Source organism: Paenibacillus sp. 1-18 (assembly GCF_000520755.1).
Taxonomy (GTDB): domain Bacteria; phylum Bacillota; class Bacilli; order Paenibacillales; family Paenibacillaceae; genus Paenibacillus; species Paenibacillus brasilensis.
Genome location: NZ_ASSB01000376.1, coordinates 1 through 57,671 on the forward strand (window position 1 = coordinate 1; position 57,671 = coordinate 57,671).

The 57,671-nt window shown below is 46.9% G+C and carries 62 protein-coding genes and 1 riboswitch (1 of these 63 running past the window's edge); of the genes, 6 read left to right on the forward strand and 56 right to left on the reverse strand.

Features of this window, described 5'->3' with window-relative positions; all coding sequences use genetic code 11:
* Positions 1–139 precede the first annotated feature (139 nt).
* Positions 140–370 carry a trp RNA-binding attenuation protein MtrB gene (mtrB, locus tag L693_RS0125155; protein ID WP_025682247.1) on the reverse strand — a complete coding sequence of 77 codons (231 nt, stop codon included), beginning with the start codon at positions 368–370 and terminating at the stop codon, positions 140–142.
* Between the two features lie 157 nt (positions 371–527).
* Between mtrB and L693_RS30835 the strand changes: the two genes are divergently transcribed.
* Complete coding sequence (locus L693_RS30835; protein WP_197030061.1) at positions 528–701, forward strand: hypothetical protein; 174 nt, start codon at positions 528–530, stop codon at positions 699–701.
* Positions 702–787: 86 nt separating this feature from the next.
* Here L693_RS30835 and L693_RS0125170 read toward each other — a convergent pair whose 3' ends face one another.
* The 20 genes from L693_RS0125170 to L693_RS0125280 form a co-directional block, all read right to left on the reverse strand.
* The gene (locus L693_RS0125170; protein WP_013310732.1) at positions 788–1,060 is read right to left on the reverse strand and encodes an HU family DNA-binding protein; all 273 of its coding nucleotides are present in this window, start codon (positions 1,058–1,060) and stop codon (positions 788–790) included.
* 248 nt (positions 1,061–1,308) lie between these two features.
* A complete protein-coding gene (locus tag L693_RS0125175) occupies positions 1,309–2,295 on the reverse strand; it encodes an ABC transporter permease (protein ID WP_025720965.1) in 987 nt (328 codons plus the stop codon).
* Positions 2,292–3,809 (reverse strand): sugar ABC transporter ATP-binding protein, encoded by a 1,518-nt coding sequence (locus L693_RS0125180; RefSeq protein ID WP_025720966.1) that lies wholly within the window; start codon positions 3,807–3,809, stop codon positions 2,292–2,294. The genes L693_RS0125175 and L693_RS0125180 overlap by 4 nt, the downstream gene beginning before the upstream one ends.
* A 73-nt stretch (positions 3,810–3,882) precedes the next feature.
* Positions 3,883–4,998: a sugar ABC transporter substrate-binding protein gene (locus L693_RS0125185; RefSeq protein ID WP_025720968.1), complete on the reverse strand. Its 1,116-nt coding sequence runs from the start codon at positions 4,996–4,998 to the stop codon at positions 3,883–3,885.
* A 693-nt stretch (positions 4,999–5,691) separates the two neighbouring features.
* Positions 5,692–7,170, reverse strand: a complete 1,479-nt coding sequence (gene spoIVA, locus L693_RS0125195) for a stage IV sporulation protein A (protein ID WP_025720972.1) — start codon at positions 7,168–7,170, stop codon at positions 5,692–5,694.
* A gap of 492 nt (positions 7,171–7,662) precedes the next feature.
* Positions 7,663–8,238: a histidine phosphatase family protein gene (locus tag L693_RS0125210; protein WP_025720976.1), complete on the reverse strand. Its 576-nt coding sequence runs from the start codon at positions 8,236–8,238 to the stop codon at positions 7,663–7,665.
* A 35-nt stretch (positions 8,239–8,273) separates the two neighbouring features.
* On the reverse strand, positions 8,274–8,624 hold the full coding sequence (locus tag L693_RS0125215; RefSeq protein WP_025720978.1) for a 2Fe-2S iron-sulfur cluster-binding protein: 351 nt from the start codon (positions 8,622–8,624) through the stop codon (positions 8,274–8,276).
* A 43-nt stretch (positions 8,625–8,667) separates the two neighbouring features.
* Positions 8,668–9,318, reverse strand: a complete 651-nt coding sequence (locus L693_RS0125220; RefSeq protein ID WP_025720980.1) for a hypothetical protein — start codon at positions 9,316–9,318, stop codon at positions 8,668–8,670.
* Between the two features lie 177 nt (positions 9,319–9,495).
* Positions 9,496–9,771 carry a stage VI sporulation protein F gene (locus L693_RS0125225; protein ID WP_025720982.1) on the reverse strand — a complete coding sequence of 92 codons (276 nt, stop codon included), beginning with the start codon at positions 9,769–9,771 and terminating at the stop codon, positions 9,496–9,498.
* Between the two features lie 173 nt (positions 9,772–9,944).
* On the reverse strand, positions 9,945–10,985 hold the full coding sequence (locus L693_RS0125230; RefSeq protein ID WP_025720983.1) for an NAD(P)H-dependent glycerol-3-phosphate dehydrogenase: 1,041 nt from the start codon (positions 10,983–10,985) through the stop codon (positions 9,945–9,947).
* Complete coding sequence (gene plsY / locus L693_RS0125235) at positions 10,978–11,586, reverse strand: glycerol-3-phosphate 1-O-acyltransferase PlsY (RefSeq protein ID WP_025720985.1); 609 nt, start codon at positions 11,584–11,586, stop codon at positions 10,978–10,980. Before plsY ends, L693_RS0125230 begins: the two co-directional genes overlap by 8 nt.
* Before the next feature lie 11 nt (positions 11,587–11,597).
* Entirely contained in the window at positions 11,598–12,920 is a 1,323-nt protein-coding gene (der, locus tag L693_RS0125240; protein WP_025720987.1) for a ribosome biogenesis GTPase Der, read from the reverse strand.
* 145 nt (positions 12,921–13,065) lie between these two features.
* Positions 13,066–14,292, reverse strand: coding sequence for a 30S ribosomal protein S1 (gene rpsA / locus L693_RS0125245; protein ID WP_025720989.1), 1,227 nt, complete (start codon positions 14,290–14,292; stop codon positions 13,066–13,068).
* A gap of 120 nt (positions 14,293–14,412) precedes the next feature.
* On the reverse strand, positions 14,413–15,006 hold the full coding sequence (locus tag L693_RS0125250) for a lysophospholipid acyltransferase family protein (RefSeq protein ID WP_025720991.1): 594 nt from the start codon (positions 15,004–15,006) through the stop codon (positions 14,413–14,415).
* Positions 15,003–15,710, reverse strand: coding sequence for a (d)CMP kinase (gene cmk / locus L693_RS0125255; protein ID WP_025720993.1), 708 nt, complete (start codon positions 15,708–15,710; stop codon positions 15,003–15,005). The genes L693_RS0125250 and cmk overlap by 4 nt, the downstream gene beginning before the upstream one ends.
* A gap of 129 nt (positions 15,711–15,839) precedes the next feature.
* Positions 15,840–16,499, reverse strand: coding sequence for a flagellar brake protein (locus L693_RS0125260; protein ID WP_025720995.1), 660 nt, complete (start codon positions 16,497–16,499; stop codon positions 15,840–15,842).
* Between the two features lie 171 nt (positions 16,500–16,670).
* Positions 16,671–18,056 (reverse strand): germination protein YpeB, encoded by a 1,386-nt coding sequence (gene ypeB, locus L693_RS0125265; RefSeq protein WP_025720997.1) that lies wholly within the window; start codon positions 18,054–18,056, stop codon positions 16,671–16,673.
* Between the two features lie 263 nt (positions 18,057–18,319).
* On the reverse strand, positions 18,320–19,015 hold the full coding sequence (prsW, locus tag L693_RS0125270; RefSeq protein ID WP_025720999.1) for a glutamic-type intramembrane protease PrsW: 696 nt from the start codon (positions 19,013–19,015) through the stop codon (positions 18,320–18,322).
* Between the two features lie 85 nt (positions 19,016–19,100).
* Complete coding sequence (locus tag L693_RS0125275) at positions 19,101–19,715, reverse strand: genetic competence negative regulator (protein ID WP_025721001.1); 615 nt, start codon at positions 19,713–19,715, stop codon at positions 19,101–19,103.
* Between the two features lie 198 nt (positions 19,716–19,913).
* Positions 19,914–20,282 (reverse strand): hypothetical protein, encoded by a 369-nt coding sequence (locus L693_RS0125280; RefSeq protein ID WP_025721002.1) that lies wholly within the window; start codon positions 20,280–20,282, stop codon positions 19,914–19,916.
* A gap of 93 nt (positions 20,283–20,375) precedes the next feature.
* Between L693_RS0125280 and L693_RS0125285 the strand changes: the two genes are divergently transcribed.
* A complete protein-coding gene (locus tag L693_RS0125285) occupies positions 20,376–21,275 on the forward strand; it encodes a polysaccharide deacetylase family protein (RefSeq protein WP_025721004.1) in 900 nt (299 codons plus the stop codon).
* A gap of 107 nt (positions 21,276–21,382) precedes the next feature.
* Here L693_RS0125285 and L693_RS0125290 read toward each other — a convergent pair whose 3' ends face one another.
* Together L693_RS0125290 and L693_RS0125295 are read right to left on the reverse strand one after the other, a co-directional pair.
* Positions 21,383–21,724, reverse strand: coding sequence for a hypothetical protein (locus L693_RS0125290; protein WP_025721006.1), 342 nt, complete (start codon positions 21,722–21,724; stop codon positions 21,383–21,385).
* The gene (locus L693_RS0125295) at positions 21,721–22,308 is read right to left on the reverse strand and encodes a type II CAAX endopeptidase family protein (RefSeq protein ID WP_025721008.1); all 588 of its coding nucleotides are present in this window, start codon (positions 22,306–22,308) and stop codon (positions 21,721–21,723) included. The genes L693_RS0125290 and L693_RS0125295 overlap by 4 nt, the downstream gene beginning before the upstream one ends.
* Before the next feature lie 469 nt (positions 22,309–22,777).
* Here L693_RS0125295 and L693_RS0125300 point away from each other — a divergent pair, with 469 nt between their 5' ends.
* Together L693_RS0125300 and serA are read left to right on the forward strand one after the other, a co-directional pair.
* Positions 22,778–23,002 carry a hypothetical protein gene (locus L693_RS0125300; RefSeq protein ID WP_025721010.1) on the forward strand — a complete coding sequence of 75 codons (225 nt, stop codon included), beginning with the start codon at positions 22,778–22,780 and terminating at the stop codon, positions 23,000–23,002.
* Positions 23,003–23,020: 18 nt separating this feature from the next.
* Positions 23,021–24,616, forward strand: a complete 1,596-nt coding sequence (serA, locus tag L693_RS0125305) for a phosphoglycerate dehydrogenase (protein WP_025721012.1) — start codon at positions 23,021–23,023, stop codon at positions 24,614–24,616.
* Positions 24,617–24,805: 189 nt separating this feature from the next.
* Here the strand turns inward: serA and L693_RS0125310 are convergent, their stop codons facing one another.
* The 6 genes from L693_RS0125310 to L693_RS0125335 all read right to left on the reverse strand — a co-directional run bounded on the left by L693_RS0125310 (position 24,806) and on the right by L693_RS0125335 (position 30,534).
* A complete protein-coding gene (locus L693_RS0125310) occupies positions 24,806–26,266 on the reverse strand; it encodes an ATP-binding protein (protein ID WP_025721014.1) in 1,461 nt (486 codons plus the stop codon).
* Between the two features lies 1 nt (position 26,267).
* Positions 26,268–26,984 carry a response regulator transcription factor gene (locus tag L693_RS0125315; protein ID WP_025721015.1) on the reverse strand — a complete coding sequence of 239 codons (717 nt, stop codon included), beginning with the start codon at positions 26,982–26,984 and terminating at the stop codon, positions 26,268–26,270.
* A gap of 109 nt (positions 26,985–27,093) precedes the next feature.
* The gene (locus L693_RS0125320; protein WP_025721016.1) at positions 27,094–27,852 is read right to left on the reverse strand and encodes a pseudouridine synthase; all 759 of its coding nucleotides are present in this window, start codon (positions 27,850–27,852) and stop codon (positions 27,094–27,096) included.
* A gap of 78 nt (positions 27,853–27,930) precedes the next feature.
* Positions 27,931–28,461: a spore maturation protein gene (locus L693_RS0125325; protein WP_025721018.1), complete on the reverse strand. Its 531-nt coding sequence runs from the start codon at positions 28,459–28,461 to the stop codon at positions 27,931–27,933.
* A 7-nt stretch (positions 28,462–28,468) separates the two neighbouring features.
* The gene (locus L693_RS0125330) at positions 28,469–29,203 is read right to left on the reverse strand and encodes a nucleoside recognition domain-containing protein (protein WP_025721020.1); all 735 of its coding nucleotides are present in this window, start codon (positions 29,201–29,203) and stop codon (positions 28,469–28,471) included.
* 68 nt (positions 29,204–29,271) lie between these two features.
* Entirely contained in the window at positions 29,272–30,534 is a 1,263-nt protein-coding gene (locus L693_RS0125335; protein ID WP_025721022.1) for a D-alanyl-D-alanine carboxypeptidase family protein, read from the reverse strand.
* A 196-nt stretch (positions 30,535–30,730) separates the two neighbouring features.
* Between L693_RS0125335 and L693_RS0125340 the strand changes: the two genes are divergently transcribed.
* On the forward strand, positions 30,731–31,453 hold the full coding sequence (locus L693_RS0125340; RefSeq protein WP_025721024.1) for a hypothetical protein: 723 nt from the start codon (positions 30,731–30,733) through the stop codon (positions 31,451–31,453).
* Between the two features lie 88 nt (positions 31,454–31,541).
* On the opposite strand, the gene ytfJ is transcribed toward L693_RS0125340, so the two are convergent.
* The 20 genes from ytfJ to L693_RS0125445 all read right to left on the reverse strand — a co-directional run bounded on the left by ytfJ (position 31,542) and on the right by L693_RS0125445 (position 50,962).
* On the reverse strand, positions 31,542–32,030 hold the full coding sequence (gene ytfJ / locus L693_RS0125345; RefSeq protein WP_025721026.1) for a GerW family sporulation protein: 489 nt from the start codon (positions 32,028–32,030) through the stop codon (positions 31,542–31,544).
* An 84-nt stretch (positions 32,031–32,114) separates the two neighbouring features.
* On the reverse strand, positions 32,115–32,816 hold the full coding sequence (locus tag L693_RS0125350) for a DUF2953 domain-containing protein (protein ID WP_025721028.1): 702 nt from the start codon (positions 32,814–32,816) through the stop codon (positions 32,115–32,117).
* A 133-nt stretch (positions 32,817–32,949) separates the two neighbouring features.
* A complete protein-coding gene (gene scpB, locus L693_RS0125355; protein ID WP_025721030.1) occupies positions 32,950–33,558 on the reverse strand; it encodes an SMC-Scp complex subunit ScpB in 609 nt (202 codons plus the stop codon).
* A complete protein-coding gene (locus L693_RS0125360; protein ID WP_025721032.1) occupies positions 33,527–34,321 on the reverse strand; it encodes a segregation and condensation protein A in 795 nt (264 codons plus the stop codon). Before L693_RS0125360 ends, scpB begins: the two co-directional genes overlap by 32 nt.
* A gap of 172 nt (positions 34,322–34,493) precedes the next feature.
* Positions 34,494–34,958 carry a 6,7-dimethyl-8-ribityllumazine synthase gene (gene ribH, locus L693_RS0125365; RefSeq protein WP_025721033.1) on the reverse strand — a complete coding sequence of 155 codons (465 nt, stop codon included), beginning with the start codon at positions 34,956–34,958 and terminating at the stop codon, positions 34,494–34,496.
* Between the two features lie 29 nt (positions 34,959–34,987).
* The gene (ribB, locus tag L693_RS0125370; protein WP_081752207.1) at positions 34,988–35,671 is read right to left on the reverse strand and encodes a 3,4-dihydroxy-2-butanone-4-phosphate synthase; all 684 of its coding nucleotides are present in this window, start codon (positions 35,669–35,671) and stop codon (positions 34,988–34,990) included.
* A gap of 59 nt (positions 35,672–35,730) precedes the next feature.
* Complete coding sequence (ribE, locus tag L693_RS0125375; RefSeq protein ID WP_025721037.1) at positions 35,731–36,396, reverse strand: riboflavin synthase; 666 nt, start codon at positions 36,394–36,396, stop codon at positions 35,731–35,733.
* 329 nt (positions 36,397–36,725) lie between these two features.
* Positions 36,726–36,898, reverse strand: a riboswitch (FMN riboswitch).
* Between the two features lie 68 nt (positions 36,899–36,966).
* Entirely contained in the window at positions 36,967–37,434 is a 468-nt protein-coding gene (locus L693_RS0125385; RefSeq protein ID WP_025721041.1) for an IDEAL domain-containing protein, read from the reverse strand.
* Between the two features lie 221 nt (positions 37,435–37,655).
* On the reverse strand, positions 37,656–39,944 hold the full coding sequence (locus L693_RS0125390) for a thiamine pyrophosphate-dependent enzyme (protein ID WP_025721042.1): 2,289 nt from the start codon (positions 39,942–39,944) through the stop codon (positions 37,656–37,658).
* Positions 39,944–40,957: a 2-oxoacid:acceptor oxidoreductase family protein gene (locus L693_RS0125395; RefSeq protein ID WP_025721044.1), complete on the reverse strand. Its 1,014-nt coding sequence runs from the start codon at positions 40,955–40,957 to the stop codon at positions 39,944–39,946. The genes L693_RS0125390 and L693_RS0125395 overlap by 1 nt, the downstream gene beginning before the upstream one ends.
* 244 nt (positions 40,958–41,201) lie before the next feature.
* Positions 41,202–41,636: a peptidylprolyl isomerase gene (locus L693_RS0125400; protein ID WP_007430881.1), complete on the reverse strand. Its 435-nt coding sequence runs from the start codon at positions 41,634–41,636 to the stop codon at positions 41,202–41,204.
* A gap of 160 nt (positions 41,637–41,796) precedes the next feature.
* Positions 41,797–43,164 carry a diaminopimelate decarboxylase gene (gene lysA, locus L693_RS0125405; protein ID WP_025721047.1) on the reverse strand — a complete coding sequence of 456 codons (1,368 nt, stop codon included), beginning with the start codon at positions 43,162–43,164 and terminating at the stop codon, positions 41,797–41,799.
* 110 nt (positions 43,165–43,274) lie between these two features.
* On the reverse strand, positions 43,275–44,969 hold the full coding sequence (locus L693_RS0125410; RefSeq protein WP_025721049.1) for a spore germination protein: 1,695 nt from the start codon (positions 44,967–44,969) through the stop codon (positions 43,275–43,277).
* Between the two features lie 26 nt (positions 44,970–44,995).
* On the reverse strand, positions 44,996–45,418 hold the full coding sequence (locus L693_RS0125415; protein ID WP_007430884.1) for a stage V sporulation protein AB: 423 nt from the start codon (positions 45,416–45,418) through the stop codon (positions 44,996–44,998).
* On the reverse strand, positions 45,415–46,068 hold the full coding sequence (locus tag L693_RS0125420; protein WP_025721050.1) for a stage V sporulation protein AA: 654 nt from the start codon (positions 46,066–46,068) through the stop codon (positions 45,415–45,417). The genes L693_RS0125415 and L693_RS0125420 overlap by 4 nt, the downstream gene beginning before the upstream one ends.
* A 173-nt stretch (positions 46,069–46,241) precedes the next feature.
* Entirely contained in the window at positions 46,242–46,997 is a 756-nt protein-coding gene (gene sigF, locus L693_RS0125425) for an RNA polymerase sporulation sigma factor SigF (protein WP_025721051.1), read from the reverse strand.
* Between the two features lie 11 nt (positions 46,998–47,008).
* Positions 47,009–47,464: an anti-sigma F factor gene (spoIIAB, locus tag L693_RS0125430; protein WP_013310781.1), complete on the reverse strand. Its 456-nt coding sequence runs from the start codon at positions 47,462–47,464 to the stop codon at positions 47,009–47,011.
* Positions 47,461–47,814 (reverse strand): anti-sigma F factor antagonist, encoded by a 354-nt coding sequence (gene spoIIAA, locus L693_RS0125435; protein ID WP_049825277.1) that lies wholly within the window; start codon positions 47,812–47,814, stop codon positions 47,461–47,463. Before spoIIAA ends, spoIIAB begins: the two co-directional genes overlap by 4 nt.
* Positions 47,815–47,910: 96 nt before the next feature.
* Positions 47,911–49,104: a D-alanyl-D-alanine carboxypeptidase family protein gene (locus tag L693_RS0125440; RefSeq protein ID WP_025721053.1), complete on the reverse strand. Its 1,194-nt coding sequence runs from the start codon at positions 49,102–49,104 to the stop codon at positions 47,911–47,913.
* Between the two features lie 214 nt (positions 49,105–49,318).
* A complete protein-coding gene (locus L693_RS0125445) occupies positions 49,319–50,962 on the reverse strand; it encodes a glycosyl hydrolase family 28-related protein (RefSeq protein WP_025721055.1) in 1,644 nt (547 codons plus the stop codon).
* Between the two features lie 164 nt (positions 50,963–51,126).
* Between L693_RS0125445 and L693_RS0125450 the strand changes: the two genes are divergently transcribed.
* Complete coding sequence (locus L693_RS0125450) at positions 51,127–52,338, forward strand: O-antigen ligase family protein (RefSeq protein ID WP_025721056.1); 1,212 nt, start codon at positions 51,127–51,129, stop codon at positions 52,336–52,338.
* 127 nt (positions 52,339–52,465) lie between these two features.
* On the opposite strand, the gene L693_RS0125455 is transcribed toward L693_RS0125450, so the two are convergent.
* The 7 genes from L693_RS0125455 to L693_RS0125485 all read right to left on the reverse strand — a co-directional run.
* Positions 52,466–53,290, reverse strand: coding sequence for a purine-nucleoside phosphorylase (locus L693_RS0125455; RefSeq protein ID WP_025721057.1), 825 nt, complete (start codon positions 53,288–53,290; stop codon positions 52,466–52,468).
* Between the two features lie 84 nt (positions 53,291–53,374).
* Complete coding sequence (gene xerD, locus L693_RS0125460) at positions 53,375–54,319, reverse strand: site-specific tyrosine recombinase XerD (RefSeq protein ID WP_025721059.1); 945 nt, start codon at positions 54,317–54,319, stop codon at positions 53,375–53,377.
* A gap of 42 nt (positions 54,320–54,361) precedes the next feature.
* The gene (locus L693_RS0125465) at positions 54,362–54,604 is read right to left on the reverse strand and encodes a DUF4227 family protein (protein ID WP_025721061.1); all 243 of its coding nucleotides are present in this window, start codon (positions 54,602–54,604) and stop codon (positions 54,362–54,364) included.
* A 199-nt stretch (positions 54,605–54,803) separates the two neighbouring features.
* Positions 54,804–55,301, reverse strand: coding sequence for a ferric iron uptake transcriptional regulator (gene fur / locus L693_RS0125470; RefSeq protein WP_025721062.1), 498 nt, complete (start codon positions 55,299–55,301; stop codon positions 54,804–54,806).
* Positions 55,302–55,401: 100 nt separating this feature from the next.
* Entirely contained in the window at positions 55,402–56,055 is a 654-nt protein-coding gene (spoIIM, locus tag L693_RS0125475; protein ID WP_025721064.1) for a stage II sporulation protein M, read from the reverse strand.
* A gap of 191 nt (positions 56,056–56,246) precedes the next feature.
* On the reverse strand, positions 56,247–57,443 hold the full coding sequence (locus tag L693_RS0125480) for an endonuclease Q family protein (RefSeq protein ID WP_025721065.1): 1,197 nt from the start codon (positions 57,441–57,443) through the stop codon (positions 56,247–56,249).
* Between the two features lie 5 nt (positions 57,444–57,448).
* Positions 57,449–57,671, reverse strand: the final stretch of a protein-coding gene (locus L693_RS0125485) for an NUDIX hydrolase (protein ID WP_025721068.1). The gene runs 377 nt beyond the window's last position; 223 of the gene's 600 nt are visible here — the last part of the coding sequence; the start codon falls outside the window, past its right edge; the stop codon is at positions 57,449–57,451.

Genomic DNA, 57,671 nt, shown 5'->3' on the forward strand with positions numbered 1-57,671 from the left:
GTTATGAGAATCGAGCTGGCGAGTACAATCCAAGGTTTCATCCGAGCCTCCCCTGACCCCTACCCCATAATGTGGGCTTGCTATGGTAAAGGTCCTCACTCTCATTGTACAACAAAAAAAAGCAGGCTATGCCTGCATTTTAATCCTCTGTATCCACAACTCCGTGTTTGGTCATAACTACGGCTTTACCGCGAATTTTAATAGCAGAGGTGTGATCCGTAAACTGAACGATTAGCACCTCACCCTTGTCCAGCTTTTCTGAATGATGCAAGCGTGTATCTTGACCTCTAGTTAGACCAAAAACCTGACACCCGTTGCTTTTTGCTTTTATTACGACGTACTCACTGCTACTCGTCACGTTATCTTCCATTTCTTTTCCCCCCTGAGAGCCGAAGCTATACTTTTTATGATGGAGATTTGAGCTTGTTTTGTCAACCACATGCTTCCGGCTTTACCTGCAACAATTAGCGTGTCGCGAGCCATACTATCCGTGCAACCTTATATGTTTACGAAAGGAGCCAAATCAGATGAAAAACTATCGTCCCGCCAAGCTTAATCCTGCCCAAATCGAGCGACTCCAGCAGCTGGAGCATGAATTTGCCGAGCTGACAGGTGAGCCGCTAATCCTGATCGCTTATGCCTCGCGGAACGGTAAAATAGCTTCCTCTTCTTCTGTCCAAAGTACCTCTACCCTAGTGTAATCTATCCCGTAGCAAACAGGACAAAAAGAAAAGGCCGTGAATCAAATTCACGGTCTTTCCAGCGCAATGGGAATATGTAAGAAATCTTATTTGATTCCGTCCTTGAGCGCTTTACCCGGTTTAAATGCCGGAATTTTGCTCGCAGGGATTTCGATTTCTTCTCCTGTTTGCGGGTTACGTCCTTTGCGTGCGGAACGTTCACGAACCTCAAAGTTACCAAAACCTACCAGTTGCACCTTATCTCCGCTTTGCAGCGCTCCGGAGATCGCCTCAAAAACAGCGTCAATGGCTTTGGTTACGTCCTTTTTGGACAACTCAGTGCTTTCAGAAACCTGATTGATCAAATCCGTTTTATTCAAAATATTCACCTCCTAATTTAAGTGTAGTCCAGCATTAAGGTTATCGGTGCTGTAGACCCGATACGAAGTCGCCTGTATAAAATAACCCGGGCGGCATACTGCCTTCCATAATGTTATCATCTGTTTCCGTTTCGTCGTTAAATATACATAGAATATACCTAACCTCCGCAATATAGGCCGAAACTGGCGTTATATGGCACCCTTCTTGCGTGGAACAAAGTTTATAGTAATACAGTCCACAGACAATTTCAAGTACGGCGACGGTTTAACACGTAAAAAGTAACAGCCAGCGCAAGCACCAGCACTACGCCTTTGACGATATCATGAACGAAATATTGCACATTCATCATCGTCAATCCATTAACCAGCACCCCGATCAGTACCGCGCCAATAAAAGTACCGATGACATTGGGTTTACCGGCTCCAAAGACCGAAAAACCAACGAAAACTGCAGCGACGGCTTCCATAAGTAATGGAGAGCCTGCGTCAATTTGACCAGAGCCTACACGGGAAGCATACAATATACCAGCTATCGCCGCAAACACGCCCGAAGCCACGTAAGCAAGTGTGCGGACTTTTTTTACCCGTATGCCAGACAAACGAGCGGCTTCCTCATTGCCTCCAGTAACATACATTTGACGCCCATGCTTTGTGTAAGTCAGGAAAGTATGCACCACCGCTACGGCCAGCAGCAGCAAAATAACTGAAATCGGGATACCCAGCCATTTACCTTGTCCCAACAGAAGAAATGCAGGAGATATCTCTCCTGACGCCTTGCTGCCATCAGGAAACTGCATATGATTGTAAATGGTGTAGCCTTGTGCGTATGTTTTATGAATCCCACTTACAATATACATGATTGCGAGGGTTGCCAGCAAATCAGGAATACGTAGTTTGATGATCAGCAATGAATTTAATAATCCAACCAAAGCTCCGACAGCCAAAGATACGATGATGACCACCGCAACAGGCTGTTCATACCAAACCATCAACGAAGCTGAAACTACTGTCGTCAAAGATACCGTAGCTCCAACCGACAGGTCAAAACCGTCCACGATCAGTGACAACGTCACACCAATTGCGACAAAAGTTACGATAGCAATCGAACCAAGAATGTCCATTAAGTTATCGTACGTCCAGAAATAAGGTAATGTGGCTGAAAAAAAGGCCAGCACACCAATAATTACAACGATAGCCCCGTAACGAAATGAGACGTTTAACCATTTTTCCTTCATGAATGCACCTCTTCACCGCCGCTGGCATATAACAGAAGTTGCTCCTGTTCCACTTCGCCCCGTGCAAATTCCTTAATTATTTTGCCATCATACATCACTGCAATCCGATCCCCAATGCCGATCCCTTCAGCAAATTCACAGGTGAGATAAATGATCGCTTTTCCTTGTGCCGCCAATTCACCAATGATACGGAAAATATCACTTTTTGCCCCGATATCCACACCTTTGGTCGGCTCGTCAAAAACAAACACATCCGCTCCGGAATGCAGCCATTTCCCAATTGCTACCTTTTGCTGATTCCCGCCGCTCAAATATTTAACATTTTGACGCAGAGATGGTGTCTTAATGCCAAGAGATGCGACGACCTTATTACCGTTAGCACGTTCTTTGGGTCGACTGATGAAACCAAGAACACTCAGCTGGCCCAAGAGCGGGAGACTAAGGTTTCGTTCAACGTTCTCCTCTATTAGTACCCCCTGCTTCCGCCGTTCCTCGGGTATAGACACAATCCCTTGCACGACCGCATCCGCAGGCTCTCTCAAACGAATGGAGCGGCCTTTAAAGACCAGTTCACCCTGATCGGGCTTGTCTGCCCCTGTAAGAAGCCGTGACAGTTCCGTCTTGCCTGCACCAACCAATCCCACAATAGACAATATTTCTCCACGTCTGACCTGCAAATCAACGCCGTGAACTCGTAAACCCTTGCGCAGCCCTCTCGCTTCCAAAATCGCTTCCCCAATAGGAACCTCTGCTTTCGGAAACTCCTCTTCAAATGTTTTCCCAAGCATATACGTAACAATGTCGCCTACACTTAAATCAGAGGCAGGACCCGTGAACACACGCTCACCGTCACGCATCACCGTAACACGGTCACTATGCTCGATGACCTCCGGCAGCCGATGTGTGATAAGGATGCATGCAACCCCCTCGTCCTTGAGGGTATGGATCGTACGGAACAAACGCCGCGTTTCTTCCTCGCTGAGCGGCGCTGTAGGCTCATCAAAAATGATCGTCTTCGCTTGCTGTGTCAAAATACGTGCGATAAGTACAAGCTGCTTCTCTGCCAACGTTAATTCAGACACATATTGCCTTACATCAATATCAGCCCCCAGCCGTACCAAGGCCTCACGAGCTCGTCTGCGCATAGAACCCGGCATGGCCCACCATCGTCCTTCAGGTGCTGACAAATCGTCTAAAATAATGTTCTCACCGACGCTTAACTGAGGTACAAGCGCCGAATCGACCTCCTGATATATACAGTGAATTCCGGCTCTTTTGGCCTCCCACGGTGAGCTAATGCTCAGTTCCTCGCCACCGGCTACGATGGCTCCCTGATCCGAACGATATGCGCCGGACAAAATTTTCATCAACGTGCTTTTGCCTGCCCCGTTAGCACCCAACAGCGCATGAATTTCGCCGCCATGTACTGTAAAATCCACGGCTCGCAGGGCGTCCACACCAGCAAACCGCTTGCTGATTTTCCTCATCTCCAGTGTATATGCTTGTGAACTCATTACTCATAGTAACCCCCTCGGCTTGCTTATGATAAAAGCGCGCCGAAGCGCGCCTGTGCATGATGCGTACATTTTATTTGGATGTTTCATATTCCTTCATCCAATCCTTATAGCCTTGCTCGCTTTGGCCCCATCCCTTCACATATTGAGACAGCTCGGATGTGGAAATTTGCTTATCTGGCAGTGCTTCGCGTTGCACATAAACAGCCTTCAATACCACCTTCTCCTCCGGGTTATCCCCATGCAGCTTCTGATATGCATAGCGCACTTGTACGCGCCCGATATCTGTTGGGTCAACGGCCGCCGAAGCCACCCAAGGGTTTTTCGGGTCCTGAATCATTTGCAAGTCCTCGTCGCTCATATCAATACCATAGACTTTAATTTCCGTACGTCCCGCTTGTTGGATAGCACGGGCTGCACCCTTGGCGAATTCATCCCAGGCGGCCCAGACAGCTGTAATTTCGCCCTTAGGATATTGCTTCAACACAGCCTCCATCTTCGCTTGTGTATCCAAAGCAGGATTCTGCGCAGAACCAAAAGTCGCAATTTCTTTTATATCCGGATTAGATTTCAAAAATGCATCGTAAGCAACCTGACGACGTTCCATCGGTGCAAATCCGGCAACCCATACTTTTACGATGTTGCCTTTGCCGCCAATATCCTTTTTCATTTGCTCCAGCGTCAGCTCAGCCATGCTTTGATCATCCTGCGAGAGCACTACCGCGCCCGGAACGTTGACGTCAGCATCGAACACGATAACCGGAATATTGCGGGAAATTGCTTTTTTCAGTCCTGTCTCCAGCAACGCATCACCATGATCGGTTAAAATCACATCAAACTGCTGGTTAATTGCGCTATCAAGCAAGGAGGCCATTTTAGCCTTATCGTTATCTGCTACAAACTTAGTCAGCGTTCCACCAAATTTCTTAACTTCCTCTTCCACACCTTGAACATACTGCTGGGAAAATGTGCCTGTGTTAAACTCCATGATCAGCGCAACACGTTTACCTTTTAGATTTGAACTACCCGTTTTTCCCTCTGCTGTATTCGATCCCGCAGTGCTTGTCCCTTGAGCGCCGCTCTCTGTTTTCGGCCCGCCACATGCAGTGACCAGCAGAACCAGCACCAGCAGCATGATGGCCCCCAGCCCTAGCCTTTTGTTTCTTTGGAGCTCTTTTCGGATATTCATGATTTCATTCCCCCCTCGTTCAATCCACAGAATGATTCAAATTTGATACTTAATATATCGCGTTAAACCAAGTATGTAAATAGGTTTTGTTAATATAAAAATATTTTCCGAGTTTATACGACAAAATACGACAATTTTATAAGAAAAATAACTTAGATTCCGACAAAATAAAGTATTAGCCGGCTTGTTTAGGGCCCTTCTTCCCCCAATTCAAAACAGAAAAAATTAAACAACCGTTTCCTGATTGAATACCAGGGAACGGTTGCTGCTTAAAGGCTATCCCGGAGATACAGATCTCCTTGTCATTTTTAGCTTCGATTTTCCTATTCGCTACAAACAAATTCATCTTTCTGTATGCAAGCGCATATTTCCTAGAGTTGAAGCATTCTTGCCGGTTGACGATTCTGCACACAAAGTATTTGAATACTTGGGGTGGCCTGTCGAGTGTCAGAACTACGCTGTCAATCAATAGTCAGTCAAATCGCTGCATGATCGCTCCAGAAAAAAATCGTTTATTGCAGATTTAATTACAAGTGTATCGTTGCAATAGAAACTACATTCCGTTAACGAGAAATGTACGCTCAATAAAACAGCGGCAGCCTAGGACTTTATTTCTCGTCCGTAGCTGCCGCTGTTTCGTTTTGTGAGTTAGTCTAATACTTTATTTACTTGCACTTTTTCATTGGATTACGCTTAAAGAATAATAGCAATGAGACCACCGGAGCCTTCATTAATGATACGACCCAGCGTTTCCTGCAGCTTGTAGCGTGCATTGTCCGGCATCATGGCAATCTTGCCCTGAATCCCTTCACGAACAATGGAATGCAGCGAACGTCCGAAAATGTCTGACTCCCAAATTTTGATCGGATCATTTTCAAAGTCCTGCATCAGATAGCGCACAAGCTCTTCACTTTGCTTCTCAGTCCCGATAATCGGAGCAAATTCCGATTCTACATCGACACGGATCATGTGGATGGAAGGGGCTGTCGCCTTGAGGCGCACCCCAAACCTCGTACCCTGACGAATCAACTGCGGTTCATCTAGTGCCATCTCGGCCAGCGACGGTGCGGCTATGCCGTATCCCGTTGTCTTGACCATTTCCAGCGCCTCAGCGAAGCGATCATATTCCCGTTTGGCATGGGCAAAATCCTGCATCATTTGCAGCAAATGGTCTTTGCCACGAATCTCCACCCCTACAACCTCAACCAAAATCTGATCGTACAGCTCATCCGGCGCATACAAGTCAATTTCAGCTACACCCTGCCCCATATTCATCCCGCTCAAACCGGCTCTGTCGATGAACTCATATTCCATAAACTGGCCGACCACCCGATCTACATCACGCAGGCGTCGGATATCTTTAACCGTATCGCGGACGGAATTTTCATAATTGCTACGCAGCCAGTGATCTTCGTTCAGTACCATAACCCAGCTCGGCAGATTTACGTTCACCTCATGCACTGGAAATTCATACAATACTTCACGAAGCACGCCTGTAACATCATCTTCCGTCATCGTCGCTGCGCTGAGTGTCATGACCGGAATATCATACTTGGCAGCCAACTCACTGCGAAGCTGGAGTGTTTCATCACTGCGTGGATGCGTGGAGTTAATGACGAGCACGAATGGCTTGCCTACTTCCTTTAACTCCTCAATGACACGTTCCTCTGATTCCACGTAAGAGCTGCGTGGAATTTCAGCAATCGTGCCGTCTGTCGTGACCACAACACCAAGCGTCGAATGCTCCTGAATAACTTTCCGTGTACCAATTTCCGCCGCTTCCTGAAATGGAATCGGCTCTTCGAACCATGGTGTAGAGATCATCCTAGGACCATTTTCATCCTCGTAACCCTTCGCTCCTTCTACTGCGTATCCTACACAGTCGACCAGACGTACATTCACATCCAGTCCTTCCGTTACTTTGATCTGGACGGCATTATTCGGTACGAATTTAGGCTCCGTCGTCATGATCGTCTTGCCTGCTGCACTTTGCGGCAGCTCATCTACGGCGCGGGCACGATCCGCCTCACTTGTAATGTTAGGCAGAACAATCGTCTCCATAAACCGCTTGATAAACGTTGATTTTCCTGTTCGTACAGCCCCAACGACCCCAAGATAAATATCTCCTCCGGTGCGTTCGGCAATGTCTTTAAAAATGTCCACTTTCTCCAATGAAATCCCCTCCTCAAAAGTCTCCGAAGGAAAAATGCTTAAAGAGCATCCGCTTCGTGTTCAACCAACTGCTTGATCCCAGATGCGGCAGAACAGCCTTTAAAATGCCCGGAAGTCGTCCGCCGCCGAGATTCAGGAGACTGATGGAATCGGCGAAACGGCGTAAACTCGTACATGCATTTGGACTGATACCATCATATGTATCCCCTCCGTAAAATATGTTCATTTTTTTGAAAAAATAGAGTAGGTCACAGCCATCACTGCAAAACAATATTTTACGTTTGGGTCCACTCATCTAATATATGCGTAGAGGGGCTCCCCCATGACTTCGGCGCCAGACTTCATATAAAAAAGGACGTTCTCCTGACTGACCGTTTTATAGTCGTCGGATAACATCCCTTGTTGTTTATTTTCCACCAAAGTATAACCCGCCGTAAATTGATGGGCTTATGTTCGGTATTTACTATCGTTTTCGCTAGTTTAAAATTGTTGTTAATTGAAGCTCCATAATCTTTTAACTTCTACTAATTCTTGACCATTAAATTCCATTTTATAGATATCCGGCTTAGATGTATGTAGCAGAAAATTCAAATCGTACTGACTATCGTAATACCCCATCATTAGAGTCATTACGGCTCCATGTGTGCCAATTGCTATTTTCTGTCCTTGATATGTCTTTAATAATTCTTTTAGGATCTTTATGGCTCGATTCTGACAATCCGCATTAGACTCCCCACCCGACAAAGTAAAGTTTGGATCAGAAAATGACCGATTTAGTAAAGGCATTAATTCACTATCAGGCATTCGGATATCATCTGCGGAAAAATTTCTTTCTTTAAGATCTTCATAAATTAAAATTTCTTTTCCTGAACATTGTGCTAACTCCCGAATAGTTAGGATTGCTCGTTGATATGGACTTGATACGAAAATTTCGATCCCCTCAGTTTTCAATAGCTCAGTTATTCGATTCGTATCCACTTTTCCTTTATCTGTAAGCCCTCTTGTTCTTTCATTCCCTTCTGTCTTTGGTGATTCACCATGCCTTACCATGTAAATATAAGTTTTCATCATAGCCCCCAAAGAAAAAAATTTTTTATTTGACATTACCACAGTTCGTCATCCATCGCTTGGCGCTCAAGTTGCCGCCTGACAGCAGCCTTAAGTTTATCCTCCGGTATCGTAACCTCTACATCACCTTGAGCGCGAGCCTGACAGGACAATCGTATGCCTTCTTCCAGTAAAGGTCCCAGCTTACGCTGCTCTGCATCATTGGGACGACCTGCGAATGCAGCCCATTCCGGTGATATATGTACCTTACACATGAGGCAGGCCGCTTTCCCGTCACAGCGAGTGGGAATATGTACACCTGCTTTACGGGCAGCCTGGAGCAACGTTGTACCCTGACCGACCTGTACACGCCTGCCTGACGGCTTGAACGTAATCTGCACATTCATAAAAACGATCCTCCCTTTGTCTTTCCTCTTAACACACACGAAGCTATTTAACATGCCCCATCCGAATGATGGAATGCAACTCCGGCCAAGGCAAAAGCTCCATCAGCCTGTCCAACTGCTCCTCTGCCCAAATGTTACTGATCAGCAGTTGCTTGAGTATCACGAGATGACGCTGTGGATCACGCTTCATGACCTCTGCAATCGCTCTATATCGGTCAGGGCGATTTCGCAACAGATTAAACAGCAACTCGTGACTGAGTGGCATCAGATGTAGTGAAGCACGCCCCAAATTAAGCTGGATTCCCGCCGACCAAAGGAGCCGCTCAACCTCCAAGCGGTATAAGGCTCCGCCACAGAGTACTTCGAATCCCCCCACCAGTTCAACTGGATATCCCTCCAGCTCATAATGGCTTAGCAATGAAACGTACGAGCCGCTGCGGTCAACCTGCTGTCGATCTATATTTACACCCGGGGGGTGAGCATGAAGCTTCTTTGCTGCCTGAATATCCGCATAAATATCAATGTCCCGAGGCAGGCGATCCAGCTCAACTCCCTGCACCAGTAGTGAACAGCTTCCTCCCAGCATCCACGGAACAGACACTGTTGACCAACGATCAGCCAAGTGACTCAGCGCAGCTGTCAAATCGTGAGGCAGCCTGTTTAATAGCGCCGATGATATAGCCTCCTTCAACATTGTTTCCTCCTTACTGTCTTTCAACCCGTTTCCTATTGGGCATCATTATATCATGTTCAGCATGGTAGTTCGATATTTTGTGTAGTGAAAAAGAGGGCAAAAGCTGCTGCATATATAAAAAAAACCGCGAACCTGCCCGATTCACGGTAAAACCTGGCCATTTGCGGCCAATCTTTTTTATTTTTTCATCATCATTTTCATTAACGCTTCCATGTTGGAAGAATTCATTCCGCTCTTTTTGACGGCACTGACAATATCCCTTACTGTATCTTCCGACACCGGAATGTTGGCCATTGCAGATACCTGCCTTATAAGCTGACGCAGCTGTGCTTCATTTTGAAGCGTGTCCGCCTTCACCGTGCCTGCCAGCTTTTTTACTGCATTCTCGGATATGTTTTTGCCGCCTTTTTTGTTAATGGCCTTCAACGCTTCTTTCGGAAAGTTTTTATTCACAATCTCCCCTCCTCCGCCATTGCTCAACTCAGTCTATGAATGGTGGAGATAAAAGGTGATTAAGCTTACAAAAGACATGCCTAATGCCTAACTAAAAAAGGCTATCTCATTCGTAGAAAAATCTACTTACGAGACAGCCTTTACTATACATTACTTTTGGGATCATCCGGTCTTTATGAATGCCATTGCTCCCAAGTTTGCAGCGGCATGACTTCCATCTCGGTTTTAGGGTCACGACCCATCAGGGCCTCGACCGCTTTGCGGACGTCACGTCCTTCGAACAGCACCCCATACAGTACTTCTGTAATAGGCATCTGAACGCCCAGCTTTTGTGAGATAGCGTATGCCGCTTTTGTTGTACGAATGCCCTCTACCACCATGCCCATGGATTCCAGCACAGCCTCAAGCTGTTGACCCTGTCCCAATAACGAACCTGCGCGCCAGTTGCGGCTGTGACGGCTCGTTGCAGTGACAACAAGGTCACCAATGCCAGCCAGGCCAGCAAAGGTCAAAGGATTAGCGCCCATCTCAACCCCGGCACGGGTAATCTCAGCTAACCCACGGGTCAATAATGCCGCTTTGGCATTATCACCGAAGCCAAGTCCGTCTGACATTCCCGCGCCTAGAGCGATTATATTTTTTAACGCCCCGGACAGCTCTACGCCAAGCAAATCACGGTTTGTATATACCCGAAAATAGGAGTTCATGAACAGCTCCTGTGCTGCCTGTGCTGCCTTCTCATTGGAGGAAGCTACAACGACCGTTGTCGGGCATTTTCGCACCACTTCCTCCGCATGACTCGGACCAGACAGCACGGCAATATCACCCTCCGCGATTTCCAGCTCTTCCGAGATCACCGTGGACATACGCTTGAGCGTTTCGGTTTCAAAGCCTTTAATGGCGTGTACCACCAGCATATCCTTGGTAAAGTGGTCCTTTAGACTACGTGTTACCTGGCGAGCTGCAGACGAAGGAGATACGATAATAACAGCTTTTGCACCAGATACGGCAGTCTCCATATCGGTTGTAGCTGTAATTCGATCCGACAAAATGGAGCCGGGCAAATATTGCTCATTCGTATGCTTTTCATTGATTTCAGCTGCTTGCTGCTCATTTCTCGTCCAGACAGAGACATCGTTGTTATTGGCCGCAAGAACGGAAGCCAGGGCTGTTCCCCAGCTACCCGCGACCAGCACAGCTATTTTCTCAGACAAGACGATCTCCTCCTTTGGAGCCAAGCTTATTTTCATTTCCCCGGACCAGCTTGACGATATTGGTACGGTGTCTCCACACAGCAAACAAGCAAATGACTAAAGCTGTCCAAAAGAATGGCCATTCATATCCAAGTACAAGCAAAATCCAGGGGGTCAGAATGACAAAAATCAGTGATCCAAGGGACACATAGCGTGTGATCACAATAGCAAGAATCGCAATGATCCCGGCATATAAAGCGGGAAGCAAGGTCAGCGATGCTAATACACCGATAGCGGTAGCAATACCTTTTCCTCCGCGAAAGTGAAAATATACCGGCCAGTTATGGCCCGCAATCGCTGCGATGCCGCACAAACCCGGTAGCCAGGAAGATTCTCCACCCAGCCAGTGCCCCAACAGCACCGCCATAACCCCTTTAAGTACATCCAGCAGCAGTACCAGAATAGCTGGGCCCTTTCCCAGCACGCGCAGCGTATTCGTCGCACCGGCATTGCCGCTTCCATGCTGGCGAATGTCGATTCCTTTTAATTTTCCATACAGCAAACTAAAGCTGACAGAGCCAAGCAGGTAACTGAGTAGTATAGCAACGATCTGTAAAATCAACCTATTCGCTCCTAACTTTCGTCAGACTTGCGCCGTGTAAAGATACGAATTGGAGTCCCCTCGAAATTGAAGGCGGCGCGAATTTTGTTCTCCAGATAACGCTCGTAAGAGAAGTGCATGATTTCCGGATCATTAACAAATACAACCATTGTAGGCGGCTTGACAGCAACCTGGGTCACATAGTTAATGCGCAGACGGCGTCCTTTATCTGTTGGTGGAGGATTGATCGCCACTGCATCGGAAATGACATCATTCAGCAAATGCGTCTGAATTCGCATGACATGCTGCTGCGCTACATGCTGTACAACAGGAAGCAGCTTTTGCAAGCGCTGTTTCGTTTTGGCAGACAAGAACACAATCGGAGCATACGTCATGAACAGGAAATGATCGCGGATTTTTGTTTCGAACTGATGCATCGTTTTATCGTCTTTATCCACGACATCCCATTTGTTAACAACAAACAGCGATGCTTTACCCGCCTCATAAGCATAGCCGGCAATGTGCTTATCCTGCTCAATAATACCTTCCTCGCCATTAATTACGACCAGCACAACATCTGCACGCTCGATAGCGCGCATGGCACGCATAACACTATATTTTTCTGTCGTTTCATATACTTTTCCGCGTTTGCGCATTCCAGCCGTATCAATCAGTACATATTTCTGGCCGTCTTTTTCAAAAGGCGTATCAATCGCATCACGTGTCGTGCCTGCAATATCACTAACAATAACCCGTTCTTCTCCCAGAATGGCGTTAACGAGTGAAGATTTACCTACGTTCGGGCGACCGATCAAAGCGACACGAATCACGTCCTCATCATAGTGCTCTTCTTCAAGCTCAGGCAAATTGGACGTAATTGCATCTAACAGATCACCTATACCTGTACCGTGGCTACCGGAAACAGGGATAGGATCTCCAAATCCATAAGAGTAAAACTCATAAATCAGATCGGCACGATTGAGGTTGTCCACTTTGTTTACCGCTACAATGATCGGTTTACCCGAACGATACAGCATTTGGGCTACCTCTTCATCCGATTGCGTAATTCCTGCTTTCGCATCGCTCATGAATACGATAACATCTGCTTCTTCTATTGCGAGTTCGGCTTGCATACGGATGGATTTCAAAATGATATCCTCACCATCAATTTCAATCCCGCCGGTATCAATAATACTGAAGGATTTACCATTCCATTCCGATATACCGTATATCCGATCACGGGTGATTCCAGGTTTATCTTCCACGATAGACAAACGATCCCCGATAATCCGATTAAAAATAGTGGACTTTCCCACATTCGGGCGACCAACGATAGCCACAACGGGCCTTGCCATAAATTCACTCCTCCTGTCATTCTCAGCTATCATCATAGCAAAAAACATTCTTATTGGCGATATGGTCACGTAACAACAATCGGCGAACCCTCTGGGTCCGCCGATGGTGTACGTTATGCTTATTATAAAGTGTATTGATTCAAACTCATTTAAATTTGTTCAGCTTATCACCAAAACGTTCGCCAAGCGTAATGCTCAGACCGGAATTGTTGAGCGATACGTTAGGATTGTTCAGTTCCTCACGAGGCGCACGAGCTGCACGTGGTGCTCTTTCTGCTTTTGGAGCCACTTCAGGAGCTTCTTCAGTTTCTTTGATGCTCAGGCTAACACGTTTCTCAGAAGGATTCATTTCAAGAATTTTAACTTTCACTTCTTGTCCTTCTTCCAGAACCTCTTGCGGAGTTCCGATGTGTTTGTGGGAAATTTGGGAAATATGAACCAAACCTTCTACGCCAGGAGCGATTTCAACGAATGCACCGAAGTTAACCAGACGTTTTACAACACCAGTTACGATATCATTGTTGTTAAATTGTCCAGCAGCGGATTCCCAAGGACCAGGCTGTGCAGCTTTCATGCTCAGGCTGATTTTTCCTTTTTCAGGGTCTACCTTCAGCACTTTTACTTTTACTTGATCTCCTTCAGAAACAGCATCAGAAGGCTTATCAACATGAGTCCAAGCGATTTCAGATACGTGAACCAAACCGTCCACGCCACCTACGTCTACAAAAGCACCAAACTGAGTGAGACGTTGAACCGTACCTACGATTTCTTGTCCTTCTTTCAGCTCAGCCATTACTTTTTGCTTGTTGGCTTCAAATTCTGCTTCCAGAACGTCTTTTTGAGAAAGAATCACTTTGTTGTTTTCGCGATCCAGCTCTTTTACAACAACACGCAATGTGCGGCCTTTGTAATCGCTGAAATCTTCAACGAAATGACGTTCTACCATGGATGCAGGAATGAATCCACGAACACCCACGTCTACCACGATGCCGCCTTTAACGACGTCGTTTACTACGACTTCAAACACTTCTTTGCTTTCGAACAACTGCTCCAGCTTTTCCCAAGCATTTTCACTGTCGATTGCACGTTTGGACAGAACAAGCTTTTCTTTGGCATCATCAATGCTAATGATTCTAGCTTCGACTTCTTGGCCTACTTGTACTGCTTCTTCTGCGTTATCCAGACCAGAAGACAACTCGCGAATTGGAATAACTCCATCGTATTTATATCCAATGCTTACTACCGCTTGGTTATCTTCCAATTTCACGATCGTACCCTTAACGGTATCACCTTTTTTCACGGAGACGATTTGATCGAGCTCGTCTTGATTTGCCGCTTCAGCAGCTTCTTGATTTTTAATTTCTTCCGACATGTCAATACCCTCCTCAATTCAAAAAAACCATTTATTTAAACCTGCGCATGGCAGAGTTCAAAACATCAATTAAACTTTTGTCCTAGTTTTCCGAGCTTAGACATAATTCATGCAAGCCTTTCAGTTATTCGTAGGCTTGCCTGTTTCCTTCATCGTACGGATACGTGACATAATTGCTTCTGTCGCCAATTCAAGCGGGTCTCCCTCGATATCGGCACCCTTTTGGTAAGCATCCAAATTGACTGGTTTGCCGTATATCACTTTCGTTTTACGGAAAAGCTTGTAATCACCAACAATGGCGACTGGAACGGCAGCCGCTCCACTGCGCAGCGCAAAGCTGGCAGCACCCTTTTTTCCAATTCCTCCAGCTCCCCTGGAGCCTTCGGGGAAGATCCCCATCACCTTGCCGTCACGCAAAATGTTCAATGCCAGCTTGATGGATTCCTTACTCACACCACCACGTTTGACTGGAAAAGCTCCCAGCTTATCGATCAGTGGACCCAGCACGGGAATATTAAACAGCTCGGCTTTTGCCATAAAGTGAACCTTTCGCTTCAGCAAAATACCAACTGTAGGAGGGTCAAGATTACTAATATGATTAGAGCACAACAATACTCCGCCTTCAGCAGGGACATTATCCCTGCCTACCGCCTCGAGTCTAAACAAAATGCGGTAAATGAGACGCAAAATACTGGCGCATATCGTATATATCATTGGCTGATCTCCCCATCCTTCTTCTCCATGCAATAAGATACGATCGTATCCACGACATCCTGAATGCCCAAATGGGTCGTATCCAGCACGATGGCGTCCTCACTGCAACGAAGTGGGGATACATCCCTTTCCTCGTCAAACTTGTCACGTGCGGCAATGTCACGTTCGAGCTGCTCCAGAGTGATATCATCAGCTCCGTTCAATTCTTTAAAACGCCGAGAAGCACGTTCCTGAACACTTGCGGTCATGAATATCTTAACTTCCGCATCGGGAAGCACAGTTGTTCCAATGTCCCGCCCGTCCATAACGACGCCCTTACGCGCAGCCATTTCACGCTGGTTTTCAGTCAAACGTGTGCGTAAACCCGCAATACTCGAAAACTGTGATACCTTGCTGGTCACTTCCATAGAGCGGATTATTGTGGTTACATCTTCCCCGTTACAATAAACCTTTTGGCCTGCGGGGTCCGGTACTAATTCAATCACCAGCTCAGGTACATGTTGAAGCACTTTTTCTACATTTTCCGCCGGAATTTCCTTGCACATCATGTACCAAGTTGCTGCCCGGTACATGGCTCCGGTGTCCACATATACATAAGAAAGTGCTTTCGCCACCAAGCGGGCCACTGTACTTTTCCCTGCACCAGCAGGTCCATCAATAGCTACATTTATTTTATTGTTTAAAGATACATGCTGCCTTGCCAACGGGGAATTCCTCCTAACCTAACCTCAAGAAAAAAGCAGGCATTGCCTGCGACGTGAAAATTATACCACACATTTATAGACGATGCAAAATGAACGGCAGGTTTACTGAAAAAGAAGACGCTTGGTGGATTACGCTCTTTCCCGAAATTCCAGCTGTTTCTCGAAGCAATATTTAATCAGTTTTTGGCGTTCCTGGTCAGCAATTTTCTCATATTTCAACATGATGAGCCTGCGGCCATTTTCCGTTTCCTGAATGCGTACAACTTCAGACTGGAATGAAACATGCTCCAGCGTGCCGTTTTTATACGGAACCAAAATCCAACAGGACAAGGATTCTCCTTCTTCTAGCTGCTGCGCTTCCTGTGTCTGAAAAGAAACGCCCCCGCCTCCTACATCGTGCGTCTCTGCTACAAACCTTGATTCGTTTACACCGTACTTTACCGCAATTTCCAGGTTGGCCTTAACCCGGAGATAGTTTCGACGCTGAATTTTGCTGATGCTGTCCGGTTCCGGCTTTTGAATGCGAACCATCCGCAGCACATCCTCTTTAAAGCCCGTGACATGCGTGTTAAAATAGTTTTTAATTCCGCCCTCACTCATAAAAAATATGGATAACTCTTCCCCCAAAAACAGCTTTTTCAAGTGCCCACTCGTTTGTGACATGGGGATTTCAATCAGAAAATTCTGTGAGTCCTCTTCCGCAATACGCGATTTGAATTCAAAAAGTTCATCCTTGTGATCGTTACCAGCCACTTGTATGTATAACACATCATTAATTTTAGGAAACAAACCATTCACCGTCCTTGTCCATTAAACGCTCTAATTAAGGTCTATAATACCACGACTTTATTCCTATTTTAAGAATTTTATTTGTTAAAACCATGACTAAAGCGCAAAAAACCTCCTTAATTCAAGGAGGTTTAGAGCGGTTAAGGATTTATATCCTCTGTACCTTCAGCGTTATGCATTTTTTGCTTTGGCTTGAGGCTCATCCGAGTCTTTCACTTGCTCAATCGTTTCTTCCATTCCTGTATCTGCATTAATGTATATCCGATAAACGGAGCCATTGATTTTACCGCCGAATTCATAGCACAGAACTTCTTTCGACAGTTCATTTTTTATCAATGCTTTACGGTGGTAGGTCTCATGAAACTCGGGATTTAACTTCGCTCGTGCAGCCTTCAAATCCAGTTTGGCCTTCGGGATACGTCGGAGAGGATTGTGCTCATGCACATAGTCGCTCGCTTGAAGCCCAGTCACTGTTCCGTTATCCAGGCCCGATCTAACTGTGATTTTTTCCGGATAGATAATCACGTCCCCTTGCACGCTTGCATATGTGATGGCGGCTAAATTTGTTCTTTCATCATAAGCAACCGGCTTCATTCCTTTGTAGCCCTTTTGTGCAAGAAATTCACTTGCATGCCGAATCGCCTCATTGCGGGTGACTTTTTTGGGACCTACTTCTCTCATATCGTGATAGGAAATGAGCTTACCGCCCTTTTTCGTAAAATCCATGGTGGCCACAGCTTTCTGCTTGTTAAGCAGGGTAGCCGTATAAGACGCCCATTCAGTTCCTTTACCGTTTTCTTGTACACGAATCTGGCTTTCCGGTTTGCCTGTAAACTCGGCAGCATTCCGTTTAATTTGCTCGGCACTCACGACCGGGAGATTCAATTTTTTCACAGAACGCTTGGCATAAATGGTGGCCACGGAAGGTCCCCAATCCAGCTCCTTGTAGCCCTCCACCTTTTTGTCCACGGTTTTGAAGCCATCAATAATCGTGTTATCCTTTGGACCGGTTTGTGCGCCTGGGGCTTGCTCTACATCAGTCCATCGCAAGTTTTTACTCAAGGCCTTTGCTCGAACTTCGTGCATGCTTTTCGAAATTTCTCTGGAATTGTTATATAACGTTTTCAGATTGGATAATTCTTTCTTCGTTAAAGGCTCGTGATCCAGGTCACGCACGGCAGTCTGATACGAAAATGTAGATAAATGTGACAGCAAATCCTTGGCATGGTTAAATGGCATTACATTGAGAGGCAGCTGGTTAACCTCACTTTGGGCCTCACTTGTAATCCTCCACACATTCATCAAACATTTGCGATGCATCGCGTGTGAAGTATTATGGACAGCAACTGCGTTACCCAATTGGGAATGCAATTGATCCATATGAAACGACAAATCATGAAACGCACGCTGATATTGATTTTCCGCTTTAATCGACATACTTTTTGCCTGAAGAGATACCTGTTTTCTCATCTGGCTCTCCCGATAACCCCACACAAATGCTCCTATCATGAGCAGGGCAACAATCGGGAACAATACCGAACTAAGTCGCTTATACATATTGGAAGTCTCCTTTCTTCAATTACACTACCGATAGTGTGACAAGAAGAAAGCTCTCTTATGCATGGTTTTCCATGAGTTCAACAATAAACTCGCAATGATCGCATATACAACGCTTAAAGCCGGTCTGAATTTGCCCTTGCTCCATGCGTCCTCTAAGCACAAAGCGTTCCCCGCATCTTTTACAATGAATTCTCACTTTTATACGCAAAAAAGACACCCCTTTCACTAACAGGTTTGTCAGATCAGTGTGTCCCTTTTTGTTACATATTAACCTTTTCTTCCCGCTTCAATAATCTAAAAGGAGAACGGTTGTTAGCTCGAGTGATTTTTGCCATGCCTCCATACCACAAAAATGCCATTAGAGGTATGATAAACCAAACCCAGTCATGTTTGAATTTCGTTAAAATCAGATCATATACTCCGTGCCAAAACCATGGAAGCACCAATGACAGAAGCAGCATGTATTTGCTCCTCCACTCTTCTGAGAACTTGGCTTTGCCCATGTAATAGCCCATCACTACTCCAAACATCGCATGACCGGACACCGGCAGCAGTGATCTCATTAACATCATACTCACAGAAGCGTGCCCCGCCCAGGCATACAATAGATTTTCAACCGTTGCAAATCCGAGCGAGACCGCAGTAGCATACAAAATGCCGTCATAAGGCTCATCGAACTCAGTATGATTATATATAACGTGATACAACAAAAACCATTTAAAAAACTCTTCCACACCGGCCGAAATGCCGAACACCTGGATTAATGTGTTATCACCTAGCCAGAGCAGCAGCCCGCGTTGGAGAATCATGACAGGAAGTACCACCAAAAAGCCGAGTAGAAACACTTTTACAACCATGTGCAATGGCTCCGAATCATATCTGTCCTTCAAGTAAAAATACATCAATAAGGCGAGACCCGGCGCTGTGGCTGCCGCTAAAACCGAAAACAGAAGCACCGATCATCCCTCCATAAAAATGAGTCGGCCCTGCATTCAGCGCAGAGCCGACAAATTTACCTCAATATCACTTTCTATAGCCCCATTAAGAACGGCTGTCAAAATGAGTGCAGATGACTGCAACGGCCTGTTCAGGAATGATTAGCTTGCCGTACTCCTCCAGCATTGCTGGTGTTACCGATGAGCCTTCCCCGAATTCGGCAAGAACCGCGATCAAGGCCGCAAGCTTGGACTCCTCTACCTCTTCCGGCTCCAAATGTAGAATCCATTTTCCTCTATAATGATACAGCTTACCTGCTTCCGTAGTGTTGCTGCGGAGCATGTGAGCCGCTTCTATGAGTACTTCGAAATCACTAAACGCATAAACGATGGAATCACTGTGTTCGAGCGTGACTTCCATTTCGTAGACTTCCTCTGGAAGCTCCTCATCAGGACCAGAACCATACTGTTGATGATCGTATTTACCCCGAGTGACGATAACAACCATTCCCTGAGCAGGAAGCGCAAAGACTTCGACAGCTAACGGTCCCGTGGCATCGAAGCCCAGCTCGCTGTATGCCTGATCCATCATTTCGGTAAACAGCTCATGAACCCTTGGAATTTCTTGCCACATGTCGTCTTTTTGAATACCGCGTTCGCTCAAATCGTCAAAGGTAAGGAAAATCCGTATCTTGTCCTGACTTAATCTTTCTATTTTCATACTGGACCCTCCTCCTGGCAGCCGAGTGTTATTAACAGATTATGATGCAATTATGATGCCTGTGATGAAAATGGTTCTATGTAATCATGTTATCATTTTATAATCGTAAATGCACGAAATAAAAATGAGAAAAAAAAGAATCATTTGAACGGCTTTCACAAAAAAGCCGCAAAATGATTCGAGATAGAGGTTCCGGGGTTATAATCCCGGTACGGCTGTATGAGTTTCCTTGAGTATTTGCTCAACCTCACGTTTAACATCAGGACTGCTGCTAATAAAGTCTTTAATCAACTTCATATTTTCTTCTTTGTTTTGGAGCGTATGAACGTTATTATCTGTTTTGGAACGATGATCATGATCCTTATGGGTGTCTTGTTTATTCAACTTAATATCGCCCATACCAGGAAACGCAGCGTCCATCATTTTGGTGCGGGCTTTCTGCACCAAATTGCCACCTTTTTTCCCATCCATGTCCATGGATAAGCCCAACATGTTGCGGTTACGGGAGATCAGAGTGCTTGCGACAGCGCCCAAAACGATTCCCAGGAAAAATGAAGATGTTTTCACAATTAGAACCTCCCTTTGTGGTAGAATCGAGCTTAGTGTTCGTCAGGAAAGACAAACTCATACGGCATAAATACAGGAAGGTGAGATGAATTAATGGGCACAAAAACAGCAGCCATTTTATTGACTGCATGTCTGCTGCTTAGTGCTTGTACGGCGAACAAGCCAGAATCGGCAGCGTCTGACACAAGTACCAGCACCAAAGAACAGAAAACCGTTTCTTCCGAGACAAGCAATCGTAATCAAACGAACCGTGATGATCATAACTCAGCAGGTAAAGCAACGGCACAACTAAACAAGCCCGTCGTTGACAGCAGCAAAACAGGAGAGTCAGCTACGTTGTCTGCCACCGATAAAACATATCATTTGGACAAGGCATATAATGTGGTTCCCAACCAAAAAGGAGCCGAAAAAAAGGTGATCTTGCTTACCTTTGACGATGGTCCCAAGGAAGCGTCAATGATTAATAAAATCATTGATACACTCGACAAGCACAAGGCCAAGGCTATTTTCTTCGTAAATGGTTACCGTGTGAAGGAACATCCTGAGTTGCTCAAGCTTATCCATGACCGTGGACAGCCCATCGGCAACCATAGCTGGGATCACATCGTGCTAAAGAACAAATCGGAGGCTGAGGTAAAAAAACAGATTGAAACTGTACAAAAAATTGTCAAGGATACAACGGGTCAAGCACCGGTGTTTTTCCGCCCTCCTCATGGTGCAGGCGGGGACGTAGGCCGCAAGGTTGCCAAGGAAAACGGACTTCTGTATATGACCTGGTCCGTTGGTTCACTGGACTGGACTATGAAGAAAAATCAGCCTAATAAAACGGATGCAATTCTCAAAAATGTAACGGAGCAGCTACATCCAGGCAGCAATATTCTGATGCATGAGCTCCCATGGACAGCCGAGGCGCTCGATGACCTTTTGACCCGCCTTGAGCAAAAGGGCTACCAGTTTGTTGATCCACAATACATTGAGCTTCCTGCCAACTAAGAAGCTTGTGTTCATGTTCTATAATCAACGAAAGATGATTGTGAAAAAGGCCTTCATCCCCGCATAACCTTGTGCGGAGGTGAAGACCTTTTTCATACACCCTTTTATCACCAGAGCAATTTACTGATAGGTGGTGCACCCTTGATGCCCCACCATAGTAGTGCTGCTGTAATGAGTACAAAAAGTGTGCTCAAAAAATTCAAAAACCACTTGCTTACCCGGAGACGTCGGGATGGAAACATTTCTGCCCGCGTACGGTAGTCACTAACAGGAGTGTCATCCTCCATCATCACAGCAATTTCTGGTGCAGCGGCAACGTGGCTCAATTCAGGCACGGGCCGTGAGGCACGGGAACGGACTGGTTTTGATCCGGGCCTGTCCTCCTCCTTGCCTTTGCGACCCTTTCGACGACTACCATAGGTCTGCACTCTGCTGAGCTCCTGATTCATTCTTCATACCTCCGAAACCGTAACGCTAAACCAGATATAAGGTCAATCACAAAATGACAAATGATCGGCGCCCACAGGCTGCCAGTCAGTACGTAGATATAGCCCAAACCGTAACTGCTAAGGAACACCCAGCCGGTTGGAATCCAATGCCGCAAATATCGGATATGGATGACCGCAAACAAAATACTTGTCCAATAAGGGCCAAAACTATACTGAATTGCACCTCTGAACAAAAGTTCCTCACAGATCGAAACGACGGCAGCTATACAAATAATATGCCAAATCGGACGATTTTGAAACAGTAATTGGTTAATACCGCCGTCATCCATGGCATCCTCAGGCATAATTCGGGATAACACCAGATCCACTAGAAGCATAGCGGCAGCCAATCCCAGGCCCCACCATAGAACATGTAAGCTGTTTGGCAATGCAAACAAATTCAACACATTTCTTTTCTGAAAAATAATCCAGATTGCACCGACCAGCAGGGTAAGCCCCTGGGTTAGATACAAATTGTAAAGCAGCAAGCGGTCATTCAACTCGTGAATTTGCGCTCTTTTCCATTTCACTTTGAGCTTTTTCATGTTTAGTTAGTCCTCTGCATAGTCTTCTTTAGCATCATAGCCAAAAAGTCGGGCGGATTCAAGAAGACCTAAATCTAATTATTCCGCATGCTATAGCTATTATCTAGTCAGCTATCCGCACATGTCGTATCTCCTATTGACATGGCTGTGTAAGCCGTGATACATTATGAAAAAATTATTAACGACAACAACCATGATGGAGAAAAGATGTTGATTTCGTCCTCAGAGAATCGGTGCTTGGGTGGAAGCCGATGGCGGAGTAATGTTCTTTAGCGCTCCTGAGTTATTGCACCGAGGCTAGGAAATTTATTTCCCGGCATTAGATGCAATCGGCAGAAAACCGTTATCCTTTCGGTCATTTTATGACCGCTGAAGGCAGTCCGTTGCGAAATGGCTGCGAATTAGGGTGGTACCACGATAACTCTCGTCCCTTACTATGGAGATAGTATGTGATTTGGGAGTTTTTTTGATGCCTGAAAACCGCAAAAGCGGCTTTGTTCAAGGCTTCTGTTCATCAGCCCTTGTCCGTCAGCTTGGTACGCAATGCTATTTTATCCCTTTTCTGCGTCAATGCGTTATCACACAAGTGTTTACCGCGACTCTCCTGTACTTTTTAGAAGCATTTCAAGTTTTTTCATGTTCTTTATGGAATGTATTTCAGTTTGAAGTACATCCTGTCCATAAAAGAAGTTAACTTTGAGGAGGAAACCAAATGTTTAAAGTGTTAGTATCCGATCCGATCAGTGACCTAGGCATTCAGCAGCTGATGGATGCAGACGATGTCACGGTGGACAAGAACACAGGTCTCAGCGAGGATGAATTGGTTCAAATTATTGGTGATTATGACGCACTGCTCGTCCGCAGCCAAACCCGGGTAACTGAACGCATCATGGCCGCAGGTAAAAACCTCAAGGTTGTCGGACGCGCTGGTGTCGGTGTGGACAACATCGACCTTGAGGCGGCAACACAACGCGGAATTATCGTTATTAACGCTCCTGACGGCAACACAATTACGACCTGTGAGCATACTTTTGCCATGATGATGGCTCTGGCCCGTCATATTCCACAGGCGTATGCCAAAACTATCGGCGGTACATGGGATCGTAAAACATTTCTCGGTGTCGAGCTGCGCAACAAAACGCTTGGTGTCCTCGGTATGGGACGCATCGGCAGTGAAGTAGCCAAACGCGCCAAAGCATTTGGCATGAACATCCTCGGCTATGATCCGTTTCTGACAGAAGAACGTGCCGAGAAGCTGGGCATTAAGCTCGCCAGTGTGAACGAAATCATTCACAACGCAGATTTCATGACCGTACACACCCCTTTAACACCGGAAACAAAGCATATGATTGCACGCCCGCAGTTTGAAGTGATGAAAAAGGGAATGCGTATCATTAACTGTGCCCGTGGCGGTGTTATTGATGAGATGGCTCTTGTTGAGGCCATTGATGAAGGAATTGTTGCCGGTGCAGCCTTTGACGTATTCGAGTCGGAGCCGCCGGCACAGGACCATCCTTTCCTGAGCCATCCGAAAATTATCGTTACACCGCATCTGGGCGCATCCACAGTCGAAGCTCAAGAGAACGTAGCTATCGACGTATCCGAGCAGGTGCTGCATATCTTGCGTGATGAGCCGTTTAAAAATGCGGTCAATATGCCTCCAGTACCATCCAATGTGATGACGCAATTGCAGCCATATTTCTCACTTGGCGAGAAGCTGGGCAGCTTTGCTGCTCAGGTGACGAATCAGGCTGTAAGTGAAATCCAGGTGGATTACGCTGGCGATTTGTCCACTGTAGATACACAGCCGCTGACTCGTTATATTTTGAAAGGCGTACTTAGTCGTCACCTGGGCAGTGATGTGAACATTGTAAACTCTGTCCATCTTGCCAAAACACGTGACATCCATCTTGTCGTATCCCAGGCTCCGGCCACCAAAGGCTTTACGAACCTGATCACTGTTACGCTTAAAACACAAAGCGGCGAAGAGCAACGCGTAGCTGGTACCCTGCTGGCAGGGTATGGCGAGCGGATTGTCCGGTTGAACCAATTCCCAGTAGATGTGGCACCGGAGGCTCATTTCCTGCTCATTTCCCACAATGATAAACCAGGCATTATCGGCCGTGTCGGCACCCTGCTTGGTGAAAATGGCGTCAATATCGCCTCCATGCAAGTAGGACGTAAAATTGTTGGTGGCGAAGCCATCATGATTCTCACGGTTGACAAAGCTGTGCCAAAAGATGTGCTCGTTCAACTGGTTGGACTGCCGGAGCTGAATACCGCTCAAGAAGTAGTGCTGGGTTATTAATAGAAAATGCTAGAGAAAGTCCATTTTACTTTCTCCTTAAAAGCGAGGCGCCTGGATACTCAGGCGTCTTTTTCCTATACCAGTGTCAACATCTATCTTGATGCTGATGTTCCACGTTGAACAAGATAAATGTTGATTTTTCAACAAAAAGCACCCTCTTCCGAGGATGCTTTCGAACTGGGAATTTAGCTAAATCGACTTAGTCTGTGACAGAGCCTGACTTTGTTTTTTGGAGATTGGCAGCAGAATCGTGAACTCTGTCCCCTTTCCTAAAACGCTGGCAGCAGATACAGAGCCTCCGTGAGCTTCTACAATATTTTTGACAATAGCAAGTCCCAGGCCCGTGCCCTTGTCCTCGCCTCGCACTCTTGCCTTGTCAGCCTTGTAAAAACGGTCAAAAATGTAAGGTAAGTCCTCGCTGGCAATGCCTACCCCTTCATCCTTAATCCGGATGCGCACAAGCTCATGTCGTTCTCCTAAAATTCGATCCGCCCCAATAGTAACCTTTTTCCCTTCGGGTGTATGCCTGAATGCGTTATCCAGTAAATTCGTTAGTACCTGCTCCAGCCGATCCTCATCCACATCAGACAAAAGCAGCTGTTGGCCCTGCTCATGATAATCGAGAGTCAGCCCCTGTTCCTTCGAGCGTACCATAAATTTACGGTGAACACGCTCAATCAGCTCGTTCACATTCACTTCCTGACGATGCATGTCTGTATGACCTGCCTCCATTCGAGCCAGATCAAGCAGATCCTTAACAAGCCTTCCCATGCGCAGTGATTCATCATAAATGACCTGAACCAGTTCCTCGGATTCCTCCGGTGAACCAGCCATACCATCAAGCAACGCTTCACTGTAGCCCTGCATCATAGATAAGGGTGTACGGATTTCATGAGATACATTGGCGACAAAATCGCTTCTCATCTTCTCCAGCTTCACTTCTTCCGTGATATCCCTGAGCACAGCTACCGTGCCGCGAATTACATTATCTGTGTACAGAGGAGCCATCTGTACCGACCAGGAGCCCTTCTTTACATGAATATGGTCTCCCACGTCCTCTCCTTTGTCCATAACCGTGTGAAACAGTGGCAACAACGGGTCTGGTACAGATGCTCCGAACTCCTGCTGATCATGCCCTTGCCATTCCAGCTCTTTCCAGCTATCCAGCAGATTTTGAGCAGGCGGGTTCGTCAAGATAATTTGCCCGCTTCTGTCAAAGGTAATGACAGCGTCAGACATGCTTCGCAGCACACTGGATAGATGGTTTTTCTCCTCATTCAGACTGCGGATCGTCGCTTCCAATTCCGTAGACATGTGATTAAAAGTTTTCGCCAGCTCCCCGATCTCATCACTGGTCACCAGTGAAAGCCGGGTATCATACTTTCCCTCACGAATGGCATTCGCCGCCTGAATCAACAGCTGCATAGGCTGTGTGATTTTAGTAAAAAGAAATAAAGCAAAAAAGGTCGTTAATAAAAATCCGACAATACATGTATAAGTGAACAAATGCTTGATTTCCGTCGATTCGTACGCCGCAAAATTCCTGTTAATATACGGCAACAAAAAAAGTCCCAGAAAAATAAGCACAGAGCCTACAAGGCAAATGATGGTGATCCACAGCTTGCCTACCAGCGATCTCCAAAAGTTCACGTTATTTTGGAACCTCCAGTTTATAGCCCACACCCCAAACCGTTGTAATCATAGCCGCTGCCTCTGGGGATACCTTATTCAGTTTTTCACGAAGCCGCTTCACATGCGTATCGACGGTACGCAGATCACCAAAAAATTCATAATTCCATACATCTTTCAGCAGCTCTTCGCGCGAGAAGACCTTATCCGGCGACACTGCCAAATAGTGCAACAGCTCATATTCTTTAGGTGTGAGACTGATCTCAATTCCGCCTGCACTTACCCGGTGTGCATCATGCTCAATAATAAGATTTGGAAAAACAATGCTATTGCTTGGTACCGCCTCTTTGGTTAAAAAGGCAGTTTCCGAAGAACGGCGCAATATCGCCTTAACCCGATAAATGACTTCTCGTGGACTAAAAGGCTTGACCACATAGTCATCGGCCCCAACTTCAAAGCCCTGTACACGGTTTACCTCTTCTCCTTTGGCGGTCAGCATAATCACAGGCGTTGCTTTGTTCTGACGCAGACGTGTACATACTTCAATCCCATCCATGCCCGGAAGCATCACATCCAGCAAAATAATGCTGTAATCGCTTGCAGTCGCTTTTTGGAGAGCTATCTCTCCGTCCTCGGCTTCATCAATTTCATAACCTTCTTTTTCCAGATACATCCGCAGAAGGCGGCGAATGCGTTCTTCATCATCTACAATTAATATGCGGTTGCTATGTTCTGACATATTCCCAGTCCCTTCGCTAAAAAAAGCATTCTCTCTATTTTACTATTTTCCCGTGCGCGGTCAAACTTTACTCTTGTTCAACAGTCTCTTTACACCAAAAAGGCCGGGGTTATGACCCCCGTCCTGTCCGTTTCTTTTTCGTGTTGTCTGATTTGGCAAGTTGAATGAGACGGTTAATTTCGTCCTTGGTGAGGGGTCTGGTCAGACCACGCTTCAAGTTCTGCAACAAAAGATCCCCGAAGGCAATTCGTTTGAGTCTGATAACCGGGTGTGAAATAGCCTCAAACATCCGTCTTACCTGACGATTTCTGCCTTCATAAATGGTAATTTGGATTACTGACTCCTTACCATCCGGGTCTACATCTTTATATTCTACCTCGGCTGGTGCAGTAATGCCATCTTCCAGCACGATCCCTTTTTTCAGCTTGTCCAGCTCAGTTCCATGCGGAACACCTTTAACAGTCGCTACATATGTCTTGGGCACATGATGCTTGGGATGGGTGAGCAAATTGGCGAACTCGCCGTCATTGGTAAGTAACAGCAGTCCTTCCGTATCGTAATCCAGACGACCTACCGGATATACACGTTCCTTAACACCTTTCAGGTAGTCAGACACGATTTTACGGCCCTCCGGATCGGAGGCACTCGTGATAACCCCTTTAGGTTTATTCATCATCAGATAGATTTTTTTCTCGGTTTTAATCGGTCTACCCTTTACCGTAATTATATCCTGATCAGGGTCCGCCTTCGTTCCCAGCTCTGTTACGATAACCCCGTTCACTTCCACGCTGCCTGCCTGAATAAGCTCCTCACATTTCCGTCTGGATGCTACCCCGGCCTGGGCCAATATTTTCTGCAATCTTTCCATGTTCGCTAATTCACCTCATGCTAATGATACCCATCTACGAACAAAATCACAACCCCCGTTCAAAAAACGATGCAGGAATCAAAATACAAGCAGGCAAATGGAAATGGCTGCCACAAAACCAACCACGTCGGAAAATAGTCCTACCTTCAAAGCATATCGCCCATTTCGGATACCTACCGCACCAAAATATACAGTCAGTACATACAAAGTCGTATCCGTGCTGCCTTGAATTGTAGAAGCGATCCGACCGATCATGGAGTCCGGGCCATAGGTACGAATCAGATCAGTCGTGAACGCAAGCGATCCGGTGCCCGTCAAAGGCCGGAGCAGACCTAAAGGCAGTACCTCACCGGGGACGCCCCAGCCTTTGATCCATGGTGTGACCCAGGATATTAAATAATCCAGAGCCCCGGAAGCTCGAAAGATACTTATCGCTACCATCATGCCTACAAGATGAGGAATGATACTGATTGCGGTGGAGAAGCCGTCTTTGGCTCCATCCACAAAGGAATCGTAGACGGGTACCTTTTTGGCATATGCATATAAAGGAATAAAAGCGAGAATAAACGGAATGGCCCAAGTCGATACGAGGTTAATAAACTGAAGCATGCCTCCCTCATCCTTTCCAAGTGGTATCCCTGCCCTTGGCAACGGTGATTCCCGTCCGTGGAGCTGCAGGTGAAGATACAGGCGGTGCTGTCGAAGCGGACACAGGTGTTTGAGGAGGCTGAGGACTCAATGCTGTCTGAGACGGCGGTTTCGCAGGGGGACGTCGCAGTTCCCGACTACGATACCAACGATCTGCCGCTATCGCAGCAAAGGTCGCTATCGCTGTCGCCACCAGTGTCGTGCCGACGATTTCCGCCGGATGTGCGGAATGATAATTCAGACGAATCGCGATCAATGTCGTGGGAATCAACGTAATACTGGCTGTATTTAACGCCAGTAACGTACACATAGCAGGAGTAGCAGTTTGCTTATCCGGGTTGAGCGTTTGCAGCTCCTGCATTGCCTTGATGCCCATTGGAGTCGCTGCATTTCCCAGGCCCAGCAGATTGGCGCTCATATTGGACAAAATGTAGCCCATAGCCGGATGATTACGCGGAACATCCGGGAACAAAAAGGCAACGAAAGGGGCGAGCAGCCTGGATATTTTCTGCAAGAGCCCTCCGTCTTCGGCCAGCCGCATCATGCCCATCCAGAACACCAGCACGCTGATCAGTCCAAAGCACACTGTAACACCCGTGGCCGCCCCATCAAAAGCAGCCTTGGTCACCACTTCAATATTTCCTTGTGCAGCAGCAAATGCAAATCCGATACAAATCAAAGCCACCCATATGAGATGAATCATGATTGATCCCTCCCTTTCATCAATGATGTGACACATGTCGGTTCATAGCAATTTAAGCCTGCTTGCCCCTAAACTCCAAACAGATTTCTTATAATTACACTCCATCCGCTCGTCCAGCTGCGTTGCTGAGTGCCGCTTAAAGGAGCCTGAGCAGTCGGAACTTCCTGTTGGGGCTGTATCGTACTTGGGTTCGGCAGCTTGCTGCCTTTTTCATATACAGGAACGGAACCGATCAGTTTGCCTTCCAGCAGAAACTCGACACGTCCCCGCAAACCAAAGGATACGTCCCCTCTCCCCGCAGAACGGGACTTTTTGTATAGTACTAATCTTTTATGCAGCCGGGTCTTCTCACCGTCGTGCAGAGGATAAGCAAAGCTAGCACCCGTTAATAGCGGATACCCGTTAATCGGTTGTTGCTTGTCCGTAATCGGAATGAGTGGATAATATCGAAACCCGTAATCAAGCATACGGGCATGGTCATTCCAATCATCCCCGTCATTCAAGGTAACAGCGGCAAGCTGGCGACCATCCCGCGTGGCCGAACTGACGAGACAACGGAAGGCTTTCTTGGTAAAGCCAGTTTTCACACCGTCAGCCCCTTCATAGAGCCGCAGCATTTTGTTTTTGTTATGCCACGAGTAATCCCAGGAATTGTTGGGATTCGGCGCCTTTTTCAGTTCAGTCTTAACGATACGGGCAAAGGTTGGATTATGCAGCGCATAGGCGGTTAGCCGAGCCATATCATTCGCTGAGGAATAATGCCCTTCGACATCCAGTCCATGAGGATTAGCAAAATGCGTATGACTTAGCCCAAGCTGAACCGCCTTATCATTCATCAAATGAACGAATCCCTCTTCTGTCCCACCCACATGCTCGGCAATGGCAGAAGCGGCATCATTACCGGAACGGAGCATCAGACCGTACAACATATTTTCCAGCGTCATTTCTTCCCCCATTCGCAGAAAAAGCGACGAACCTTCTTTGGCGTACGCCGTCGGACTAACCTTTACCCGATCCTGCAAACGCCCATGCTCAATAGCCACGATAGCGGTCATTATTTTGGTCAAACTGGCAATGCGCAGCTCCCGGTCACCCTCGGCAGCATATATGATTCTTCCTGATGTGACATCAATTAAAGAGGAGGCCTGTGCATGGGTCTTTAATGCAGGCGGGGTCATTTCCGTCTTCTTCGCTCCCTGAACGGGCTGTGGATTCAGCAAAACGAGCAGCAATGACACAATAAGCAGCAGTGCCAGCGGCAAAACAAAGGCGCATGCTTTAAACGAAAGCTGGTTTTGGCCCGCGTGGATGTGTTGCTTCTTTTTAAACATTTGGATTCCTCCGGTTTTGAGCAAGTCTTGTACCATTCTATGTCCAAGCTGTTCAAAGTATGTCCACCTTTATAACAGAAAATTCCTCTGCAGGGTTGCTCGATCAGGCAATTTACACTCCTGATCACATATATATAGTTGAGGATTTGCAAAATCTGGAGTAGCTAAATGTTGAATATGGATGGGGGTGTACAGCATGCAGCGCCTACAGTTTGAAGCAATTTTAAGATCACGGATTGTAGAGTCCGCAGAGGGATTAAATCGAAGCGGCGTATCCTTTGCCACTTTTGCGACCGCGCGTCGTAATCCGCAGTTCTGGGATTTGACGGCAAAGGGTGGATTTCAGATCAAAGCAGGTGTCACTCCGGCGCAGGGGATCAGGGATATCTTTACAAATGGTGGTCAATATGCCTTTGAATGTGCAACAGCTATGGTCATTGTACTGTACAAAGCAGTGCTGGATTCCATTCTGGAAAGTGAATTTAATCGGATTTTTGCAGATATGCTGTTGTATGATTGGCACTATGACAGTGACCTCAAGCTCATACAGGTGCAGGGAAGTCACAAATCGTCTCCGGGCGATATCCTATATTTTAATAATCCAGATGTGTCACCTGATACCTTGGAGTGGAAAGGAGAAAATGTTGTTAAGCTGAAGGAAAACCTTTTTTATGGACATGGAATCGGCATCTTGCCAGCAAGAGGTATTATTGATTCACTCAATCAGCATCGTCGGCCAGAGGCCACAATATCTGCTTATATGACGGATGAAGTGATTTATCCGGACTTCATCTATTTATCCCAGTTCGCTCCTGAAGGATACCGAGAGGTTGAACGATCGCTGTCTACTTCTTATCAACAGGAACTTGGTCGACGTGTTCATGCAGTCATTGGTCGAAGGCGGTATATTCGTGGATAGAAGAAATTGCAAACAAAAGGAAGGTATTCCTTAGCCCTTACTCGGCTTCGGGATACCCTCCTGAAGAAACATTTTAGTTCAATAATCTTTACAAGTAAGCGGGACCCGAGTGACTGTGATCTTGATTTGTAGTGACATCTACAGTTACCTTTGGATTTTGCTGAGCGTTGCCCGCAGTTTGGAAGATGGACTGCACCTTATCAATAAGGTAGGGGGTGGAATCGATTATCTTCTCAATCAGATGTGTTTGATTGTCCAAAGGAACGATTTGTGCTCCCTGTTTGCCAACAACCAGAAATGCAATCGGTTGAATAGATACACCGCCACCACTACCGCCACCAAACGGATGTCCTTCCTTCCCGCTATGATTTCCCGCTGCTGAGGAAGTATGGACCTCTTCATCTACATTAAAGTCACTCCCACCGGCTGCGAAGCCAAAACCCACCTTACTGATTGGCAAAATAACGGAACCATCGGGTGTTTCCACTGCTTCTCCGACAATCGTATTCACGTCTACCATGGCTTTGATGTTTTCCATCGCAGTTTGCATAAGCCCCTGAATCGGGTGATCTGACATGATTATTCCTCCTCTGCTTATCTCAAGCGTAGACTGCCTTTTCTTTCGCTATTGTGCGCAGACCACTAAGAAAATATGTATCGCTCATCCCTCATGCTGAATGGGTTTCTTGGAAAAAACCCGTCTCCAGGCCTCCGGTCCACCCGGAACGCGCCATATACGATAAGCTAATGTGAGCATGGAAAAAGATAAATATCCGAGCGATATATTTCCTTCACAGGTCAATGTGGTGGTAAAACGCAGGCGATCCGCCCAATAGGGTACAACAAACAGCTTGGGTGTACAGTTCATGCGTACAAAGCTGGATGCATAACCGATCAGCGTCGTTTTCAAGCCCCATAGAACACCCGTTGAGGTAGCCGTATAGGCAGCGTCAGCAAGACTGATATTGGTGGACCATTCCATTTTGGATATCATCACATGGGCTAACGTATGCCGCAACCATCGGTGCAGAGCTTTCGTTCCTTTGAGTAAAACTCGTACATCGTGTATAAATTGCTTAATTTTATCTGCATTAATATTTCCACTATCCACGGAAGCATCAGTTTTATGTATGTTTTTGTCGCGGTCAAGCCGATAAAGAAGCCCTTTTTGCAAGCTTGCTATCAGAATAGCCGGAATATCATAATTGATTTTGATTAACCCGTACAGAAATCTGATCTCCAGATGCGCCCGATCATCATTGTCATGCTTGGCAATATCCAGCTTCCACCGGATACGAGAGAGCAAAATAGCCAGCACAAGTAATATGATGACGATGACGGCGATACCGATCCATTTCCACACTGGCGAGTCCTCCCTGCCTTTTTCTATGGATATACCATGGTAAAAATAGTATGGCTCTTTCCCGGAAAATCATGCATCCCAAAATGCCAAACAGCCAGTTCCCCTCTGCGAGAACTGGCTGTTTCCTTCTATATCAGGGTTCAAGATCCGAATCGTTTGCAGCAGGCTGACTGCTCTCCAGACGCTCGAACAATAATTGTGTCTCTTCCTCCAAATTGTCCGAATCCTCGAATATCTCTGGTTGGGGTAGATCCGTGAGAGAGCCTAGACCGAAATAATCCAAAAATGATTTCGTCGTTCCATATAATATCGGTCGACCAATGGCTTCGGCCCGACCTTTTTCCTCAATAAGCTCCTTGTTGACCAGTGTATGTATGGCCCGCTCGGATTTGACGCCCCGAATATCTTCGATTTCGACTCTTGTAATGGGCTGGCGATAGGCAACAATGGCCAGTGTTTCCAAAGCGGCTTGAGACAGTGAGGCACGTGCCGGAGAGTAGGCAAGCTTTTCAAAGTAGGGTGCATGCTCAGGTAATGTTGCAAGTTGATAATTCCCGGCGATACGGACAAGTTGCAGACCTCTTCCTCCCTGCTCCATGTCCTGCTTTAAATCCTCCAGACTTTTTTCAACAAGCTCTTGCTGCTGCTCTACAATGTCGGCGATCTGCTTGGCGGACAATCCTTCCTCTCCCGCAAGAAACAACAGCCCCTCAATAATTGATTTCAGCTTCAGATAGTCCATTAACCCGTAAATCCCCTCTCCACTCCATTACAATATCATCGAAAATCTTCTCCTGATAACAGAAAATTTGCTTCATTTTCATCAGCTCGAGAATAGCCAAAAAGGTTACAACCACTTCATGCCGGTACATATCCTCATGCATCAGCTTGGAAAACAGAAAGCGCCCCCCTGTCCCGAGTCCCTCTAACACCCCGACAACCTGGCGGATACGGTCCTTGACTGAAATTTCATCGCGGTGGACACGAGTTACCGTCGTACGTCGTTCTGCTTTACGCAATGCACGCTGAAAGGCCGCGACCAAATCGCTTGTATGCAGCCCGTGCACCGGATTTACGGGTTCGGTGGGCAGGAATGTACTCAGATCTTCCGGCTCTTTACCGTAGATCAGACTCCGTTCCCATTCACGTTCACTCAGATGGCGAGCAATCCCTTTATATTTACGGTACTCCACCAGCTTGCGGACCAGTTCCTCGCGCGGATCATAATCCTCTTCTTCATAAAAGTCCAAATCGTCATATTCCATCACAGGTGGTTTGGGAAGCAGCAATTTACTCTTAATGGATAAGAGTGTCGCCGCCATCACCAGAAACTCGCTCGTAATGTCCAGTTCCAACTCCTGCATACTGTGCAAAAAAGCCATATACTGATCCGTAATATCACTAATCGGAATATCCTGAATGTCGATCTCGGCTTTATCAATCAGATGCAAAAGCAGATCCAGCGGACCTTCGAATGTTTCCAGCTTGTAATTTACGACTGTCAATGTGCTTCCCCCTGCCTTACTCCAATCATCATTCAACAATACCTTTCCCCATAGCACTTATGCTTTACGTTATCAATCCCTCTTTCTGTAGTATATACGTCATCGCCTTGCTTAACAATCCAATCCCTTTTTCGCTTAGCATTATGCCATTCTTATTCAGTTGCTCATATCATTAAAATTGCTTGCCCAAGTTCGCCATTTCAATCGCAGCCAGTGCAGAATCCCAACCCTTATTACCAGCCTTCGTTCCTGCACGCTCAATAGCCTGCTCAATATTTTCTGTAGTCACAACACCGAAAATAACGGGTATGCCCGTTTTCAGATTGATTGCTGCCACTCCTTTGGCCACTTCGTTGCAGACAATATCATAATGTGAAGTAGAACCACGGATCACGGTGCCCAGTGTAATAACAGCATCATATTTGCCGCTTGCAGCCATTTTTTGTGCGATCAATGAAATTTCAAAAGCACCAGGAACCCAGGCCACATCAATCTCATCTTCCCTTGCCCCGTGTCGTTGAAGTGCGTCAATTGCACCGCTTAACAGCTTGCTCGTAATAAATTCATTAAATCTTCCTACCACAATACCATATTTCAAACCATCCGATACAAGATTACCTTCCAGAAAACGTGCCATGCTTATCAACCTCTCTTTTTTAAAATGATTTACAACGATAAACGACGACGGTAGTCAATTAAATCCTGAATACTGATCAGCTTCAGCTCATACTGCTTGGAGATCACCATCAAATCTGGCAGACGGGCCATTGAGCCATCTTCCTTGATAATTTCGCAAATAACTCCGGCGGGCTTGAAGCCGCTAAGTCGGGCCAGATCGACTGCCGCTTCTGTATGACCTGCACGCTGCAAAACACCGCCATCGCGGGCAATCAGCGGGAACATGTGGCCAGGCTTGCGGAAATCGCCTGCTACGACTGTTTCGTCGGCCAAGGCGCGTACGGTTAAGGAACGCTCGGCTGCCGAAATACCAGTCGTTGTCTTTATATGATCAACCGAAACGGTAAAGGCTGTGCCGTGGAAATCTGTATTTTGCTTCACCATTGGGTGCAATTCCAACGCCTCGGCTCTTTGCTGTGTAATCGGCACACAGACCAACCCGCGACCTGCAGTGATCATGAAATTAATGACCTCGGGGGTTGCTTTTTCAGCCAATGCAATAAAATCACCTTCATTTTCGCGCTGTTCATCATCCACTACGATAACTACTTTACCGTTCTTCAAATCCTCCAAAGCTTCTTCGATGGAATCCAAACGAATCTCTTCGTCCAACTCCGCCCCATCGTGTTCCACTACTTCAGTCGTAGAACTTGTTTGACTCCCTCTATCCATAGCACTGTCCTCCTCATTTCTTGTGCTTAAGTGCTCCGTAACAGATGTACCATTCCATATCAGGCAAAGCCGTGCTTCGCCAAGTAGTCCAGACTGATAGGAGCTTTTTCTGCTCCCTCCATCGCCGCTAAGCCTCTGTAATTCAAAAGCTGTTCCACATATTTGCCCAATATGTCACATTCAATATTGACGGTGTCCCCCTCACGTTTGGCTTGTAAGGCTGTCTCGGATAAGGTATGAGGGATAATGGATACGGCAAAGGTATCTCCTGTGCGCTGGGCGACTGTGAGGCTGATGCCATCAATTGTGATCGAACCTTTGAGAAGAATATATTTAAATAATGCTTGATTAGAAGGCGCAACTTCGAACACAACCGCATTCTGGTCTGATGTCACCCGGCGAATCGTACCCGTTCCATCCACATGTCCCTGTACAATATGTCCTCCGAACCTTCCATACGCCGCCATCGCCCGTTCCAGATTAACTCGGCTGCCGGACTTGAGTTCTCTCAGATTGCTGCTGCGAAAGGTTTCCGGCATGACATCAACCTTAAAATCCTTAACCCCGATCTGTATCGCCGTTAGACAAACACCATTCACGGAAACACTGTCTCCTATTTTCAAATCACCCAAGACAACGGAGCCCTCAATACCCAGTACCATCGCTTCTCCGCTTTTTGAAATCGTTTGAATGCGTCCCACTTCCTCGACCAACCCGGTAAACATAGCTTCACTCCTTTCCATCTCGTTTCAGTTTATCCCCAATTCATCAGTCGTAAGCGCAAAAAAACCCCAGCACGGAATCTATCCGTCGTGGGGGTGATGAGAGTCAAATTACAGTCTACAAGAAGCAATCCATATGCATAACTGAAATCTTACGAATAATACGTATGCCAATAAAAAGCATGACTACGATACAAGCCAATGCGTTCAGAACAGCTACGGAAAAGAAAGCTAAAAAAGCCGTCGTCCGATGCTGCATTACAACGAAATAAGCCGTACGTACATTTACGTATGCTAAAAATCGGCACATGTCACGTCATGCACATGCGCTCTGTATCCTTCTCCCATCCAGACTATACTGTCGGTCCCGGAATTGCACCAGGTCCACCTTCTGCTAATCGTTCAGCATCCGGGTCACGGACTAAGTCGTGCTGTTATCGCAAAAGCAATCCACAAGCACGTCATCACCGCCGGTGGGGAATTTCACCCCGCCCCGAAGGATCTTGCTCTTATTCAATTGAATTAACATTAAACTTGTTACGTATTTTAGCACCGACCTCTAAAAAAAGCAAGTTATCGGATAGATGCTCCTGCCTTTGTTTTAACATATTGACTGGAGAGTTCTTCAAACCAGGCTTTATCATTCATATGAAGGGCAAGATCAATCAGGTCAGCCAGTTCTTCCAGGCCGAGCTGCGTAGCATGGTCAAAGGTTATAACCGCTGAAGCCGTAGGTTCGTGGCCGCCTTCAGAGCTTGCATCATAATCTAACCGCACCTCAACATGCCCGTCAATAAACTCACATTTTAGAAAATAAATAATTTCACACATTAATATCGGACGCACCTGCGTCTCCAATACGCAATCCATCACCTTGGCGGAATAATGCTGATTAGTCAATGTAAATTTATGTTCTGTCCCCGCCAGTGATGCCCGTCCAAAGTCATCTGTAAATTTCAGCTCCACGGGCTTAATGTTCATGACCTTGGGGATTTGCTTTTTTATAATTTCGATTATTTCAACTGTATTCAGCTTAATCATACCTGCACCTCATTGCATCTAAAAATTCAGAAGAAGACTCTTATTTATTCATTTTCATATAGGCCTCCACTCCTATATCGGAAATCATTACCTGATTTTTTATGCTTCATCCCATAAACGACAAAAAAGATTCTTCACGCAACAAGCGCAAAGAATCTTTTTGGAATCGGTATCTATACATCTTCTAACAATGTTTAAAATGGATTATGCAATGAAGCGGATTAAAGCTCCGAAATTTCATGTTTCTTTTTCAAAATGGTCCAGCGGCGTTCAATTTCTGCTTCAAAGGCAGCCAACGTAGCTTCCTCTTTAAGTAAATGCTTTGTTTTCCCCATTAATTTCAGCCACTCTGCAGCTGGAATCCGTTTTCCCTTGTCTTCCGGATTGTACGTAATCGTCGTACTGCCCTGCTCAATTTCGTACAATGGGAAGAAGCACGACTCGACAGCGGCCCCCACAATGCTGGTGCCCAGCCGATCTTCCGATTTCCAGTTCAGCGGGCAGGCACACAGGATTTTTCCATAGGCCGTTCCCACATTATTTGCATACCATTGCGCCTTGGCCGCTTTGCGCAGCATATCCTGCGGATGGCTTTCAGCCGCCGTGAAGGCATACGGGATATTGCAGGCGGCCATGATTTGCACAGTGTCCTTGTGATGCCCTTGCTTGCCTTTTTGCATCTTCCCTACACCCGACGTACTGGTCATATGACCGACCGGAGTCGAATACGATTGCTGCGAACCTGTGTTCATGTATCCCTCGTTATCATATTCCAGCATGATCAGCTTATGATTGCGCAGAGCCGCACCAATCGCGGAGCCCATGCCAATATCCATCCCGCCATCGCCACTGATCATAATAAAGGTCGGATCATCGGACATCTCAATCTCATTGCGGCGCTTCATCTCCAAGTAAGCTTCCAGTGCTCCCGAAAGTGTAGCTGCTCCATTTTGAAACAGGTTGTGGATCATCGGTTGCTTGTGTGATGTATAAGGATAACCTGTTGTGACCACATAGACGCAGCCTGTCTGGAACAATACAACAATATCGCCCTCAATCCCTTTGAAAAACAGCTCGAGCGCAGATAATGCTCCGCAGCCCGGACAAGCCCCGTGACCCGGTGTAAGACGACGTGGCTTGGTCGTCAGCGAACGCAGCGGTGGTACCTTGACCTTGAGCTTGCCAGTCGCCTCGTCCGGCGTGACCTGAATCAGTCCCGTGCGGTACGCATCACCCCGTGGCGGCTGCATGACCTGCGGCATCACCTTATCCGGTGAACCCGGATGAATGCCGTAATAATCAAATGGCTTCTCCGCACGACCGGCCTCTGCCGCCTCGATCGCCAGCTGGAAGAACGCCTCTGCGTCTTCCGCATAAAAATCCTTGCCGCCAAGGCCAAAAATGCGGCACAATACAGTCGTCTTGTTCAGCGGGTCCTCCTGCAAAGCCGCCTTGATTTCGTGCGTTAAATTACCGCCATCGGCGCCATACGAATCCGCACGCTCGCCAACCACCAGCGCCTTGACGTGGCGCAGTGCCTCACGCAGCTGCGCGGCCGGGAATGGCCGGATGATATTCGGACGAACGACTCCGGCCTTAATGCCGCGCGCGCGGAGCTGATCCGCCACGTCCTTGGCCGATTCAGCCGCCGAATTCAGCAGGAATACCGCAACCTCGGCATCTTCCATATGATAAAGATCCAAAATCGGATATTCCCGACCGGATAATGAGGCATATTCAGCCGCAACCTGCTCATATACTCCTTCAGACCGTCTTAATGCCTCAGACAGCTGGGCGTGATTGTTCGTCAGATCATCGCCATTCATATGGGCGCCTACCGTGACCGGATGATCAAAATCCAAAATATTCGCATAATTCAGGTTGGGATTCGGCCCCACAAAATCCCGAACCGTCTCCGCGTCGGCAAAATATTGCACTCTGCGCTTCTGATGTGAAGTATAAAAACCGTCATAAGCAACCATCACAGGCAAACGAACATCGCTGTGCTCCGCAATTTTCAAGGCCATGATATTCATATCATATACAGCCTGCGGCGTGCTTGCCGTCAAAATCACCCAGCCCGTATTCAGACCGTAATACAGATCCGAATGATCCCCCCGGATATCCAACGGGCCGCTGACTGCGCGTGTCACCAGATTCATCACCATAGGGAAACGGGTACCGGACTGAACAGGCAGCTGCTCCAGCATGTACAGAAAGCCCTGTGAACTGGTGGCGTTGACCACTCTTGCACCCGCTGCTGCGGCACCATAGCATATCCCTGCCGATCCGTGTTCTCCATCCGCTGCGACCAGCTTGATGTTATGCTGACCTCTCGTTCTCATCTGATCCAGATACTGCGCCACCTCAGTCGACGGAGTGATCGGAAAATATCCCATCATATGATAATTGATTTGCGCAGCCGCTGTAGCTGCCATTTCATTACCGGATTCGAACGTGGTCACTTGTGCGGCGCCTGTTTGTTTAAGCTCCTCCTCCAGTTTCGCCATTACATACGACCTCCTTCATATACCGGAAATTGGTGGGCAACTCGATGCTGTTCCGCCCATCCCCATTGCTCGCGCCGCGAGCTTAACGCTCCCGAAGGGCAAATATCTACGCATTTCAGACAACCTTTACAGTACTGGTAATCAATCCCTTGCAAAAATGGCATCATTCTTCCGCGTTTGTCTGCTTGCTCTTCCCACACAAAACAGTAATCCGGGCAAATCGAATCACATTTGGCACATTGAGTACATTTATCAGCTTCATACTCAGGCACATAACCTTGACGCGAGCCACTAACATCCCTCGTCATACTGTTCCCCTGTGTGGCAATAACGCCCCCCAATGCTTGTGTTTCATAACCCAGCAAAGGCTGTGGTCGTTCAAAAATCCGATCCTGCGCGTCACTGGTAACTGGATATACGTGTAGCTCCATTTCGTCAAAACCACGGTTGAATGTACGCAGATTAGGCTCCACCAGCTGTGGATTTTTCTTTTCAAATGTACTGCGAATAACCGATCTCATCGCTTCCGGGTCTAAAAAATCACATACACGGAACAAGGCGCCGAGCATGGACGTATTCAGTTTGGTTCGCTCCTCCAGTGCGATGCCCATCGCATCCACTACCGCCAGTGTACCGGATACCAGTCCCAAATCTGCCCGTATTTCCTCTGCCGGTCGGGTAGAATTGACTACAACAATCCCATCAGCTGGAAGTCCGCTGATCACTTTTACTGTTTTGTATAACGTTTCATGGAAAATGCCTACCACATGTGGTTGTTCGATCGGACTGTGGTCACGGATGTCAACCTCTGGATCACAGAAGCGGACAAAGCTTTTAACAGGAGTTCCTTTCTTTTCTGAACCGTAGGACGAGAAATTTGAAGCATTTAGCCCCAAACCAAGCACCCCGGTTTCGGCTAGCATTTTGCCAGCCAGATTAGCACCGAGTCCACCAATGGATTCCAGCCGGATTTCAAAAAATCCGAGTCGATTTGTACGCGTTAAAATGGACAATGTGATAAGCCCCCTTCTTTTGCACCTTGACTGAGCTTAAATACTCATAAAAAATTAAAAAAATGCATTCTCATGAGAAGGCTATCATAACGCTTACTTTTCGAATGTGATCTTACTCACTTTAATTACTGCGTTATTGTGAAAAACAGCAAACCGTCAAACAAAAGACAACAAAAAGCCGCCCTGTCGAAAGACAGAACGGCCTAATTGTAGCTATACAAGAAATCAAGTAGTTAACGGCATTTTATGCGTCAAATACTTTAACCTCTTTCATTTTGTCGCCTTGTTTTACAGCATCAATAAATTCCATACCTTTGGTCACTTTGCCAAATACAGTATGTACCCCATCCAAGTGCGGCTGTGGAGCGTAGCAGATGAAGAATTGGCTGCCACCTGTGTTGCGGCCTGCATGAGCCATGGACAAAACGCCTTTGGCATGCTTTGTGGTATTCGTAGCAGTTTCACAGTCAATGGTGTATCCAGGGCCGCCTGTGCCATTGCCGATTGGGCAACCGCCTTGAGCAACAAAGCCCGGAATGACACGGTGGAAGCTCAGACCGTTGTAGAAGCCGCTGTTAGCCAGCTTTTCAAAGTTAGCAACCGTATTAGGAGCTTCTTCCGGGAAAAAATCAATTTCGACGATACCGCCGTTTTCAAGATCTATTCTACCTTTTTTCATTGTTTGTATCTCCTTTTCAACCTGTTTTGAAAGCTAAATAACATCAAGTTCCAGTTTACTATGAATTGCTGCACTTAGCAAAGCCTTGTCCCAAAAAAAGACCACTGTACCGGTATAATATCCCCGGCTCAATGGTCTGCTTACTCACACATATCAAAAATCAGGACGAAACGGTAATTTTGGCGCCCGGATGAACCGCTGAACTGGCTGACTCACGAACCAAGCGCTGCGGTACAACATCGTTGCGTACGATATCTTCGTAGGTTTCCCGACGCACCACCAGTTCGGCTTCGCCATTGTTGACGAATACCACCGCCGGGCGGCGTATCCGGTTATAATTACTTGCCATGGAGTAATTGTAGGCTCCGGTTGAGGCAACAGCGAGCAAATCCCCACTAATCGGGCGAGGCAGCTCCACATCCCAAATCAGCATATCGCCGCTTTCACAGCATTTGCCTGCAATGGACACGGTCTCTTCATTCGCATCCTGTGCCCGATTCGCCAGCATCGCTTCATACTTGGCCTGATATAACGCCGGACGCGGATTATCCGTCATACCGCCGTCTACCGAGACATATTTCCGTACCTGCGGAATATCCTTGATGCTTCCTACCGTGTATAAGGTTGTGCCCGAATCGCCTACAATACTGCGTCCCGGTTCAATCCAAATTTCTGGAAGCTCATCATAAAGCCCGGAAAAATGGGTTTTAACCGCTTCGCCGATAGCCTGTACATAGGTGGAAATTTTTAACGGTGTGTCCTCATCTGTGTAACGAATGCCAAATCCTCCACCCAGATTAATAACCTTGAAAGAAAACTGAAGCTGTTCCTTGATTTCTCTGGAAAAAACGGCAACCCGTTCGGCAGCCATTTGGAAGCCGTTCACTTCAAAAATTTGCGAGCCGATATGGGAATGTATCCCCAACAGGTTCAGATGATTCAACCCGATAGCCTTCTCCACCGCTTGGCGCGCTGTACCGTTCGCAATGTCAAAACCAAATTTTGAGTCCTCCTGGCCTGTGGCCATATATTCATGCGTGTGCGCCTCTACCCCCGGGGTAACCCGCAATAAAATATTGACCTGCTGTTTCCGCTCGGAAGCAAGGGCCTGCAGCAAATGAAGCTCCATCTCGCTGTCGACCACGAAGCAGCCAATTTGCGCATCCAGCGCCATTTCAATTTCTTCCGGTGTTTTGTTGTTGCCGTGAAAATGGATTCGCTCCGCCGGAAATCCTGCTTGAAGCGCAGTGAACAGCTCTCCACTGGAAACAACGTCGAGCGACATCCCTTCTTCTGCTGCCAAAGCGCACATCGCCATGACACAAAATGCTTTGCTTGCATAAGCAACTTGAAACTTCAACCCGGTTTCATGAAAAGCTTCTATAAACTCCCGACAGCGCCGGCGTACTAACTGTTCATCTACAATATATAGTGGTGTTCCAAAACGCTCTTTCAAAAGCGTTGTATCACATCCGCCAATTTCCAAATGTCCATTGCTGTTAATTTTACTGCTTCCATGCAAATACATGTTCTGGCGCCTCTCTTTCTGGAACAAGCTATTCATATTCCATCGAATGTTTACACCAGTATAGCAAAAAAAACATTAAGAACAATGGATTTTTATGCAGATCATTTAGATTAATGCTCCTGTCCATTGCCTGAGTCCGAATCTGTATTGGCATTCGTATGGGGCATACGCGTATTGTCCCTTGTTTTATTAAATGACGGGCGGCTAGGCGCATCTAGTACAGGCACGCGAAACAAAATGGAAGCTAACGCCTTGGCATTAAAAGGGATGAACGGCCACAAGTACGAAGAATTGTATGACCGATGCAGCGTCAGCATCAATATGATCAGCGTCGTGCCTACAACAAAGCCTGGAACATGGAAAATAGCTACAGCGATCAGTAGAAATAGCCGAATCAGTCTATTGGCCAGTCCCAGCTCATAGCTCGGTGTTGCGAACATTCCGATAGCAGCTACAGCCATGTACAGCACAACCTCATTCACAAACAGCCCTGACTTAACCGCAATATCACCGACCAAAACGGCTGCGATCAAGCCCATTGCGGAAGCTAGCGGTGTGGGTGTATGGACAGCAGCCATACGCATAAGATCGACCCCTAGCTCCACGATGATAAACTGGGCGATCAGCGGAAGGTGAGCTTGCTTTTGAGGACCGATAAAATCGAGAAATGTCGGTTTTAGTTCAGGATTGATAACCATAAGCAGCCACATCGGAAGCAAAAACATCGAGGCGAAAATTCCAATAAAGCGTACCCAGCGCAAATAGCTTCCCATAAATGCCGTCTGGCGATTTTCTTCCGCATGCTGACACAAGTCAAAAAAAGTGGTTGGCAAGATCATTACACTGGGTGAGGTATCTACGAAAATAACGAGTCTTCCTTCCATAATATGCGAAGCCACGACATCTGGTCGCTCCGAATATCGTACCAATGGATATGGATTCCAGCCTTTATTGATAATCGTCTCCTCTAATTGCTTGTCCGCCAGCGGAATTCCGTCCAGATTGACGTTTTTAATTTTGTCGCGTACGGTATCCACCATCACCTTATCCACGATGTCATCAATGTAGCCCAGGCATATGTCCGTTCTGGTTCGGCGTCCAACCTGCATAGCCTCAAACTTAAGTCCGGGGTCTCGCAAACGACGGCGTACCAGCCCTACATTCGTAAGCATCGTCTCGGTAAATCCATCCCGGGAGCCGCGCACGACTCGCTCCAACGAAGGCTCCTCCGGACTACGTACGGGGTAATTACGGGTATCCAGAACGACGGAAAAACGCTCGCCTTCCATAAATAAGGCACTATAGCCTGCCAGCACTTTATTGATGACAACCGACATTTTGTCCGTCTTTTCCACTTGAATATGCGGGATATAATATTCAAAGTATGCTTGCAGCCCATCTGAAGTCAGATCATCCGGCGTCAGATAGGTGAGCCGCTTTAGCACCTCAAGCATGATCTGATCCTTGGCAAAGGTATTCAGGAACAGATACCCGATATGGCGGCCACCCGTTGTCATTTCCCTGAATACAACATCAAAAGTCTCTCCCAGACCCAATACCATTTTGAGTGTTTCGCGATTATCCTTCATCTTTGGCGAAATATCATCCTCAATCTGCCAATATCGAATGGATTCCTCTACATTATCAGAACGCTCACTTTCTTTTTTGTGCTTAAGACGGTTCGCTTCCTGCTCTTGCTTTTGCTTCCATAAGCTCAGATTTTCCCCGTCAGTATCATTTTCCCTTCCTATTGCTCCGTCTGCCTGAACATGCTCCTGATGCTCTTGATCTGCCCTGTGATCCATCTCGTTAGTCCCCTCTGCTTTCATTGTTATCGGTTATATATAAACCAGTCGAATAAGGAACCCGTTACCTTTCCAAGTACCATCGCCATCAGCAAGCCAAACATATAGACGGACATATGAAGTCTCTTGGCCAGTATGGGCAGAAGATTTAATACCTCTGTTAAAGCTGCGGCGAGCAAACCAATAAACAATCCACAAAATAACCCGGGTATCCATGTAAAAAATTTTGGTAATGGCAAGCAAATATTCCAAAAATCAGCCACGGTTCCCACCACTGAACCTAAGACCATCGCCTTTTCGTATGCACGTGACTTTTTATATGTGCGGGTGAGCTGGGCCAATCGCGGCATGATATCCAGCACAATAAAAAACGCGATTACGCCGCTCCCCACTGCCAGACCTCCAGCGATGCCCAAAATAATCTGCAGCGCGCCCTGTACAAATGTCATGGCTGCTTATCCTTTGAATGCAGGCGGGCCATTTTTTCATATTCCTCCGCCACAACGTACTGATCCACATTTTCCTGATACAAATACATTTCCACCTCCAGCGGCGTCGGCTCCTCGTTCCACTTTTTTTTGAACAAGTGATTGAAGAATATGATCATGCCAAAGCCGATACCGATCGAGTAGGCAATTTGAAACAGGTACGGATGTTCATCCTTATGTCCCGTAATCATCTCTACAATCCGAACCTGAACCTCCATCATGCTGACGTCAGCATGAAAATTCATAATCGTTAATGCAGAGCCAAAAAACAGAAGCACCCATACCAAAACAAACAGTATTTTGGATGGCTTGCGGGGCTTCTCCACGAGTTCCACGAGCACATGCGGCTTGCCAAGAGATTCAACTACGACGCCCGGAATATGCTCTCTAATTTTGGAAATGATTTGTAGCATGTCTACCAGTATCAAATTGCCGTCCTGCTTCTGCGGCTGCTTGAGAACAAGCTCAAGCAGCTCGGTTTCCCATTCGGGATCGGCCAGCAGGTGGGCTACATCTCCCAAATGCAAGTCCTGTCCTTGTATCATGCGTACACGGCTGCGGAGCCGCAAGTAAACTATAGGAGCCACTGTAGGAGCCGGATTATGAGTCATCCGATCCCCTCCTTATCCTCGTAATTACCGATTATTATGGAACGAAGCAAGGAAACCTATTCTTCGCTCATCCTTTTTCCTACACAAAAAAGAGTATCCTACGCCATTAGAATGGCTTTGGAATACTCTTTAGACTCACGTAAGCAAAAAAATTTACAAAATCCTGACTGCTATTATTGGGCAATCTGATCGCGAATCAGCTGCAAAATCTTTTTTTCCAGCCGAGATACCTGGACCTGGGAAATACCAAGTCGACTTGCAACCTCCGACTGGGTCTGATCGCGGTAATAACGCAGGTAGACAATTAACCGTTCCCGCTCGGAAAGTCCGCCGATGGCCTCGTTTAGTGCCAGCTTGTCGAACCATCGTTCCTGTGATTCGTCAGCAATCTGGTCCATGAGCGTGATAGGGTCACCGTCATTTTCGAACACTGTTTCGTGAATGGAGGTAGGCGGTTTATTCGCCTCCTGCGCAAAAACAACATCCTCTGGCGTAACTCCCAGCTCATCGGCAACTTCCTTGACCGTAGGCAGGCGGTTGAGCCGTTTGGAAAGCTCGTCCTTCATTTTGCGAACCTTATTGGCTGTCTCCTTCAGGGAACGGCTAACCTTGAGTGTCCCATCATCACGAAGAAACCGTTGAATCTCGCCAATAATCATCGGTACCGCATAGGTTGAAAATTTGACTTCATAGCTGAGATCAAATTTATCCACCGATTTCAACAAACCGATGCAACCAATTTGAAAAAGATCGTCAGGTTCATATCCCCGGTTCATAAAGCGCTGCACGACAGACCAAACGAGCCGGATATTACTATTGACCAGCGTCTCACGGGCATCATTGTCACCAGATTGACTTAACGCAATGAGCCGCTTGACTTCCGCATCCTCCAAATAGCTGTGTGAAGTTTTTTTTCCTCCTGCTTCCATAGGATCAACCCCTAATTGTATAAAGCTTTCTTGGATTCAATCCTTTTCTTCATCCGGACCGACGTGCCTCCGCCCGGCTCACTGACTGCCTCAAACTCATCCATGAAGTTTTCCATAATGGTAAATCCCATACCCGAGCGTTCCAGCTCAGGCTTGGATGTATACAAAGGCTGCTTGGCCAGCTCCAGATCCTCGATTCCCCGTCCTGCATCTTCAACGACCAGCGTAATCACGTCCGCTTCAATACCGACTTTAATCGTTACGACACCTGACGGATCACTGTCATACCCGTGAATAATACTGTTTGTCACCGCTTCAGACACCACGGTTTTCAAGTCACTCAACTCATCCATTGTAGGGTCAAGCCTGGAAATAAAAGCTGCAACAGCCACGCGGGCAAAAGCTTCATTCTCGGATTTGGCGGCAAACTGCAAGCTCATGAAATTGTTTCCCGTGCCTTCTCTCATGATACGACCTCCAGTTCCGCGAGCGCATTTCCCTCGTTGTCATAGATAGGCATAATCTTAAACAACCCCGACATCTCCAGCAAACGATATACTGGCGGATTGACATCACAAACTGCCATTTTCCCGCCCTTTTGCTTGATCAGCTTGTACCGCCCCAGAATAACGCCAAGTCCGGAGCTGTCCATAAACTGAAGATTCTTCAGGCTGATTACGATATGCTCGCATTGCCGACGCTGAATCGCCTCATCCATTTGCATGCGGACCATGTCCGACGTATGGTGATCAAGCTCACCGGACAGTCTTACAATAAGTACCCCCCGATGTTGCTCCATTTCAATTTGCAGGTTCATGCTTACTCACTCTCCTCCCCGTCTTGGACAAGGATTTCTACGCAGTCGCAGACGATTCCTGCCCTCCGACAAAACTAGAAGAAAACCCCGTAAAATCTACAAAGAAAATAGGTTCGACATGGTACGCTTTAGCAATTTCCACCATCCGGCCTTCTCGATAGCTACAGGCGAAGTGATGTTGAACTCCTTTAGCCGTTGACCATCCTGATAGACGACCAGCTTGCCGACCGGATCACCTGCACGGACCGGAGCTTTAAGGCTTGGGGCCAGTTGCAGTTCATGACGCAATGTTTGTTGAGTTCCGCCTTTTTTCACCAGCACACTGTAGGAGCGATCTGCCTGAATTTTTAATTCCGGCAATACACCTTTTTCAACTTTTACACTTCCCAGCAGGTCACCCGGCTTGTATATAGATTTCATTGTATATTGAGAAAAGGCGTAGTCGAACATTGATGATACTTCATTGTTGCGTGTCTTGGTATTCGGTTCACCTAGCACAACCGCTACGACGCGCAAGCCATCACGTTTTGCAGTAGCGGAAAGACAAAACTTCGCTTCTGACGTATAGCCTGTTTTCAGCCCATCTGCTCCGGTATAGAAGCGCACAAGCTTATTGGTATTCACCAGCCAAAAGGGCTTGACCGAGGATTTGCGCAAATAGTCCTGATATGCTCCTGTATACTTCGTAATTTGCGGATATTTCAACAGCTCCCGGCTCATAACCGCAATATCATGCGCTGAAGAATAGTGATTTTTCACTGGTAAACCGTTGCAATTGGCAAAATGAGTATCCTTGAGTCCTAGCTGCTGTACCTTGGCATTCATCATCTCGATAAAAGCCTGCTCAGACCCTGCAATTTTCTCAGCCATGGCCACGGAAGCATCGTTCCCGGAGGCCATCGCAATTCCCTTCAACATCTCGTCGACCGTCATTTCTTCTCCCGGCTCCAGAAAAATTTGCGAGCCGCCCATTGAAGATGCATATTCACTGGCCCGCACTTTATCGGTTAGCTTGAGCTTGCCGTTATCAATAGCTTCCATCGTTAGCAACATCGTCATAATTTTGGTGATGCTTGCTGGAGGAAGCTTTTCACGACTGTTTTTTTCATAAATAACTGTGCCGGTATCTGCATCCATCAGGATCGCCGAGTGAGCCTCAGGAGCCAGTTCCGCCGCTGAGCCCTCTTTGGGTTTGCTTTCAGGTTTGCTTTCTTCGGCCCAACCGCCGACGGGGACAGCAGTCCAGGCCACGAGACAAGCCAGAATAAACGCCACCACTTTTTTCTTCACAATCGGTTCCCTCCTCAACATATTGGCGGAAAGCACCGGAGCCCGTATACTTATCCCTCCGGCCTATTCGCGTGCTGCTAACCATTGTCGTCAGAATGGATGAAAAATATTCCATATGGCAAAAAACATCAAATAGCACCAAGCTGAGTCAGCATGGCGCTAAATTTCCTGATTTTACATATACAGAACATCTATGATCTGGTAGAATCTTCGTTTAAATTCGGCTAACGGTGAGATACGTAATCCCTCCCCCTGGCAAAATATCTGTTTTATTCTGACTGAACACCCGTATATCAATAAAAGAATTTGCCTCCAGCTTCATTTCCATAGCCCCGCTCAAAGCGCTATAGTTCATTCCACCCATAATCCTGTCATCAAGATAGGCATAAGCAGAGCCTCCTGTAACCTGTTCATCATTCAAGTGAAGTGCGAGCCGTGTGCGATTTCCATCCACCTGGGGATCGGTCGAAATGTACACTTGTATTCTGTATTTCCCAGCCCGTTTGGCCCGCCAACGACTACTTGCTGCATCGAATTCGGTTAGATCATCATCGTTGATTTGATTGAAGTTTACCTTCTGCCAGCTACCTGCAGGGAGAGATTGCCTTGCTCCCAGATAGGCTTTGACGAAGGTTTCATACAAATGCTCAATTCCATTATCCGAATATTTCTCCACCAGCAGCAAAGCCTGCCCTGTCCCGTTGTTCTCATCATAACGATTATTGCTGTAGCTAAAATCCAAATGCGAACGAAGTGTCACCTGCTGTGTGGATGAGCTGCCGGAAAACGAAATAAGCTGCTTTAGATTACGGGGATAACCACCCACCTCGTCCACCAAAACTTTTTTGCCAATGATCACATCCACAAAATAGTTACACACAGATTGGGTATCATCGTATTTGTCAGCTATCGCCAAAATAGAGTCGCGCAGGGCAACGTTTTTCGTTTCCTTGGTTGCACCAACCTGAATAAAAGAAGGCACGGTCACCTTATGCTCTCTGCTCAATCCCTCAAACCAGCAGCCTATAAATTCAGCATTCATAAAATCATTAATTAGAATAGGGATATCCGTTGAGCTTCCGTCCATGATATGCTGGCTAGCCATAAATCTGGCACCGTTGGAGCTATTAAGATCCAGCGCCGTATCGTTTCCCAATGTAAAAAGCGCAATGCTTGTAAACTGTGAGCTTCTATTCTGCAGGTGAATCCCTGTCTTATTGTAATTAATCTCCGTGCAATTAAATAAATTCACATCGCTTTCATAACCCCAAAAAGCCGTTTCAAAATGCTCAATCAACACGTTATCCAGAATAACTCCGCCGCCCCTCCAATCCTGAATGCCTACAGTACCTTTGCCATAATATCCGCGCTTCACCGACTGTGAAAACGGATTATTTAATGCGCCTCTAGCGGTACCTTCATAGCGGATCGACAGGTCATGAAACTGTACATTTTGAAAACCACTAAATGAAGGCAGACTCTCGTCTCCAATCTGAAAACAAGGGCCCGTACCATAAAATTCAATGGACGTAACTCCCTTGCCTTGTCGGTATCTGCCCTTATGGATGCCAAAAATGCGAACGCCCTGCTTGCGAATGTTAAGAGTTGAGGTTATTTTGTACCGTCCACTGGGAATGTGAAGAATGGAATAATCGGGGATCTTATTAATCAATTCCTGCAAGGCAGCCGTGTCATCCTGAACACCGTCACCAACGGCTCCAAACCAGCTTGCGTTTACACTGCGTTGGAGGAATTCTTTTTCAATGGTTTTAAAATTGTCCTTCAATTGCTGTGGTGTCAACTCTTTGCCTGTACCACTCAAATTCAGCTTCAAACGGTCTGTAAAAAGATCCGTCACCCGAACACCCCCATTTTACAAAAAACATATTATTGGCATGGACTGAGTATATGCACAAGAGAGCTTGCTCTAGGCTTGAAAAAATGAAAACAAATATTTTATTATTGTACAAGACGATACAATTTGTATAATATAGATACATAACGTATCTAGGCGGTGAAAACGTGAAACACATACTCACAGTGGCCGGTTTAATGGCTTTTTCAATTCCTTTCGCCTGTCAGGGCCTATCCCCCAGAGTCATCACGATTTCCCTGCTTATTCTGTTATTCAGCTACATCATGCTGCTGCCTTCGCTTAAAACGGTGATCGTAACTTTAGTCGACAATCCGTTACTGACTTTGCTCATCATGTACATTGCCGCCTCCTGCTTGTGGGCTGAACAGGAGCAGACCTCGTCCATGCTGATGGTGCTTAAGTTCCTTGCCGTCTCTACCTTCGGCCTTTATTTCGTGACTCACTACACAGCACAGGACTGCATTCGCCTACTCGTTGTTACGTTAAGTATTTTGAGTGTACTTAACCTACTGGCTGTTATACTCGTACCCTCCTTTGCCATTCATGGAGGTGTAGAACATACTGGGCTGTGGAAGGGAATCTCCGGTCACAAAAACACTCTCGGGACCCTGTCTCTATTAAGTTTTGTTTCACATGTTATTTACTTCTTCAGAGGAAGACGCAAAGCATTGCATATTGGCTTTATTTTACTCAATACCCTATTGCTCATTAAATGCCAATCTACCACCTCGTTGGTGCTGACATCCTCGCTGTTCGCATTCATTTTGTTTATATTGCTATTTAAAAGAATTCGAAGCGTTTCGTTACGTGGTTTTTTCATCAGCACTTCCTGTCTAATTGTACTGCTGGGCTTGGTAGTCACTTTTACTTATGGAGATGCAATTGCATCGGAGTTCGGCAAAACAACAACCCTGACCGGAAGGACTGAAATCTGGCAGGGGATTGCTGGTGCTATTCAGAGCCATTACTGGTTTGGTCATGGTTACGGCTCCTACTGGGCAGCCCGGCCCAGTATCTATGCGGGTGGAATCCGGTTTGACCTGACAAGCAGCCATAGCGGCTTCCGGGATTTGTGGATCGACGTAGGCCTCACAGGACTCCTCGCCACGATCACACTCGTTATAACCACTTTACTTAAATTCAGAATTGGCAAAGCTGATATGTATACATGGCTGACAGCAGCGGTCTTTTTCCTATTCATCGTATTAAACAATATAACGGACAGTCGTTTTCTGAACTCACTATCCATCTACTGGATCATTTTTATGGTGATTGTCATCAAGGTACAGGAGCGGCATAGACTGGCTGTAGCTGAAAAAACAAATTTGACAGCATTGAGCACATCCCCGCTTCATTAGAAGATATCCCCCGCACTCAGACCATTTGACGCAAAAAAGAACCCCATATCCTAGGCCAACAGCGGGCGCTCGGATATGGGGTTCTTTGCTTACATGCCACCTCTTTAACTCAGCGGCATAACTTTATCTACATTTGTGGAATAATCGCCAGCACAAGCTTCAAAAATTGCTCTCGTACCTTTTCCGCCGTCTCCATCACTTCATCATGGGACAAAGGCTGATCCAGAATGCCTGCGGCCATATTCGTGATACAGGAGAACCCTAGCACCTCAATGCCCGCATGACGAGCTACAATAACCTCAGACACGGTCGACATACCGACCGCGTCTGCGCCCAGTGTACGCAGCATGACGATTTCAGCAGGCGTTTCGTAGTTTGGTCCCAGCAGACCGGCATATACACCTTCCTGCAAGCTAAAGCCCTGCTGGACAGCTGTTTGTCTGGCAATTTCACGCAGACGGCGGCTGTATGCCTCTGACATATCAGAGAAACGAACGCCCAGCCCCGCATCATTCGGTCCAATCAACGGATTCTGTCCTGTCAGATTAAGATGATCCGAAATGACCATCAGATCGCCTGCCTGGTAAGATGTATTTACGCCACCTGCCGCATTCGTCACCAGTAGACTTTGAATACCCAGTTGCTTCATGACCCGAACAGGGAATGCTGTAAGCTGCGGGCCATAGCCCTCGTACATGTGGAAGCGTCCCTTCATCATGACTACAGCGCGACCTTCAATCAAACCTAGCAATAATTCTCCCTCATGTCCTTCTACCGTCGATACGGGAAAATGGGGAATGTCCTGATAGGGAATGCTAATTCCATCCTGAATCAAATCGGCCAGAATCCCGAGTCCCGATCCTAGAATAAGACCAATTTCCGGACGAATTCCGCTCTTGGAATAAATATACTCTGCTGCTTCCTGAATCATAGCTTGGTTGGCTGTTGACATCAATATCTCTCCTGACTTGTACACTCGTTATGTTATAGTGATCGTCACACTTTTCTTATGATAGCAGGGCATCGTACCGATTCTTTACCGATGTTCCTTGCTTTCATGAGAAGTGCGGTTGCTGCCGTGCGGGTGATGCTTTTCATATACTTCCTTCATGCTCCGTCTGGCCGTCTGTGCATATACCTGCGTCGTGGACAGATCGGCATGGCCCAGCATTTCCTGTACAGAGCGCAAATCAGCTCCGCCCTCCAGCATATGTACCGCAAAGGAATGCCGCAGCGCACGCGGCATAATATCCTCGCTTATGCCTGCCTCCTGACCGTACTTCTTAATTATTTTCCAAAAGCCCTGTCTACTGAGACGCTGTCCGGATACATTCAAGAACAAGGCTTCCTGCACCGCCTGGGCTTCTTCGTCCTGCACGGAGCTCAGCAACGATGGACGCTGCTCCTCTATGTAGGCCTGCGCCCAGTGTGCCGCTTCCCGGCTAATCGGCACTACACGCTCCTTGCCTGCCTCGCCGCCACAGTGAACAAAACGCAGATCGGTACGCACATCACGTACGTTCAGAGCAATCAGCTCGGATACGCGAATACCTGTTGCATACAGCAGCTCCAGCATCGCCTTATCCCGTACGCCCTGCGGGGCAGTCAAATTAGGTGCTGACAGCAAACGATCTATCTCAGCCTGCGTAAGCACCGATGGCTTCTTTTTGGCCGCTTTCGGCAACTCTAGCAGAACAGACGGATCGTGGCCTGCTATCCCCTCCCGAATCAGAAAATGAAAAAAGGAGCGAATGGAGGCAACGCTGCGAGAGATCGTCGCCGCTGCTTTCCCCTGTTCCTTCAAATGTCCCATATACAGCACCAGATGTGACCGCTGGACGTTGTCCGGCTGCTCAAGGCCACAGGTTTCTGCAAACTCGGCAAACTGCTGTACGTCCCGATGATACGCTTCCAATGTGCTGTGCGACAAGCCCTTTTCCTCTTCCATATATCGAACGAAAGGTTGAATATATATTTTCATGAGTAGTAAAAGTCTCCTTGTTCTACCTACAGCGATTCATAGCTATTCCCCATACCAGTAAAAGAAACGTAAACGCTCCAACAACACCATTTGATGCTCAGTTCCCTCAGACAATTCCTGTCCGCCAAATACCTTAACTGCATGCCCTTCTGGTATCCAGTAATGATCTACAGGTGATATCCAATCCGTAAACAATCTGAGGCTATAAAAGAGCATACATGCCAAAGCCCCGAACAATATGACCATCCGCAGCCATTTAAGTCCTTTTCGCAAGGATATTACCATGTGGATCAGCCGCCTTTTCCCAGAATATAGAACCTGTTCAGGCTCTATAGGGAAGGATATGACAAGCTATTCCTTTTTATACCGCTTGGTCCTGTATAGCTCATCCCGAAGCAAAAAAAAGTCTTTAACTGAAAAATCCCCAGCCAAAAAAGCTCCCCCGAACACGTCTTCGTCGGTGAGAGCTTGGGTTGTCAGCTTATTAATCCTGAGATTTGTTTTTCTTGTTTTTGCCCAAAGACTTTTGAACGGTCGTATCGTTCTTCGCCTTACAACGATAACAAATACCGTGGAAGTCCAAACGATGATCCACTACGGTAAAATTATATTCCCGTTCCAGACGCTCTTCCAAAGGCCCAAGCCAATCTTCCAGTATTTCATCTACACTGCCGCACTGCACACATATCAAATGGTGGTGATGATGTTTGGTCGTATCGCCACGCAAATCATAACGTGCCACGCCATCACCAAAATTAATTTTCTCCACGACATGCAGTTCACTTAGCAGTTCTAGGGTACGGTATACGGTTGCCAGACCGATTTCGGGAGCTTTCTCTTTGACGAGCATAAATACATCTTCCGCACTCAGATGATCATCTTCGTTCTCAAGTAAAACTCTAACGGTGGCTTCCCGCTGAGGCGTTAGTTTGTAGCCCTGGGATTGCAGCTGCTGCTTAATTTTTTCGATCCGTGCTTCCATGTGTCTCCCTCCCCCTGTAAAGCTACTGCCTACTGCACTTTTTTTCACTCCTATTATTATAGGGGGTGTATACAAATAAAGTCAAACATTTTGAAGCAGGTTAAGACGGTAGGGAAGCCGTCAGCATAGGAGTGACCCATTGCATCATAACCGGGGTGATCCAGGTTTCAAAGGACGCGCTGCCGACGAGAAGCAGCATCATTACAGCCGTCAGTCCTGCGTAAGACAGCAAAGGACGCAGCATCCCGTCAGACGGACGGGTAGCGAGTATTTTAGTTTTGATCATATGAATGGAAAAGGTCATCGCAGCCACACTGCACACAAGCAGCACCGGAATCACGAGCAGGTTATGAGGAGCAACCGAGACGAGAGAAAATAACAGCCCTTTCCACGAATATTGCCCTACCAAATAGCCGACTGAAAATCCGATAAGTACACCCTTGAGAAAGTTCAGCACGAGAATACCGGGAAGACCGATGACTGAAAGGCCGCACACCCAGATTAACCCGACCCATTTCAAATGCAAGGACACGCTATCCCAAAAGGTCGAGACTGCCTGCGGATCAGCAAAGCCCTGCTCATTTTGATTGACCGTCGCAAAAAAGTCCTTCAGGTAGCGCGACAAATCCTGTAGCTGCTCCAGCGAGAGCGCATTTACCATTAGAGCACCAAAGACAACTCCCACCAGAAACAGCACAGCCAAAAAAACATAATACGGCGTCTGATCCTTTAACGTATGACGAAACCATTGCATCGGCGTCTGTGCCCCTTTCATCTGCTTGTTTGTCCAAAAAACAACCGGAAACCGACGGCTGATGGCTATGAATGGTGGCAGTAAAGATTCACAAAAGATGTGCCAAGCCTGCGGCGGCATAAATATATTTGAGGTTATTTTATGGTTATGAACAAGCGGATGCTGATATGACTTTATCAGGGCGTGACTTGCTAGGACTTGGCTATTTTGCCGTATGTTCCGCCTCCGCCGGACACGAGAGAAAGCCGTCCCTCACGAGACAGTATGATTTGCTCTGCCAATACGTCGCCGACAACTGCTGCCAGTTCTCCCTGGCTGACCTTATGCAGGATATTCATTTCCGTTCCAAACGCGGTCAGCAGATGGTTCAGCTTGGCTTTGCCCAGACCAGGGATAAATTCTAGCGGAATCTGGTAAATGTACGGCGGTCGATGTGAGGGAATCACGGGCTGTTCACGGTCGGCAATGCTCCATATTCGATCCAGCACGCCCCGCACCAGCTTGGGATGACCACAGTCTGGACAACGTTCATCCGCCATCTGTTGCTCGTCAATAATCGTACCGCAGCTTTGACAGTAAGAACGGTGGTATTTGCCCAGCTTGGGGTTTAATCCGTAGTTGGCACACACCCGTCGTCCTTCCCGCCGCTCCAAAGCCATTCTGAATTCACCAAAGCATGGCTGCATAAGCGATAATTTGTTGTATTCTCGTCCGATTTTCCCAAGCGAGTGGGCATCGGAATTAGTTAGAAAACTGAAACGATCCAGTTCCGAGATCATTCCGGCCATAGATGAATCTGCGCTGAGTCCCAGCTCCACTCCACTTATGAGCTCCATATCGAGCAGTTCTTCCATGCGGGCCGCAGAGCTGCCGTAGATGCCCTTATGAGGGGTAAACACATGCGCAGGCACGATGATGCCCCCACGCCCGTAAATTTGCTGCTGTAACTCGCGTGGTGGTGCATAGATACGCTGTGAGCTGAGATTGACATTTTTCATATGCCGGGCCATCCATTGCGTAAAATCCTCCATCACCGCCAGATTAGGAAAATAGGCCAGTACGTGCGCTTCAGGACGTCCTTCGGCTCGAAATTCCAGCTCCGTGCCTAGAAGAACCACTGTATCACGGTATGCGATGCCACCGCCGTTGATTTCCGTCATTTCCCCCGTATGCAAATAGGCTCGAATATCTTCCTGTACATTTGGTGCGTGGCAATCAATGATTCCGATCAGTCCGATCCCCTTGCGAGCGGAGGCTTCCTTGGCGATGTTAGCGAAGGTGAGATCGCGGCTGCCACTGATTTTGACCGGATCTCCCTTCTCTGTTCTGCCGATATGAATATGGAGGTCAGCGAAATAATCTGTAAGTTCTACCTTATTTCCGTTCATATTTTTTAAAAGCTCCCTGTGTGTTGTTGGAGCTGCCATGCATAGACAGCCAAAATCGTTTTCGCGTCACTAATCCGTCCTTCACGAATGAACGCCTGTGCTTCTTCCAGCGTCACCTCAAACGGCTCCAGAAATTCATCCTCATCCGGCTCCATTTCCCCTGCCTCCATATCCTCAGCCACATATAGATGAATGATTTCATCTGCAAAGCCGGGGGACGTATAAAAG

Bases quoted from the DNA above. Each gene is read 5' to 3' on its own strand.
- mtrB (WP_025682247.1), bottom strand. From the start codon at position 370: ATGGAAGATAACGTGACGAGTAGCAGTGAGTACGTCGTAATAAAAGCA.
- L693_RS30835 (WP_197030061.1), top strand. From the start codon at position 528: ATGAAAAACTATCGTCCCGCCAAGCTTAATCCTGCCCAAATCGAGCGA.
- L693_RS0125175 (WP_025720965.1), bottom strand. From the start codon at position 2,295: ATGAAGGAAAAATGGTTAAACGTCTCATTTCGTTACGGGGCTATCGTT.
- L693_RS0125180 (WP_025720966.1), bottom strand. From the start codon at position 3,809: ATGAGTTCACAAGCATATACACTGGAGATGAGGAAAATCAGCAAGCGG.
- L693_RS0125185 (WP_025720968.1), bottom strand. From the start codon at position 4,998: ATGAATATCCGAAAAGAGCTCCAAAGAAACAAAAGGCTAGGGCTGGGG.
- L693_RS0125210 (WP_025720976.1), bottom strand. From the start codon at position 8,238: ATGAAAACTTATATTTACATGGTAAGGCATGGTGAATCACCAAAGACA.
- L693_RS0125215 (WP_025720978.1), bottom strand. From the start codon at position 8,624: ATGAATGTGCAGATTACGTTCAAGCCGTCAGGCAGGCGTGTACAGGTC.
- L693_RS0125220 (WP_025720980.1), bottom strand. From the start codon at position 9,318: ATGTTGAAGGAGGCTATATCATCGGCGCTATTAAACAGGCTGCCTCAC.
- der (WP_025720987.1), bottom strand. From the start codon at position 12,920: ATGGCAAGGCCCGTTGTGGCTATCGTTGGTCGCCCGAATGTGGGAAAG.
- rpsA (WP_025720989.1), bottom strand. From the start codon at position 14,292: ATGTCGGAAGAAATTAAAAATCAAGAAGCTGCTGAAGCGGCAAATCAA.
- L693_RS0125250 (WP_025720991.1), bottom strand. From the start codon at position 15,006: ATGATATATACGATATGCGCCAGTATTTTGCGTCTCATTTACCGCATT.
- ypeB (WP_025720997.1), bottom strand. From the start codon at position 18,056: ATGTATAAGCGACTTAGTTCGGTATTGTTCCCGATTGTTGCCCTGCTC.
- L693_RS0125275 (WP_025721001.1), bottom strand. From the start codon at position 19,715: ATGAAAATAGAAAGATTAAGTCAGGACAAGATACGGATTTTCCTTACC.
- L693_RS0125285 (WP_025721004.1), top strand. From the start codon at position 20,376: ATGGGCACAAAAACAGCAGCCATTTTATTGACTGCATGTCTGCTGCTT.
- L693_RS0125290 (WP_025721006.1), bottom strand. From the start codon at position 21,724: ATGAATCAGGAGCTCAGCAGAGTGCAGACCTATGGTAGTCGTCGAAAG.
- L693_RS0125295 (WP_025721008.1), bottom strand. From the start codon at position 22,308: ATGAAAAAGCTCAAAGTGAAATGGAAAAGAGCGCAAATTCACGAGTTG.
- L693_RS0125300 (WP_025721010.1), top strand. From the start codon at position 22,778: ATGCCTGAAAACCGCAAAAGCGGCTTTGTTCAAGGCTTCTGTTCATCA.
- serA (WP_025721012.1), top strand. From the start codon at position 23,021: ATGTTTAAAGTGTTAGTATCCGATCCGATCAGTGACCTAGGCATTCAG.
- L693_RS0125315 (WP_025721015.1), bottom strand. From the start codon at position 26,984: ATGTCAGAACATAGCAACCGCATATTAATTGTAGATGATGAAGAACGC.
- L693_RS0125320 (WP_025721016.1), bottom strand. From the start codon at position 27,852: ATGGAAAGATTGCAGAAAATATTGGCCCAGGCCGGGGTAGCATCCAGA.
- L693_RS0125325 (WP_025721018.1), bottom strand. From the start codon at position 28,461: ATGCTTCAGTTTATTAACCTCGTATCGACTTGGGCCATTCCGTTTATT.
- L693_RS0125330 (WP_025721020.1), bottom strand. From the start codon at position 29,203: ATGATTCATCTCATATGGGTGGCTTTGATTTGTATCGGATTTGCATTT.
- L693_RS0125335 (WP_025721022.1), bottom strand. From the start codon at position 30,534: ATGTTTAAAAAGAAGCAACACATCCACGCGGGCCAAAACCAGCTTTCG.
- L693_RS0125340 (WP_025721024.1), top strand. From the start codon at position 30,731: ATGCAGCGCCTACAGTTTGAAGCAATTTTAAGATCACGGATTGTAGAG.
- ytfJ (WP_025721026.1), bottom strand. From the start codon at position 32,030: ATGTCAGATCACCCGATTCAGGGGCTTATGCAAACTGCGATGGAAAAC.
- scpB (WP_025721030.1), bottom strand. From the start codon at position 33,558: ATGGACTATCTGAAGCTGAAATCAATTATTGAGGGGCTGTTGTTTCTT.
- ribH (WP_025721033.1), bottom strand. From the start codon at position 34,958: ATGGCACGTTTTCTGGAAGGTAATCTTGTATCGGATGGTTTGAAATAT.
- ribB (WP_081752207.1), bottom strand. From the start codon at position 35,671: ATGGATAGAGGGAGTCAAACAAGTTCTACGACTGAAGTAGTGGAACAC.
- ribE (WP_025721037.1), bottom strand. From the start codon at position 36,396: ATGTTTACCGGGTTGGTCGAGGAAGTGGGACGCATTCAAACGATTTCA.
- L693_RS0125385 (WP_025721041.1), bottom strand. From the start codon at position 37,434: ATGATTAAGCTGAATACAGTTGAAATAATCGAAATTATAAAAAAGCAA.
- L693_RS0125390 (WP_025721042.1), bottom strand. From the start codon at position 39,944: ATGGCGAAACTGGAGGAGGAGCTTAAACAAACAGGCGCCGCACAAGTG.
- L693_RS0125400 (WP_007430881.1), bottom strand. From the start codon at position 41,636: ATGAAAAAAGGTAGAATAGATCTTGAAAACGGCGGTATCGTCGAAATT.
- lysA (WP_025721047.1), bottom strand. From the start codon at position 43,164: ATGTATTTGCATGGAAGCAGTAAAATTAACAGCAATGGACATTTGGAA.
- L693_RS0125410 (WP_025721049.1), bottom strand. From the start codon at position 44,969: ATGGATCACAGGGCAGATCAAGAGCATCAGGAGCATGTTCAGGCAGAC.
- L693_RS0125415 (WP_007430884.1), bottom strand. From the start codon at position 45,418: ATGACATTTGTACAGGGCGCGCTGCAGATTATTTTGGGCATCGCTGGA.
- L693_RS0125420 (WP_025721050.1), bottom strand. From the start codon at position 46,068: ATGACTCATAATCCGGCTCCTACAGTGGCTCCTATAGTTTACTTGCGG.
- sigF (WP_025721051.1), bottom strand. From the start codon at position 46,997: ATGGAAGCAGGAGGAAAAAAAACTTCACACAGCTATTTGGAGGATGCG.
- spoIIAB (WP_013310781.1), bottom strand. From the start codon at position 47,464: ATGAGAGAAGGCACGGGAAACAATTTCATGAGCTTGCAGTTTGCCGCC.
- spoIIAA (WP_049825277.1), bottom strand. From the start codon at position 47,814: ATGAACCTGCAAATTGAAATGGAGCAACATCGGGGGGTACTTATTGTA.
- L693_RS0125455 (WP_025721057.1), bottom strand. From the start codon at position 53,290: ATGTCAACAGCCAACCAAGCTATGATTCAGGAAGCAGCAGAGTATATT.
- xerD (WP_025721059.1), bottom strand. From the start codon at position 54,319: ATGAAAATATATATTCAACCTTTCGTTCGATATATGGAAGAGGAAAAG.
- L693_RS0125465 (WP_025721061.1), bottom strand. From the start codon at position 54,604: ATGGTAATATCCTTGCGAAAAGGACTTAAATGGCTGCGGATGGTCATA.
- fur (WP_025721062.1), bottom strand. From the start codon at position 55,301: ATGGAAGCACGGATCGAAAAAATTAAGCAGCAGCTGCAATCCCAGGGC.
- spoIIM (WP_025721064.1), bottom strand. From the start codon at position 56,055: ATGCAATGGTTTCGTCATACGTTAAAGGATCAGACGCCGTATTATGTT.
- L693_RS0125480 (WP_025721065.1), bottom strand. From the start codon at position 57,443: ATGAACGGAAATAAGGTAGAACTTACAGATTATTTCGCTGACCTCCAT.